This window comes from Bradyrhizobium sp. 956_D2_N1_4, assembly GCF_052076025.1.
GTDB lineage: Bacteria > Pseudomonadota > Alphaproteobacteria > Rhizobiales > Xanthobacteraceae > Bradyrhizobium > Bradyrhizobium barranii.
Genome location: NZ_CP197237.1, coordinates 5,159,127 through 5,213,694, shown reverse-complemented (window position 1 = coordinate 5,213,694; position 54,568 = coordinate 5,159,127). Strand labels below are relative to the sequence as shown.

Sequence of the window (54,568 nt, the reverse complement as noted above, 5' to 3'; positions counted from 1 at the left end):
GCCGCGGCTGATGGGCCGAGGCCGCGCGCTCGAAGTGTTGCTCGGTGCCGATGACATCCACGGCGATCTCGCCGAGCGTTACGGCTACGTGAACCGTTCGCTGCCGGATGCGGAGCTCGACGGCTTCGTCGAGGCGCTCGCCATGCGCATTGCGTCGTTCGACAAGGAGGCTATCGCCGAGACCAAGCGTCTCGTCGATGTTGCGAGCCTGCCGCCGGATGACGAGATCAAGCCGGAGTGGGACGCGTTCCTGGCCGCGCTCGGCCGTCCTGCCAGCCAGACCCGCATGAAGGCGCTGATGGCGCGCGGCTTCCACCGCGCCGGCGACGTCGAGAACCGGCTGGGCTTCCATGTGGGTCAAATCAGCGGCTAACGGAACCGCTGTGGCTTTCGGCCGGTTGGAGGAGTGACAGGCGGTCGTGCCAATGTCGCTTTCCTCCGCTACCGAGCGCCGGTGCTAAAAACCAACCTGAAAACCAGCAAGGAGAATTGAGATGATCCGCAAGGCAACAGCAGTCTGGAAGGGCACCGGTCGCGACGGCACCGGCCATCTGTCGAGCGAATCCGGCGTGCTCGCCGGGACGCCCTATTCGTTCAAGACCCGCTTCGAGAACGAGAAGGGCACCAATCCCGAGGAGTTGATCGCCGCGGCCCATGCCGGTTGCTTTACCATGGCACTGGCCTTCGGCCTTCAGCTCGCCGGCTTCACGCCGGACGAGCTGTCGACGGAAGCCGCCATCACGCTCGAGCCGGAAGGCAAGGGCTTCAAGATCAGCAAGTCGGCACTGACGCTTCGCGCCAAGGTGCCGAACCTTGACGATGCAGGTTTCGCCAAGATCGCCGGCGAGGCCGAGAAGAACTGTCCGGTGTCGAAGGTGCTCAACGCCGCGATCACGCTCGACGCCAAATTGACCTGATCCAACACAGGGAGCGGTGCCATGCCTCGCCAAGATCTGTCTCGCCAAGATCCGCCTCGTCAAGATCTGCCTCGCCAGCATCAGCCGGATGAAGACAGGTTCCGGGCGATCTTGCCCGAGGACATCGCATGGCAACCGTTCCCTGCGTTCCCGCCGGGCGCGCGGCTGGCGGTGATGGTCGGCCATCCCAGCGAACCCGGACCTTACGTGGTCCGGGTGAAGGTGCCCGGGGGCACGAAACTGATGCCGCACAAGCATCCGGAAGATCGCATCTACACGGTCATGTCGGGTGTGTTCTACATCGGCCTCGGCGAGCGTTTTGATGGCGACCAGGTGAAAGCCTATCCGCCGGGCAGCGTCATCGTGCTGCCCGGCGAGACCTGGCATTTTCACTGGGCGAAGTCAGGGGAATACGTCACACAGGTCTCCGCCATCGGGCCGCTAGGCCTCGAATATCACGATGACCACGATGACCCGCGCTTGCATCCGGCAGCGGACAAGCGCTGACTATCTCGACGAAATCAATGGAGCATCAGATGACGACAGAGCGCGCAGTTTTGGCCGGAGGCTGTTTCTGGGGCATGCAGGATCTGGTCCGCAGGCAACCGGGGGTGATCTCCACCCGTGTCGGTTACACCGGCGGGCATGTGAAGAACGCCACCTATCGCAATCACGAGGGCCACGCCGAGGCGATCGAGATCATCTTCAATCCCGCCAATACGAGCTTCCGGACCATGCTGGAGTTCTTCTTCCAGATCCATGATCCCACCACGCTCAACCGCCAGGGCAATGATCTGGGCACGAGCTACCGCTCGGCAATTTTCTATACCAGTGACGAGCAGAAGAGAGTCGCCGAAGACACGATCGCCGATGTCGAGGCGTCAGGCCTCTGGCCCGGCAAGGTGGTGACCGAGGTTGCGCCCGCAGCGGAGTTCTGGGAAGCCGAGCCGGAGCATCAGGATTATCTCGAGCGCTATCCCGATGGCTACACCTGCCACTTCATCCGGCCCGATTGGAAGCTGCCGCGGCGTGCGGCCGCCGTGGGAGGCTAAGCGGATTGTCGCGTAAGGCCGCCGAGGGCCTTTGACGAGGAGTGCAAATGTGCGAACTCCCCTCATCGTACGATCACGAGAATTCCTCGCGGCTCAATGCGCCTCCGACCGGCGTCGGCAGATCACAGTCACCGCCTTGCGGGCAATCTCCCTCAACTCGGCGCGGCGTGCGCCGGAGCGAGCGCGGATGGCGATGGTCTGCATCGTGGCGGCGGCAAGGATCGCGAGTGCAGCCGGATCGGCCTCGCGATCCAGCTCGCCCTTGTCTTGGGCCAGGCGGAAGCGGGCCTCGAAATCGGCATCGATTGCGCGCAGCCCCGTCGCAACGCTGCTCCGGATCGCCGCATCCTCGGCGACTTCGGTCACCGCGGTACCGACCACGAAGCAGCCACGCGCTGATCCCTTGCCGGAAAAGTAGATCGACAGCGCCGCGTCATAGGCCAGCATCAGCGCTTCGTCCAAGGGATGGTCCCCTGCGAGAGCCTCGCGCGTTGCCGCGAGGCTGATCTCCCAATAGCGCGCCAACGCCTCGAGATAGAGCGCGTGCTTGTTGCCGAACACCGCGTAGAGGCTCGGTGGACTCATGCCGGTCGCGGCCGCGACCTTGTCCAGGGACGTGCCGGAATAGCCCGTCCTCCAGAACGTTTCCGTGGCCCGCTTGAGGGCCGTCTCGGTGTCGTAGGCGGGTGGCCGTCCCCGGCGCGCCGGTCCCGTCTCGCTCTTTTTCCGTGCCATGTCGTCCGAACCTGGTTGCCATGTTCCACACGTATATTTGTATGGATCGTTATAAAAATCAATGGCCGCACGGCTTGATCGCCGCATCGGGGTACAATATTTGTAACGAACGTTAGTAAATGAGATAAGGACGAGGACGATGGGTTTGAACTTTGCGCCAATCGCCGGCTGGCTGGGCGATCGCAGCTTCCGCGGGAGCGAGGCTGCTGCGCCGTTGTTCGGAGCGGATCTTGCCAGGCGGCTGCGCCGGCCCCTGATGCTCGTGGTGCCCGCCGCGGCTGCCGTGTTCGGCGCCTTCATGTATCTGGCGCAGGAACAATATGTCTCGACCGACGATGCATTCGTGCGCGCGGCGAAAGTCACCATCAACGCGCGGGTGTCCGGCCAGGCGGTCGAGATCGCCGTGCGCGACAATGAGCGTGTCCGGCAGGGCCAGGTTCTGTTTCGAATTGACCCGGAGCCCTACCAGATCGCCGCCGATCAAGCCGAGGCCCGGCTCGGCAGCGCGCGGCTCCAGATCGACTCCCTCAAGGCGACCTACCGCCAGCAGCAGGCGGAGTTGCAATCGGCGAAGGACTCGGCTTCGTTCGACGAGCACGAGTTCGACCGCAAGAAGATGCTGGTCGCCTCCGACTTCACGCCGCGCGCGGTCTACGAGCGGGCCGAGACCGATCTCAAGGTCGCGCGCCATCGGATGGCGTCGATCGAACAGCAGATCGCCAATACGGTCGTCGCGCTCAACGGCGACCCCGACATCGATGCCGACCGCCACCCGACGGTCCGCGCGGCCAGGGCGCAGCTCGATCGCGCGCGGCTCGATCTCTCCTACGCCACGGTGAGGGCACCCGACGACGGTATCGTGACCAAGGTCGACGATCTGCAGATCGGTGGCTTCGTCAATGCGGGCGCGCCCACGTTCTCACTGATGTCGAGCCGGGACGTCTGGATCGAGGCGAATTTTCGTGAGACGGGCCTGACCCATATGCGGCCGGGCCAGGAAGCGACGATCGATGTCGACGCCTATCCGGATCGAAAATTCAAGGCGCATATCGTCAGCATGAGCCCCGGCACCGGGTCGGACTTCTCGATCCTGCCACCGGAGAATGCGACCGGGAACTGGGTCAAGGTCGTGCAGCGGCTGCCGGTGCGCCTCGAACTCGACGATCCCGATTCGACCCGGCCACTGTTCTCCGGCATCAGCGTGACGGCGCGGGTCGACACCGGCCATCGTCGCAACTGGCTGCATCTGCTCCAGCCTGCGCTTGCGACGGAGGTCAAATGAGTACGACCCTCCCATCGACCGCGACCGGCGGTCATCATGCAATCTCGGCGGCCGCCCTGATGGCGACCTACATGCAGGCAGTCAACATTTCGATCCCGAACGCCGCGCTGCCGCACATCCAGGCCACGCTCTCGATGGCCAATGACGAGGTCGGCTGGGTGTTCTCCTCGTATATCGCTGCAAGCACCGTAACCATGTCGATCACGCAATGGCTCGCGGGACGCTACGGCCGCAAGGCGGTCTATCAGACAGCCCTTGCCGTCTTCACGCTTGGTCTTGTCCTCGACACACTGGCGACGACGTCGATCCAGTTCGTGCTGGCGCGGATTCTCCAGGGCGCGGCGAGCGGACCACTTGCGCCGCTCTCAATGGCGATTCTGCTCGAGGCGACGACGGCGGCGCGGCAAGCGCGCATGGGCCTGGCATTGACGGTCTGCTCGCTGCTCGGCATCAGCACCGGTCCCGCTCTTGGTGGCTGGCTCAGCGAATATTACGGCTGGCCGTCGATCTTCTATGTCAGCCTGCCCATGACGGCCTTCATCGCTCTGACGATGGCCCTGTTGCTGGGCGAGAAGCGGGCAGAGCGGAGCCAGCCCTTCGATATCTTCGGCCTGACGACCTTCTCCGCCGGCATGATCGGGCTGCAGATGCTGCTGGATCGCGGCGAGCGCCTCGAATGGTTCGCCTCGACGGAGATCTGGGTCGAAGCGATCGCCTCGGTCCTGGGCTTCTATCTCTTCATCGTGCACGTTCTGACGAAGAAGGAACATTTTCTCCGCACGGCCCTGTTCAGGGATCGCAATCTCGTCCTCTCGACGGTGATCTCCTTCGCGCTCGGCTTCGTCCTGCTGCCGACATTGGCGTTGACGTCCCCGATGCTGGAGGAGTTGCTCAACTACCCTGTCGACACCACCGGCTACATGAGCATTCCACGCGGCGTGGCGCTGGTGGGAGCGCTGGTGCTGACGAGCCTGGTTCCGGGACAGGTCGACTACCGTCCGTTCCTCATGGGAGGCATGGCGCTGGTGGTCTATGCCAACTGGCTGATGCTCGGCTATTCGCCGGCGATGGACTGGCGGCCGGTCGTCGAAGCAGGTTTCCTCCAGGGCGCTGGTCTCGGCATGTTGTTGCCGGCGCTGGTGAGGGCCGCGTTCGGAACGCTCGATCCGAAGCTTCGCCCCGAAGGCAGTGCGCTGATCAACCTGTCGCGCCTTTACGGCAGCACCATCGGCATCGCGGTGGTCCAGCTCTTCTTCTATGCCAACACCCAGGCCGTGCATATCGCGCTCGCCAAGCATCTCACGCCTTATCGTGTCGCGGCGAATGTTGCGGGCCCGATCGGGAAGTCAGGTCTCGCCGCCCTCAACGGCATGGTCACGCGCCAGGCGGCCACGGTTGCGGTCATCGATCAGTTCGAGATCCTGATGTTCGCCATGCTCGTCGTGATCCCGCTGGTGTTCTTTCTTCGTAAGCCGCGTCCCGTCGGCTAACGGCGGAGAGTCGTGAAATGTGTCCGCAACCTCGATCGCTTCGTCCGCATCGCGCGGCTAGCAGTCAACAAGGAGTATCACCATGACGACTTCCGATTCACTTCGTTACACGAGGATTCCCACGCATGAGTCCGTGACGATTCCGGCCGTGGGATTTGGCACACTCATTCCCGATCCGCTCGTGACGCGGCAGGCCACCAAGGCTGCATTGGAGGCCGGATTTCGACATCTCGATTGCGCCGAGCGCTATCGCAATGAAGCGGCCGTCGGCGACGCGATGCAGGATGCGTTCAAGGCGGGCACGCTTCGGCGCCAGGACCTATTCGTTACGACGAAGCTATGGAACACCAATCATCGGCCGGAGCGGGTCAGGCCCGCCTTCGACGCCAGTCGCCGGCGGCTGCAACTCGACGAGATCGACTGCTACATCATCCATACCCCCTTCGCCTTTCAACCCGGCGACGAGCAGGACCCGAGGGACGCGAGTGGCCATGTCATCTATGATTCAGGCGTGACGTTGGCGGAGACATGGGGGGCACTGGAGCGCCTCGTCGACGAGGGGCACTGCAAGTCGATCGGACTGTCGGACATCACCTTGGAGAAGCTGCGCGAGATCGTCGAGGTCGCGCGGATCAGGCCTGCCATGGTGCAGGTCGAATCGCATCCGTACCTGCCCGAATGGGACCTGCTCGACTTCTGTCGGGAGCATGGAATTGTGCTGCAGGCGTTTGCCGCGCTGGGACACGCCATGAAGCCGAACCTCCTCGCCGACCCCGTGATCACCGCCATCGCGGAACGCCTGCACAAGACGCCGGCTCAAGTCGCCCTGGCCTGGGCCGTCCAGCGCGGCACGGCTTTCCTGACGACCTCGACCAATCCTCGGAGGATCGAGGAAAACTTCGATATTTCGACGCTGCCTGAAGACGCCATGCGGGAGATGCGGGACCACATCACGACGAATGTCCGCTTCAACACAGTGGTAGAGACCGGCGTGCCCGGATTCATTCCGCGGGCAGGATGAAGCGAGCGGTGTGGTACGAAGACCGAAGGCCTTCGGCCGGCCTCGTCAAGTCCGGAGTTGCGCGATCAAATCGCGCGCGCTGCGGATATCGGCGATGCCGGCGCCCTCGCTGAACGCCCCGCATGCATGTTCGAGAATTGCCAGCGCCTCGGCATTCTGGCCGGCTCCGATCATGAACCGCGCGAGGCTGATCGCACCGCGCAGCTCCCAGAATCGCGCGCCCTGCTGGTTGGCAATGTCCATGGCCTCGCGAAAGCGCGCCTCGGCGCCCCCCGCATGCCGCGGGCTCTTGAGCAACAATTCGCCCTTGATGCGGATCAGTTCCGGCAGATACCACAGCTCCTGCCGGTCGTTGCAGCGGGTCAGGACGTCCTCGATCACGTCGAGGCCACGGTCGACCTGGTGGGCCTCGCCGGAACATGCGGCGAGTTCGCCGAGCAGCGGAAGAAAGCGCGGCAGGAAACGCGCATCGCCGGCGCGATTGAGCTCTTCGCGCAGCAGTGGCAGGCCGGTTGCGACGTCGCCACGCCTTACGACGACCGCCGCGTTGAAGGCCCGTGCCCACAGGCCCCACAGCCGGATGGCGTGGCGCTCGGTGTGTTCGAGCAGCTCGGTGCCGTGGCGCTCCGCGGCCTCGAAATCGCCGGACCAGAAGGCGATCGGGCAGGCGGCTTGCCCCAGCACGCTGCAGAAAGTCAGCGCGTGGCCGTTGGCGCGACCTTCCTCGATGTTTCGGGCGGCGAGCGCCTGGGCCTGATCGGCGAGGCCCTGAAGCCACAGGATGCGGGCCCGGAAATATTGCGTCGATATTCTGAGGTCGAGCGGGAAGATCTTCGGCTTCTCCGCCAGCACGTGCAGCGACGCGTTCACGCGCTCGATGCGCAGCCGTGCGTCGTTCTGATCGCCGAGATAATGCAGCGCCACCGCCATCAGCCGGTCGCCCAGCATGAGGTCGGTCCTGTCCGACGAGTTCGCCGCTGCATTCGCAAACCGGTCGGCGAGCGCGCGGGCCTTGCCGAACTGTCCGTTGTTGAACTGGTCGATGCACAAGCCCCAGAGCGCGCGCAGCCGGAAGTCCTTGTCGTCGAGCCTGTCAGCCAGCTCCAGGGTCGTCTCGAGGATCGGACGCGCCTCGCGGGCGCGGCCCTCGCCGTACATCAGCGACCAGCCGAGCGCCGACAGGAGTTGCATGCGAATGCGATCGTCGCCGCTGTCGCCGAGCGCGGTGAGCGCCGTCTTGGCGCGCTCGCGGCATTCGGCGAACAGGGACAGGCGGACCCACAGCGTGACGGCAGCCGCCGTCAGCGCGATCCCGAGTGCAGCGTCACCGTCGGGCCCGAAGGCCCAGTTCAATGCGGTGCGCACATTGTCCAGCTCCGCGCCATAGATGCTCAGCCATTCCGGCAGCGGCGTCGATGTATCGGCCTCCGCGCGCTCGAAGAAGTCGCGAAAATGCTCTGCATGACGGCGCGCGAACTGACTGGTCTCGCCGAGCTCGTTCAGCTTTCCATGCGCATAGGTGCGTGTGGTGTCGAGCAGGCGATAGCGCAGCGTTCGCGAGCCGGATGGCGAGATCAGCGATTTGGTGACGAGGCTGTCGATCGCCTCCAGCGTTTCGGACGCGCCGAGGCCGTCGCCGGCGGCCACCGCGGCAGCCGCCTCCGGCGCGAAGGCCCCGGCAAAGACCGACAGGCGTCGCAGCGTGGCACTCTCGGCGGGAGGTAGCAGATCGTAGCTCCAGTCGAGCGCCGCGGCGAGCGTCTGGTGTCGTGGCACGGCGGTGCGCCGACCCCGCCACTGCAACGAGAAGCGGCTGTCGAGCAGCGACGCCGTGCCGGCAATACCGTACGCATTGACACGGCCGGCCGCGAGCTCGATCGCAAGCGCAATGCCGTCGAGGCGCCGGCAAATGCTCGCGACGAGCGGCGCTTCTTCCGCACTGAGCTGGAACGGACCCGAGCTCTGCGCAATGCGCTCGACGAAGAGCTGGGCCGCGGGGTAAGTGAGGACCTCGGCGACACCCAGGTCCTCGCGCTCCGGCGGGCAATCCAGCGGGAATAGGCGGAAAATCCTTTCGCCGTCGCTCCGGAACGACTCGCGGCTGGTTGCGAGAACGCGAAGCTGCGGTGCGTCGCGAACGATGCGCTCGACGAGCGGGGCCAACGCATCCAGCACATGCTCGCAGCTGTCGAAGATCAGCAGGGCTGGGCCGGTCTTCAGGAAGGTCAGCAGGGCCGGCGTTGGATCCTCCGCGCTGATGGTCAGTCCCAGTGCGGAGGCGATGGTGGTCGCGATGTGGCTTGCATCCCTCAGTGGACCGAAGTCGACGAAGAATACGCGCCCGCCGAAATCCGCCGATCTGCGATGCCCGACGGTGACGGCGACGGCGGTCTTGCCGATGCCGCCGGGGCCGACCACCGTCATGAAGCGATGCAGCGAAAGCCCGTTCGATATCTTCTCGACGATCTCCTCCCGTCCGACCATTTTCGAGAGCGGCGAGGGAAGGGAACGGGGAGGTGCGATGTTCACGGCGGGCTGAGCGGCCGGCGGGGCCGCGTGAGCGAGCGAGGCGACAAAGCAGTAGCCGCGGCCGGGCACATTGACGACATAACGGGCCGACTTCCCGGTATCGCCCAGCGCCTTGCGCAGTGCCGCGACGTGGAAGCGCAGGCTGCCCTCGTCGACATTGACGTCGGCCCAGATGCGCTTGACCAGCTCTCTCTTGTCGATGACTTCGCCGGGGCGCTCGGCGAGGAAGATCAGAATATCGAGCGCGCGGCCGCCGACGTGAAGTGGCGAGCCCTCCTTCTCCAAGAGCCGCGACTTCGGAAATAGTCGAAATGGCCCAAAAGAAATGGCCGAGTCTTCGATACGATCTGGCACGCGCCATTGCCCCCGCAACGGGAGTCAAAATGTATTACTTTTTGGTCTATCAGAACGAGGCGTACAGTAAACTGGCCGAAAGCAGTGGGCAGAGCTGGTAGCCCTGCGCGCATGGCTTCGATCGGTCGGTCCGCCGAAATAACCCTTAAGAAGTAAAGGGTTATGGTGACATGACAAGGCGATGACACCGGTGCTCTCACCCGGATGGCGCATTGACGGCGGTAGCAGATTGCTGAGACTGGATGGTTCGGGAGCCGGTCCCGCCTCGACAGTGACCACCGACTTCCGGAATTCGAACATGGCTTCCTTCTCGCGGCGACGATTCGTCCATGCGCTATCGGGCGCAGCGGCGCTGGCGGCGATCCCGCGCAGCGGACAAACCGCTGATTATCCGTCTCGTCCCATTCGTCTGGTGCTTCCGTACGGAGCCGGCGGAGCGGGGGACCAGATCGGGCGTCCCTGGGTGGACAAGATGTCGTCGCTGCTTGGGCCGACCTTCGTGGAATATATCGGCGGTGCGGGCGGCGCGATCGGGGCTGCGACGGTCGCGCGCGAGGAGCCCGACGGCTATTCGCTGCTGCTCGGCAACGGCAGCACGCAGGTCATCATTCCCCTGACCTCGAAAAATCCCGGCTATTCCGTCGACGATTTTCGCGCCATCTATCGCTTGATCAGCACCGCGCTGGTTTTCGCGGTCCATCCGTCGGTGCCTGCCGCGGATCTGCGTGAGCTGATTGCCTACGCTAGGGATAATCCGGGAAAACTGTCCTACGGGACACCAGGCATCGGCACTGGCAACCATCTGGTCGGCGAATCCTTCAAGCAGCAGGCCGGCGCGCTGGACATCGTCCACGTGCCGTATCGGGGCATTTCGCAGGCGACCAACGACCTCGCCGGTGGCCAGATATCGCTCGTCATCGGCGTCATGTCCGACCAGTTGAAGCAACTGGGCGAGGCCGGGAAGGTCAGGCTGCTGGCGGTCACCAGCGAAAAGCGGTTGAGCGGCGCGCCGGAGATTCCGACCGCGGTCGAATCCGGCATGCCGGATCTCCGCTATGAGGGCTGGTTCGGCATCTTCGCACCCAGGCACACCGACGATGCGATCATCGACCGGATCGCACAGGCGACGCTGGTCGCGATGGCCGATCCGGCGATGCAGGCAAACTACCGTGCCCAGGGCATCGAGCCCGACATCGATTCGAGTCCCGACAAATTCCAGCGCATCATCGACGTGACGACGACAAGCCTGGCGCCCGTGATCAAGTCGATCGGGCTGAGCAATTTGTGAGGCCGCTCAGGCCTCCACGCGCGACGTCTGCCGGCCCTCCGCCGTGACCATGCGCGCCGACAGCGCGACGAGACACATCAGCGCGGCCAGCAGCCAGAACGCTGTCGGCAATCCGCCAAGCCGTGCGACGAAGCCGACGCCGGCGGGACCGATGAGGATGCCCGCGTAGCCTGCGGTCGTGATGGCGGCGACGGCGAGCCCCGTGGGCATCACGGTCTGCCTGGCCGCCCGGCGGAACAGCACCGGCACGAGGTTCGATGCACCGAGGCCGATCAGCAGGAAGCCGCCGATGGCGACCGCCGCTACGGGCGCCCTGAGCAGGACTACGAAGCCCGCGATCGCAATGATGCTGCCCCAGAACAATGTCGCGCGATCCCCGATGCGTGCGACGACGGCGTCGCCGCCGAGCCGCCCCGCGGTCATCGCGATCGAGAACACGATGTAGCCGATCCCGCCTTGCACTTCCGAGACGAGGCCGGCGCCGATGACGAGCAGCGCGCCCCAATCGAGCATCGCGCCCTCGACGAGGAAAGTGATAGCGGCGAGCAGCGCCAGCAGGAGCACGGAGCCATGCGGCAGCACGAAGAGCGGTCCGTCCTGGACCTGCACCGAACGAAGCAGGCGCGGCCAGGCCGCCAGCATCGCGACCAGCATCAGCACAGAGCAGATCAGCGTGCAGGCGAGCGCGCCGAGTTGCAACGAGAGCAGCGCAGTCATCAAGGCGGATCCCGCGAAGCCGCCGATGCTGAACAGCGCGTGGAAGCCGGACATCAGCGGGCGGCCCGCGTCGCGCTCCACCTCGACCGCATGGATGTTCATGGCGACGTCGATGGAGCCGAGCGCGGCGCCGAAAGCGAACAGGGCCAGCGCCAGCGTTGCAGGCGAGCTCGCGATCGCCAGCAGGGGTAGCGCCAGGGCCAGACCGAGTCCGCCCGCGATGATGATCGGCTTGCTGCCGTAGCGCGCGCTCATGACTCCGGTCAGAAGCATCGCGACGACCGAGCCGATGCCGAGGCTGAGTAGGAGCAATCCAAGAACGCCGTCATCGACGCCGAGCCGCGTCTTTGCGAACGGCACCAGCGGCGCCCAGCATGCGATGCCGAAGCCCGCGACGAGAAAGGCGAGCCGCGTCGCGAGGCGCGTTGCCGGACGGTCGGCAGAATGCATGGGAACTCCGGGGAAGCAGGGCGGGGGCGATCGACAAGCCCTGAGATTGCCGCGCCTTTATGTCCGAGGCGTGCTCGAATTGTCGCAGATAGTGCTCAAGAACGGCGCGACGTCAACCTGGGTTCCGAAGCGTGTTGCGTTCGGGACGATATTCGTAAGCGCGCCGCCGGATTCGTGAGCGCGCCGCCGGGCCCGGCCGTCGGGCAAAACACCGGGGCATTCCGAGTTCCGCCGGTGTCAAGCCGCGCTTGCAAGAATATTCCACTTTGCCGAAATTCGGAAATGGCGTATGTGTCGTCCATCCCGGCTCACCAAGAGGGGCGATCTTGTGTCGTCACTGTCGCGAGCCGGGCTTGCGGTGGACGCGACAGCGTCGGGCGCGAGAGGTTCAGGGCAGGGCGGATTGCTCTCCGTGAGCCCAAAACTTCGTGCTGGATGAGCGGCGCTGTCAGGTTCGTCTCGTCTGTAAGTTTCCGGCTCTGTCGACAGGGCTGGAAAAACTGCGACGAAATGGCGGGCCGTGCGTACGGCAAAACCGTGTGGTCCTTTCCGCAAGCGCTGTTTTCGGCCGGTTGAAAGCGGTGAAAGTACCTGAAACTAAAGGCATATTTCGGTTTTAGTCGCACTAACGAAAGGCCCGCCCGAACCTGCCGGGCCCTATTAGGCCCTAGTTTCACATCCTGCCGTTGGGCGCGAGTTGGAGTTCGGGAAGCTTAAGCCGCTCGAACGGCCTGAGGATCGCGGCGCGCCCCATGCGGTGGCCCTGCGATCCGCGCGCGCTGTACGGCCTTCCCGGGCCTGCGCTGAGGCGGCCCGGTTGCCGTGGTTGGCCCGAATGAACGGACTACTTTTTCTGCTCGGTGGTGGTTGTGGTGGTCGGGGTGCCGTCGCGCGCGTCCCGTCGCTCGTCGCGTCCTGTGCGCCGGTCTTGACGCCGTTCTGTGCGTCCGGTCCGGCGTTCCTGGCGCCTTTCTGTTCGCCCGCTTCGCCGCTCCTGACGGCGCTCTGTCCCAGACATCGGCGCGTCCGCGGGCGGCGTCGTGGGCGTGGCGGGCGCCGTGGTGGTCTGAGCTTCCGCCTCTGACACCGCCAAAATTGCGGGCGAGGCCATAAGCCCAAACACGGCCGCGTGTCCAAGGAAAGTGAGTGCGTTGCGACGACAGACCTGTTTCGGCTCCGAACGTTCACTCATCGTCAGGCTCCCGGTTGCTGTTGCCCCAGAGCATCGCACCTGAGGTCGAGAGCCGGCGCTTGATCTAGATCAAATAGGCGCAGTTGCACCCGGCAGCGTGCCAACGTCGTCAAAGATTACTTTTTGGTCGGCCCGCTGCTCTCATTTACTTGGTCAGCTTCAAGCCACGCTGGAATTTTCGGCGACGGGATTGACGTTCTCGGCAGGTGGGGGATCATGGTCCCCGCGGTGACGACCAATCCCTCGTTGAATTTGGTTCGCGCAAAATCCTTCGCTTCTGCTTCGGTTTCAAACGTCTTGGTTAAGCGCGGATGTCGCCGTCTTAACAGCGTGCCATCCGGCGGCACTTCAAAAGTGACGTACCAAGTGTGTTTCATGCCGTGATGCCGCCGCCGGCTATCGGTCGCCTGCGCCCGCGCCGGGGGCGATAAAAAAGCCGCCACCGGGACGAAGCGGTGACGGCTTCTTTCTCGCTCGTGACCGCGAAACAAGTCTTTACCGCCCCGCCCCAACGCGATTGACGCCGCCATTTGCATTGCCACCGGCGTTATGACGGACCGCAGCGCGCGCCACCGGACGAGGCCTCAGCACGACGCCTGCCCGGGCAACGCAACCCACTGGATATTCAACGTACTGGCAGTACACGACCGCCTGGGCTGGCGCTGGATTGAGCGAGACACCTGCAAGCCCCAACAGGGCGCTAGCAGCAATCCCGGCAACAGTCGCTGACTTGATCGAAAGACGCTTCTCCGGATGCATGTTGGACCTCCCTCTTCGCGCTTGCGTCACTGAAAGGTGACGGGAGCCGCCTCAGGTGCGGCTGAACATGGCATGAGCGCTAAAGGATCGCTGACGTTGACCTAGATCAACGGAGGGTCTGTGCGCTGTTGCCCCTCCCGGTGTCCGTCCTATGGCCCGGCGCTGGCGGCGCGCTGTACGGCCTTCTGCCGGGCCTTGGCGGTGCCGTAGGCCGCCTGTCGCCGTTGCGGTGACGTGCTGCCGCGCTCGACGGGTGATGAGGCGACGCCGCGCTAAGGGTTCTCCTCGCTGTGTTCTTCGAGCAGCTTCCGGGTAGCCTTGATGCGGGCGGAGACGTTCTGAAGCGTTGCGTCCGAACTGATACCTTGCGAATGCAGGAGCATCCACAGGGCTTCGGCAAGGATGACTTGATTTTCTAAAATGGCGCGTTGGATTTTATCCATCATCATCCATGCTCCGTTGGTTGCCGTCCGCTGTCGGTCGCCTGTCCGCGCCGTGATGCTGGCGCGGTCGAGCGCGCGACTTCGATCAAGTTGCAGATTTTGCGCTTTTGTCCCAAGAACAGAACTGCGCTTGCGTTGCGCGGCGGCTGGCGATGGTGACACGGTGGCGCTGCCGGTGCGAGCCGCTGCCGTGTGAACCAAGGCACTGAGGGCGTTACGCCCGCTTCGCCGTCTTGTTGGAAGCTTCGATCATCGCAAGCTCAACCTGATCTGCAAGGCTGGTCAGATGCAGGGCCAACCTATCGAACATTTCCCGCTTGGCCGGGACAGTGGCAAGATCGCGGATTAGCGCGGCCTCAGCGGCATCTTTCCGAAGCTTTTCAAGAGCCGCTTGATAATCCCTCATCTAGTTGCTTTGAGCGGCCGCTGGGCGGCTGACCCTAAGCTTTCGTTCAGCCAGTCCGCCGTATCGGCCCCGGACGCTTTGCGGAGCAGCTCGTCTTTTTCTGCCCCGGGGGGAAGAAGCGCCGCAAGTTCGCGCGCCGTCTTGGCGAATGACGCAAGACGATCTTGCAGCGACAATTGTTGCTTGAAACGACGCCGTTTCATGGCGCGCTCCTTTCCATTCAAGAGGAAGGCGGGAGCGCAACCGGCGTTCACATCACCGATAAGAGCCAATGAAAGGGCGGTGATGCAGGACCAACACTCTTCGAGCAAGTCTGTTCCGGGCCCGCTCAGTCAAAGAGGACCGGGGCCATGACCAATCGGTCGTCAGGGTCCTGTGGAGGGCGCGAGTTCCTGCGGGTACCGCGCGACCGTGCCGCGCAAGCGTATTTGCAATCGCGCATTCCCGGCTTTATTTTATGCGAATTGGTACACAAATTCCGTGTGCGCCGATTGGCCATAAGCAGACCGCAAACTGCGAAGGCTTGATGCCCGCTTCAGCCGCGTGAGCGGACGTTATCAGCCAAGTCTGTCAGGTCCGAAAAGAGCCAACAAAAGGAGACGTACTGAAGCGACGCGCGGTTATGCGCGCAACAATGAGGCGGTTGCGCAGTTCCAGTGGCCCGTTCAACTCTCGGTCGAGGAGTGGCAATGTGGCCGGCCAAGGCTCCGGCCGCGACGCCGCCGTCGGGGCCCCCAACCTAGCTGGCGCTTTTTTGAATGGCGGTTGGCAGAGTGTCGGATTTGTGCTTTTTGCAATAGGCGACAACTTTTTCGGAATTCTTTTGCAGGCGGTCGTAGTCCAAAACATTATTATTTGCAGCCGCGTTATAGTAGCCGCTCATGAAATACCTTACGAAATCTCGGTCTGCTGAACCGTATCCTAGCCAATTTCCGCAAGTGATCTTGTTCATGTCCAGCTTGATCTGAGCCGCGGCTGGCGCTGATGCCGCGCCTATCAAAATCACAGAAACGACAAGAGCCCTGCATTTCATAGCGATCCTCCAAAGTCCCGAGCCGTCAATTTTTGCCTACCGATTGTTGCAAGCCATACATAACGCTTTCCGCCGGATGGTATTGGCACCATGCCTTTACGTTGGCGATATTTTGTTGATGCAAAGCAAGGTCCACAAAGGTCCTGTTGTTCTGATAACTGAACCAACCGCTCATCCAGGCAGAAAACTTATCTGACTGTGACTGCGGCATAGCAAGATATTGGCTACATATGATCTTGCCCATATCAATGGTTACCTGCGCATTCGCAACGATTGGAATTATCGAGACAGCAAACGTCAGACTGATCAATCTACATCTCATCGAGGTTGTCCTTGATGCTGATCTACAGGGATCTGGAGAGGGCTGCCGCCACAAGGACGCAAGAAAACGAAGTCTCGCGCCGCTCATGTTGATCTAAATCAACAGAAGTCCGCTTGGGGTCATTCGCGTCGTTTTGACCCTGCGCTGACTACTTCCGGTTTCCATCCAACACCGGACATCTCGTTGTACTAGGTCGCGGTCACTTGCCCTGCTGCTTGATCGCCCACAGCCGATAGGCTTCGGCCTAGTAGGCGTCCCGCTCTGTCGGCGGCGGGATCAGCTTCGCGCCTTTCGCTGCGGAAGTGATCGAGGCCGCGCCCGAGCGCCTTGCGAAGATCTCGGCGCGCGCGCCAAGCTTACAGCCCATTGTGTGCCTCATCGCAGCTCCGCCGTCGCCGCTCATTGCGCCTGCCACGTTCGGATTGAACGGAGCTGCGCGAGGTCGTCCGGGTCCTGTGAGGCGTGTAGAAAACGCGGGGACCGCGCGACGCCGGGAGGTGGATATTTGCTGCGAGAAAATCCGTTGTTGCAGTTGCAGGCGAAGGCGAACGTCCGCCTTGGCCTGACAGCGACGAACTTTCGCTCCGTATGAAAATGACCTGGGCCCAAGAGGAGACATTTCGAGGCGACCGATTGGTTGCTATATTTGGGCTTTGTACGTCACCGTGACCACGATTAGTCCCGTAGGAGTGCTAACCCTTTTAGGGGAGACAACAATGGGCGATTTGAATTCGGTGATTATCCGCAAGGCCTACGAAGATTTTGCGGTAGGAAACATCCCTCGGTTTTCGCGGTTTTCGACGCCGGCATCACATGGCACGTTCCCGGTCATAGTCCCCTATCAGGCGACTATACCGGTCACGATCAGGTCGGAGGCTTCTTTCAACGCACGATGGAGCTTTCGGGAGGTGCATTCAGCATGGATGTGCACAATGTGCTGGCTGAAGACGATCTCGTTGTCGCCTTGGTTACCGTGAACGCAGAACGAAACGGGCTGTCCGCGTCGTTTCCGGAGATCCACGTCTGGCAGATGAAGAACGGAAAGGCGACCGACTTCCGCGAGTATCAAGGCGATGAGCAGCGGGAGGACCAATTCTGGTCTTGAGACGCCGTCATTTCCTCAAGCGATAGACGGCACAATGATGGCGACGCTAAGATCGACGATCCTTCAAAAGCGGCGCGACGCAACAGGAATGGCGCTGATGTCCGAGACGTCACCGTTGATGGCCCTCATCGCCAAAGGGCTGCGACCGTCAGCGCGTCGGGCCAATGACGCTGCACCTCGATTGCAGCCGGGCCTACATCGGCAAGCTCGAGGCCGAAGGCGTAATCCAGCGGCAAGGTGACGGCTTCCCGCTAGATCAGAGCCGCGTGGCTTACCTGCGATACCTGCGGCGGGAGCGGCGGCAATCGTCGCGCAGTGAAGCCGATGCTGCGCACGTCGCGGCAATGACAGCGTGTTTTCGAGAACGCTGCAATCTCCTCATGCTGTTGCCGAAAGGCAACTGATTTATTGTTTCTTCGTTGAACTGTTCCATTTTGCGTTTACGCCGCAACTAACAGTTCTAGATTTGCGGTCTCCGGGCTGGGGCGTGTTTTACAACAGCGAAATTTCGAACCCGGAGGCTTTTCGAAATGATTTTGGAATTCCTCGCAATTCTTTCTCTCGTTCAGTTCGCCAACATGATTTCGCGACTGATAGGTCGGCGGCATGACGTACTCTCCTACGTTTCAAGATAAGGTCCTCACCGGTAAGCGTGGCTAAAGCGTCACAAAAGCGAAGGCGGGATGGCCGTGGCGTGAGTGTTCTGGTCGTCTCTCGAATGAGCTACTCGCTCGTTCTTGTAGAACCCAAGAGGACATATCCCCAGCTTCCGGACTGAGGCTCAAGCCACCAATGCTGACCTGCATTTGAATACCGACGCGATTCGAGATCGGTCAGTTGCAGAAGCCGCCATGGTAAGATCGCTCGTCACTTCCCGCTCACTGAGACCAATCCATATAGAGCGTGATGCCGATCATGATCAGCGAGCCGATCGCGACCGCCACCGGGCAGATAAACGGCAACTCCTCCAGAACGCCGACAACGACCGCCCGAACGCGGAGACTTCTCTTCATGTGCGCAAAGCGCGAGCCTGCCGCACCCATCGGACATCCCCGTTTGGCCCCCAGCAGCAGCGGTCTCACTCTTCAGCATCAAGTGATCTTCGGCTATCGCCCATTCGGATGTATCCGTGAATGAAGGTGAAGGAACTCTTGCTAGTCCGTTGGTGACGTGTGTTGCCGAGGCGGGCTCAGGAGGGAATGAGCGAGCAGATTGCGCCCGTCTTGACCAGCCACGCAGGTTTGATTGAACATCGCGCACAACGTGGCCGTTGATGGCATCCCTGATGGTACGCCGTTCGAACGACTGGGAATATCGCACCATGTGGAACTGGATGATGCTAGGGCTAGAAAGCAATCGCGTGATCGGACTTCGGATCGCGAAGCTGATGCGCGGCGGCAAGGCGGCTCAACGAGAAGCCCAGCGCATGGTGAGTGAAAAGGTCCTGGCGGCGGCGAAGGCTGGTACAAGCCTGATGGCTGGCGCATCTGGAAACAAGATTGTCGAGCAGTATCGAAGAAAGGTGGCGGCAAACGCCAAACGGCTCAGCAGCAAACGGATACGGCGCAGACGAAAATGACGCGGGCCTCTCGGCAGCAGAGCTCACTTGCTCTGCTGCTCGATCGCCCACAGCCGGTAGGCTTCGTCCTCGTAAGGATCGTCGCGGTCGGTGGCGGGATCAACCTCGCGCCTTCCTTGCGGAAGTGTTCGAGACCGCGGCCCAGGTTCTCCCGGCGAGTGTGTGTTGATCGTTGGCCCGGTCAAGCAAGCATCGAAGCCCGATGGCGGCAGCGAAGTGGCAGCCCGCGCGGGACTTCGGCGCGCGCGCCATCATGCGGATCGCCCGCCATCAGCCGAGCTTCGCCGATCGAATTGCTGTAGCACCCTCGACTTGCGCCAACGCGGTCGCGACGAAGGGGACGACGTGCGGCGCGGCAATGGTGTCGAGGTCTTCATGGCAAATGACCTCCAGCCGAGTGCAGACCATGTTGTGGAATGCCTTGCTGGGGTGGATCAGTTCGCAGGCGAACTCCATCGCTTCGCGCTCCATGCCGCGCCGAGTAAGCGATCAATTCGTGCAGCCCGGCGCGGCCCGCAGAGCGCAGGAGGCTCTGCGGGAGATGTTCTGCAGCCGCTAGAGTTCGTTGTCTGTGCGCCGGTCAACGCGGCGTAGTGGGAGTGGCGGCAGGTTGCTGGGTCGTAGGGGTGCAGCAGGTGCGCCCGCCGGGGGGGGGGCGGCAGCAAATCGTGCGCGTGGTTCACAACGACCGTTCACCATGCAGCAGCGGGACCGCCAATGTCTGCCAAGAGCTTGGCGAGCCGCCGCTCGACGAGCAATGACCGCCTGTGATCCGTCCTTGGAGCGTGTATCCCCAGCAGCGCGGTCGTTGTCGCCGACTTTACTTCGGTAGGCATTCGACATTATAGGCAATGATAACCTGTGCAGGGTCAGCTTTGCCGATGGCCTTCAAGTCTTCCATGCCACTTCTAAGCTTCTCTCCGGCATCCCGTAAACTTCCTTCAAGCGCCGATTTAGCCGCCCTGCATCGTTCTTCGTTCGAGAACTCTTGGAACACCACGGTCGGCAGCAGCCGCCATTCCGCCCTGTTGTTTGTAGCTGCCGGGCTAACTGAGTAAGAGAAGACGTACATCAGTATCCACATCGGTATGCTCCACTTATGACGCCATAGCAGTGACGGGGCCTTGCTCGCGCGTTTTACGCAGATCGCCTTGGCCTTCGTCATTCCGCTGATTTAAGTGCGGCCGAGCAGGTGGGCGACAATTCTGCCACCTGCGCCTTGAGGCAGCGAATGATGCGATGGCCACCAGGCCGAATTCCTCTGCACAAGCGCTCCACATCGCTTTTGCATTCCCGTGCAATCGTAACGGGATCGGTCAACCGGTTTTTGGCGAATGCATTTTGACCAGACAATGCGATTGCAATGCCGAACAAGGGGATGAGCCAGTTCATCTCTAACTTCTCTTCTACAAAGCTGTTGACGTGCCTGAGCCCGAGAGCAGAAACGTTGACCTAGATCAAGCGATTGATGGTGGTGAGGTTCTTCTGAAGGGATAAGGCTTGCGGGCGAACGCCCCGGCTGGGCTCGTTTTGCGGGGATTTTGATCTATTTCGTCAAATGCGTGAGGGATGCAGATGTCAGACAATCCCATGGACGTGATCGAAGCCGCCATTCGCTCTGCATTCACCAGTTACCCAAGGGAAGATGACCCGGATTGGCGAAGTCCGCATTGGATCAAGCCCGAAGAGTGCACGCACTTGGCGCAGGGCATTCTGCTGGAATTGGAGGCAAAGGGGTTTGAGATCGTGAAAAGGCAGACTTGATAAATGCTTCGGCCAAATATCTAGGTGAGCCCGATGAAATATCAAATCTGGTATATGAAGCCATCGTTTCTCCGCGGCGTCGTTGGAGGCTCGCCCGATCCCGATAACCTCTCGGCCACTCATATTCACTTGAAGGATATTGAGGCTGATAGCCAGGAAGATGCTTTGTCTCGCATGCGAGCGGAGAACTGGTCGCCGAATGGTGAGGCTGCCGACTTGCTTAAGAGCAAGGGACTACAACATACAACCATGACAATCGGCGACGTGCTCGTGGATGAAACCGACGCTGTTTATCTTGTCACCGGCATTGGGTTCAGTTTGCTGCCGAAACATGAAGATCCGCGTTGATGATTATCATGTGGGCTGAATAGAGGCCGAGATGTCCTGTCACGGTGCTCTCGGCGATGCCCGCCGCACCAAAAATTAGGCACCCCGTCGCCGACGCCCCGGACCGCGCCCCCGACGCGGATCGAATTCATTCACCGCGTTCTGCCATGCCACGATCTGATCCTCATACCAGACGCGGCGGTTCGGGCTGATATAGGTCGATTTCGGAAACCGACCTGCCTTCTCCATGCGATAGAGCGTCGTGCGGCTGATGGGGATGATCGCCAGCACCCGCGCCTCATTGAGCATCCGTCTAGGGCTCGGTGCGTCAAAGGCGGGTTGTTGTTGCTGAGATTCGTTGCGCCTACCGAGCGTCATCGTGAGAGCTGACCCTACGTTAGTTGGTGTCTGTTTATCGTGGAATGTGCTGAAACGCCGTGGAGTAGATCATGCGCTAGAGAGCGGCTACAGCAAGCCGACTTGCAACGTAAATTAGTCGAATAGGAAAAGGTGAGCACTCTCTTAGATCTTCGAATAAACACGTGTGGCACAGAAGTTTTTTGAGGGTGCTTTCTTTTGGTGAGCGATTTCTTGTCGCGCATTTTTTCTTGCGCCGAAGAATGACGCGCGCATGATCAGCCTCGAGGCTAGTGAAGGTATTCGCTGGCAATGCGAGGAGTAATGATCATGGCTTGTCGATCGCGCGAGGAGAACAACCGACGCAATCCTGTGCCGCGGGCATCCTGGACCGTTGATGAGTTCTGCTCTTCGGTCGGCATCTCGAGATCCACGTACGAACGAGCAAAGCGCGAGGGGTGGGGGCCGCGCGAAATGGTTCTCGGTCGCACGGGCATCCGCATCGCGGACGAAGCTGTGACTGCGTGGATTGCCGAGCGAGAAGAGAAAGCCGCGAGCATCGCTGCCAATAAACGAGATAGGCAGGCCGAAGAGGCTGCCTAAGCAAGACGCCGCCCCGGAGAATGGGGCGGCGCTTCTAAATTCCGACCGGAGAACGATCGGCGTTTCCAGCGCCCTTCCAATACGCCGGTCGGATCTCTCGCGCAAGAGAGGGGACCGGTATGACAAAAGGAAAACTGTCGTGGCGTGACGCGCTGCCGCTCCATCCAGCTGCCGAGCTGCTGCCGCTCATGTCCGAGCAGGAGTTACGAGAGCTCGGCGACGACATTCAAAAGAACGGCTTGCATGAGGGCGTCGCATTGTTCGAAGGCCAGCTGCTGGATGGCCGCAATCGGCTCGACGCGATGGAAATGGTTGGTGCAACGCTGGTCACCGGCAATGGAAATCCTGATTGGGAGAACATTCCGTACCGCAACGTCGGAGGCCGGGACCCGGTCAGCTTCGTGATGTCTAAGAACGTTCGGCGACGACATCTCTCCACGGAGCAAAAACAAGAGCTGATCGCCAAACTCCTGATATTGGCGCCCGACAAGTCGAACCGGCAGATTGCAGAGGCCGTGAAGGTCGATCACAAGACAGTCGCCTCGGTCCGCGCAAAGAGACAATCAACTGGGGAAATTCCCCAGTTGACGGAGACGGTCGGCAGGGACGGGAGGCGGAGGCGGGACCGAAGAGGATCCACTGCCAAGATCAAATGGGCACCGCAGCTCGCCGCGGCTCAGAGTGACGCGGCCGTCGTCACCCAAACCACGTCGGTCTACGGCGAATTGACGGACGCGTGGCGGAGGGCATCCTCCAAAGAGAGGGAACAATTCCTGGAGTTCATCGGCGCCTACGTAAGAGAAGTTGAGTCCGTGCCATGACCAATCCTCGTGACCGCAAATACGAGGGAGCCTTCGAGCGCTACGACGGGGCGTTTGAGAGCGCGATGTCGGCGGCCATCACCAAGGCCGTCATAGAGACCTCAAGGGTAGCCGGCTCCGGCGTCGTCGTTTTCAGAACCGCGGAGACTGCGTCGGCCCTAACGACCGCGCTTGCCGGCATTCTCTCAATGTCATTGGACGCAACGCGCTCGCAGACCGCCATCTCTGAAACATTGGACGAGCTGCGGAAGCGACTGCACCGGCGGATCGAGTTGATGCGGTCAGATGCGGCATTCCAAGACTTCATGTGTCGCGTATTTCAGTGCGACGGTTCAGAGGGCAGCGCATGACGCCGTCAGATGTGCGTCAGATCTTGTTGCGTGGCGGCTATGATCCGCTCCCGCTGGTTGGCAAGCGTCCAATAATCGAGGGTTGGCAGAAGCGGGACCAGACGTCGGCAGGGGATATTGAAATCTGGAGCAAGCTCTACCCCTACGCCACCAACACCGGCTGCCTGACGCGGCGAATGCCGTCGCTGGACATCGACATCCTCAACGCGGACGCGGCCCAGGCGGTCGAGGACCTGATCAAGGACCGTTACGGGCATGTCCTAGTCCGGATCGGTAAGCCGCCAAAGCGCGCAATATTGTTCCGAACCGAGGAGGTCTTCAAGAAGATCACGGCGAACCTCACCGCACCGAATGGTGCAGGTGAAAAGATTGAGTTCCTGTGCGACGGGCAACAACTCGTGGTCAATGGCGTTCACCCGGACACCGGCCAGAGCTATCACTGGCATGGCGGAGAGCCCGGCCAGGTCTTACTAGCGGAATTGCCCTACATTAGCGGTGGTGAGGCCCAGCAGCTCGTTACGGATATTGTCGCGCTGCTGGAGGGGGACTTTGGCTATCGGCGGCCGCAGCACAAAGGCCGTGGCGCCGAGGCTGATCTGGCCGGCGCGAGCGATTGGACGGAATTGACTGTAATGTCATTCGGCCTGCAATATTGACCCCCTAAGCCGGGGGATCGGCGTCCAAAATTGGCTCTGACTCACTTTTGATGCAGTTCGAGGGATGTCTGGCGCTTTGATTTGGGGGAGAATCAGCGCCATGCAGCAGGCACTCCAGCGCTCCAGTCTGGTGCCGAGTGGATTTGTTGTAGAGAGTGCGTACTACGAAGGTGATAAGGCTGTTATTGCGGTCCGGGCGTCGGGAAGCATTGGTCTGTGCCCATCTTGCGGAACGGTTTCCCGACGCGTCCATAGCCGATACCGGCGTCGTGTGACTGATCTTCCCCTTTCGGGGCGGATCGTACAGCTTCTGGTGATTGCTCGTCGCTTCCGTTGCGGCGCCGTCCTATGCGGGCGCCAAATCTTCACCGAGCGCTTCGCCGAAGGGGTGCTGGCACCGTCGGCGCGACGCACGGCAAGGCTGGACTCTATCGTCCATCACCTCGGTCTGGCACTTGGCGGTCGACCGGCAGCAGGCTTCGCAAAACGGCTAATGCTGCCGGTGAGCAAGGATACGCTCCTTCGCGTGGTCCGACGCCGTAGCCGTCCGCCAGCTGATCCGCTCAGGGTTATCGGCATTGATGATTGGGCCTGGCGGCGCAACCACAGATACGCCAGCATCATCTGCAACCTGGAGCGGCGCCGAGTAGTCACCCTGCTCCCGGATCGGGAGCCCGCAACTGCCCAAGCCTGGCTCGCTGCTCATCCCACGATCGCGATCGTTGCCCGTGACCGTGGTGGGGGATATGGCGAAGCGACAGCAAGAGCCTTACCGCATGCGGTACAGGTTGCAGATCGTTGGCATCTGATGGAGAACGCCAGTCGGGCCTTCCTCGATGCCGTTCGCAAATCGATGCGCCAGATACGCACAGTGATCGGCGCGACCACGATTGATCCCAAGCTGCTAACAGCCGCAGAGCGGATCCAGTATGAGGGTTATCTGCGCCGCGAGGAGACCAATGCGGCTATCCTGGCTCTGTCGAAGAATGGCATACCCATCAAGCAGATCGTGCGTCAGACTGGTCACAGCAGGCAGCTGGTACGGCAGGCGATTCGCGGCGAACGACACGATGTCTTCCGGACCCGGCAAAGTTCGTTGGACTTACACTTGCCGTGGCTCGACGATCAGTGGGCGTCCGGCTGCCGAAACGGGGCTGAACTTTGGCGTCGTTTAACGGCGCGTGGCTTCAGAGGCTCGCTCCGCGTCATCAGCGAGTGGGCGACCCGCAGACGAAGGGCTGAAAAGCCCGACGCACGAAAACTTCAGCGGATTCCATCGGCCAGAACGATCGCGCGCCTCATGACAATCGGCGGAGATCTGCTCACGAAAGCAGAGACCGTCACGGTCGCGGCAATCGAAGCTGGCGTACCATCCTTGGTCGAGGCTCGCGAGATCATCGCCGAATTCCACTTGATGATCCGGCGCAGAGCCGAAGCAGGGCTCACGCCGTGGATCGACCGCGCCCGCGCCAGTCTCGTGACTTCCTTCGCCAGCGGCGTCACGAAGGATGAAGCGGCGGTTCGGGCGGCAATCACTTCGCCCTGGTCCAACGGACAGACTGAAGGTCAGATCACCCGCCTCAAGCTCGTGAGAAGGCAGATGTACGGTCGCGGGAAAATCGATCTCCTTCAGGCCAGGCTAATCGGTGCAGAATAATCGGAGCTGCACCAAAATTGCGTCAGAGCCAAATTTACAGGCCGATTGACAATCACCGGCTCATTCGAGGCACCTGACGCCCTCTCAAGGACGTTCTTCCGGGGATATTTTGCGAACTCATGTTCATCAGGGCTCGGTGGTCCCGACGTTCCAATACGGATTCTATAGTGGGATGGCCCCTTATGCTTCCGCCGCTTGAAGGATCTCGATGGCGGCGGTCAGGGTCGCGAGAACGTTGAAGTCCGCGAACAGGGCATTGCCGGGACCGCCGTTGGCGCAGGCGTATTCGGCGGATCTGTAGATCGCATTGTTCGCCCGGTCCGCATTCACCCAACTCAAGACCTGCTGGCGGAGAGCGGCGTTCGTGCGGAAGCCGTGCAGCAGATAGCGCCAGAAGACGCCTGATCCGCACCCGTAATCGTCCGGGTCGTTGGTGAGATTAAGCGTCGGTTGCACCACGTGATCGGTGACCATGTGATACAGCACGCCGCCTGCGATGGAGACGGCCTGCGGTTGGGCGATCGGATTGGTAGGGTCGACACGGAGGTAATCGAGCAGGCCGCCGAGGATTAGGCCCTGATCGCCGCACCAGGCCGATCCGGCGTTGTAGCCGTGGACGGGCGGATAGCTGCCTTTGGCGTCACAATAGGCGTAGGTCCCCACACGTTCCCGCACGAGCGTCAGGGGAGGGAAATGCATCAGCAGGCCTTCCTGGCCTTCATGACCCGGTTCTTGGTCAAGGTAGAACCAGCTCTTTAAGAAATTGAATTCCTTCCTGACCGCCTCGGCAGTGCCCTGGCCATTGGCGCCCAGCCGGGCAGCTAGGACGAGGTAGAGGCCATTCATGACGGTGAGTTGGAACGGGCCCAAATCCGTCTTGTTCGGATCGGACGGATTGGAATCGGAAGGCGAGCACTCCCCACTCGACCTGTATTCCTTAAACATGTCGTATTGCCAGACGCCGCCTGCGATGCGGGGGACCGCCCAGGTGTTTGGGGACGTGAAGTAGTCGGTCGGCGAACTGTTTTCGCGGTTTTCCCAGACGTTCGGTCCGCCCTTGTAGCTGTAGGCCTTGCCCGTCTTGCCCGTGTTCATGACGTCCCAACATTGCCTAGCGATCGTCAGGAAGCTTTCCCTGGTGGGGCCAAAGACACCGTTATATTCGGCGTGAAACGCCTTTTCGCTCGCAATTCCCCACCAGCCATAGTCGTCGTACCAGCACAGGCTGCGGGCGGCTTTCGTCCAGCGGTCCAACGCGATCTTGGCAATCGCTCCCGGGGCTTTTTCCGCATCGGGGAAGCGCACGAGGTAATCCGTCAGCGTGTCGAATACGTTGCCAATCTGCCACGAATTCGTCCAGGTGGAGAAATTCTCGATGAGAGGACTGGTCTGGAAGGTCTTCTTGGCTTGAGCCTTGTATTTATCGATTGGGTATTGCATCGGGCGGCCCTCATTGTCTGTTCTGTCTACGGGCTATCAACAGTGAAGCCGGCTTTCGCCGCAGAAGGCATCAGCCCTTCCACGCCTTCATCACCGCAAAGTAGTTCAGCTTCGCCACCTGCTGTTCGACCGGATAGCTGCCCGCAACCGCATAGGGCTCGCCCTTTTCGTTCCAAGCCGGATAGTGGGTCGGCATGACATAGGGGCTATTTGTCGGCCACGGCCATTCGGTGCTCGCTCCGAATTTCAGGACGCCGAATGACCGCTCCCAACCATCTTCCCACGGGCGCTGCTCGTTTAGGAACACGCAAGCGCCGAGCATCATGCCGTTCGAGCTTCCCGGCACCGATGCAGCCAGTTGCCGGGCCATCCATTCGGCCTGTTGCTGTTCGCTGCCGGTCTGTTCGATACTCGAGCCGAGTTCGGTGAACATGACCGGCGGAATGGGTATGCCCCGGCTCGTCCAATATTGCGGCAGGCGTGTCGACAGGAAGCGGGTGATATCTGGCCCGTCATTCTGCGGGTTGGTCGCGAAGACGAAGCGTGCGTTCCAGAAATCGCGCGGGCTGTAGCTGCCGATCCGAGGCTGGCCTATCAGCCTGTCCCAGACGTCTTTGACATACCCCGCACCTTCGATACCGTCCTTCATACCGAACGAGCAATCGACCATGATCGGCAACCGCGCTGAATCGGGAAGATTGAGCCTGTCTTCCTCCTCGACGAGCCATGTCATGGCGGTTACCACGTGGGCCGGATTGCGGTCGTACCACAATTCGTATTCGTTGAAGATCTTCCACATCCCGGCGCCGGGAGCCGGCCCTTGGCCCTGGCTGTAGATTTCCTTGAACACCTTCTGGATATTCAGATGAGCCGTCGCGGGGTTTTCCCACGGCTTTTTGTTGGGGGTGTCGGCCATGCACAGATAAGTATAGTTGCTGATCGGGACCGTTGCCTTCATTCCGAGTTTGGCGCAGCGCGCAAGGAAGACCAGATGGTTCCGCAGGCCGATTTCCGGCACCGGGGCCGACCAGTCGTAGCAATGGATGAAATTGGCCCCCAGTTTTTCGCTGAAGCGCTGAAGATCGCTTCGGGCATCAGGCCCCATGCCGTCGCCTTTGGGACTCCACAACGCCTGGAAATCTCCGTTGTAGAAGTCTGAATCGAAATACTGCGCTTTCTTCTCCTTGGTGTAATTGCTTGGTCCCGGCATATAGGCCATTCCGCGAATATTACTTACACCGAAGTGCTTGCACCGATCGAGCGCAGACATGTTCGCCATCATCATGAATCCTGAAGCTTGAGTTGGCCCCCATCCATTGGAGAGGAAGCGGGCCAAAGGGACAGCGAAACTAGTAGCATTTTCACCCTTAGATTGAAATAACCTTTTCGCCCTTAGATTGAAATACTCTTGTTGCTGTTGTGGCGCCTGTGGGATGTGGGCAACGCACTTGCGTAGTCCCATATCCTGTCAGTTTCCCGTTAGGAGTAGACTTCGCCAAAGGGGTGTAGATATCTCGTAGATTGTAGGCTCGCAGCCGAATCGATGAAGCTGGAGCGGCGACGGGTCTTGTCAGCCTCTGCGGAGTCTTTCCAATCCCCGCAGCTCATCGTGCGAGTTTTTTGACCGTCTGACACTGCGCGCATGTAGGCCCGGTCGAGAGCAGCGGCATTAAGGTGCTTTCAGCAACTGATTTAATAGATGAATGGGGACCAGTCCTCCAGGTACGACTGGCAATGTATCAACGACTGTGAGGAAGCTCGACAAGCTGGGACCCCAACGGGACACGATGCATTTCACAGGTCCTACGTTCGATTTGTTGAACTCATTCAACAACGCAAGCTAGGTGGCATCCGAATTGTCGCTCTGAAATAGCTCGCGATCTGATCGAATGCCGGAGTGATTTGTTGCGGTGCATGAGTCCGCAGATGGCCCTAAGGCGAAGAAAGGCAAGACGTCCGGCACGTCAGCAGTCGAGGCCAGACCGGACATTAAGATACAGCTAGATCGGCGCGTATGACGTAAGCAGGCTCTGGTCAAACGTCACGATCCACTGGCAGGGTCGAGAGAGGGCCAGCTTAGACTGATTGGTTCGGCCGTTCGTCGAGCTAGGATGCCGCAATCGATGCACGCGACAGCCAAGCATCAGCAAGCATTCGATCTATGCCTGCCGTTCGCGGCATGTTCGCTTTTAGAAAATCCTTCTCCCGACCGCACCTGGATTTTGCGGGGCGAACCGCGAACCAATTGTGGCGGTGGGGAATAATCGTCTACCGCGAGGGCGCGTACCTCCCCGAACCGCTCAACGATCATGAACTCTATCGGATTGCATCGGGTGAGGGCCGCAAATCGATTGCTGAGCGAGCGCCCGAGACGGTCGAGTTAGCCCGTAAACTGGCGCGCGCAAGACCCAAGGGCGGCAAGCGATCACTCCGCGAAATCGCGGCAACGCTCGCGGAAGCCGGTCACCTGACGAAGCACGGCAATCGCTATGCTGCGACCGCCATCAAGCTCATGCTCGACAGGAAGTGACACGATAACGCGAAGCCTCAGGACGCGATGCCAAGCATTCTTTCCGCAGACCCACCGAGGGAGGGAAAATTCCGGATGAAAGCATGCATATTTTCGGCAAAGCCCCCTCACAAAGCCGACCGTCAAAACAATCCCGACTAATGTGCTCTGGAGCCCGACAATTTTCTTGGGCTGTCTGCAATCGCCAAGTGGCCACGAGGCCTGCTTCGTCCGCATGACGGGCGACCGAAGTAATTGCGACTGGGACAAGCATTTTCCGACCCAACGCTAACAGCGGCTGCTGGCAACTGCGAGGCTGCCAGCAGGCGCTGACGACGTCTGTTTAGGAGGGTGGAGCGGAAGTCCGCAGTCATCGCCCAGACCGACGCGATTGACCCAGAACGGACCGCGCTGCTTTGGGTTAGGTGCGGAGATCAAGAATCTTGCACCAGATTTGCGGTCGAACAATTCCAGCGGGTTGCGCAGCGGCATCGTATGTCGGTGGGTTGCGCCGCCGCATCAATGCGTTACAACGATGAAATCCGTGTCTTTTCCCGTCTCGTGGCTAAATCCGTCGTCGGAAATAATCAATGAAGAGGCCGGCGTCAGAAGTTTAGAGATCCTCTCAACGGTATCCCGCGGTATTTCGATGCGGCTGAGGACAGCGTTGGCTTTATCGGGAGACGGTACCGATAGGGCGGTTTGCTTCACGGGCGCTTCGCGTTCTTTTGTGGCATCCTCGATGCGAGGAAATTCGTCCGGAATCGACACGACGGTCCAGAGAATAGCCGCTCCCTCGCTCTGGAATTCCATTGCGGTAAACACGTGCGTTCCAAGGGGCTCCTCCGGATTTTCGATCTTGACCGCGACATCAAACAACGGCGAGAAGCCCTGACGCACGAAGAGCTTGCTCAACTTACGACTCACGAAGACGGAGATCGGGGCCATCTTTCTGGGTGTGCCTTCAGCGGCAGCCGAGTTTGGAACCTGGAGACTAGTGGCTTCTGTAGTCTCGGTCTTGGACACCGGTGATCCATGCGTTGCCGCGGCTGTGCTAACGCTCTTACCCACGACTGTAGCAGCCTGAAATTCCGGCGAACCGGACACTGCTTTCGGCTTAAAGAGGTGCGGACTGGTTATCTCGACCGGCTGGACATCGTGGTGCGCAATGATCACGCGCGTGCCGCGCTTCGTGAGATGCCAGAGTCGAATGGCAAAGTCATTTTTCAAACGGATGCAGCCGTGTGACGCCGGATGCCCAGGCACGACACCGGCATGCAACGCAATCCCTGACCAGGTGATGCGCTGCATGTAGGGCATGGGGGCAGAGCTATAAATATTTGAGCGGTGCCATCGTTGTTTGCTGATCACGCTGAATACGCCCAGGGGTGTAGGATGCCCCTGAGTTCCCGTGGACACCGTCGAGCGTGCGATCAGTGCCCCGTTGTCAAAAAGCGAGACCCGTTGGTCAGCGATCGAGATGATGATCTGGAGCGGGCCCTTCGGAGGGGCCTCGGGCCGAGCGTTCTTCGCAGATCCAGAGTTTGTCTGCCGGTGATAGTGCTTGTGTTTGAACGGAGCGTAGTGGCCTGGCCAGAACCTGTCCTGCGGCCAAAACGGAAACTGAGCGTGTGCGATCCCTGTAGAGAGCATGAAAGCGGCGAAAGCTATTATTGGAGTCTGCCTCCTCATTCAGTGCCTCATGCAGTGAAGTTGCATGCGAGGTCCAACGCAAAAAGCGTGGCGTTACCGACCATAGCCTCGTCTTCAAATCTGGTCGCAGTGGGTCGAAAATTGGACCAATTCCAATGACGAGGCCAATCTGCCGGAAGAAGACAATCGGCAATAGCCGTCGCGCCGATCGCCGGGCCGATCAATGTACGGTGTGAGGGCCGTTGCGACGGACGCTTTGATCTTGGGCAATGGGTTCGGTTCGCTCAGATGATCCCATAAATCGTCAACGACAGACCGCTCGAAGGGACGGCATCCCCGACTACGGCCACTCAAGCGCACCTGTTGGTCCGACATTCACCATGGTCGGCTCGCCGCGAACTAGCCGCATGCGTCGCATGGGTCCGAAACTTCCCAACACGCTTACGTCGCAGAACAATTGCTTGCCGCCGGCGCGTTGCATGCGGGCAACACTTCGTGGAAAAGATGATGAACCGCGGTTTGCGCCATTGCGCGGCCATGTCTCGACCCGAAAATTCACCCGTCGCGTGCTTGGCTGTGCAGCATTGCTCGGGTGGGGCCTTTGGAGGCGACGGGATGATGAACCCGCGGCGATTTACGGCAGTGGTGCCGACGTTTTGCGGAACGGTCGTTCTCGCGGGGGGGATCGTTGGCTGGCTGGCTGGCTTCGGTTCGGCCGGCACCGAGAACATCGGCGCAGTGCCAATCGAGGATCGCGCAGCATCGCTCGCCGCCAACGCCAGGCTCGCGGATGAACCGCAGGCAATCGCAATGGACAACGCCGTTGTCGCTAACACCGTTGTCGCGAACGCTGCTGTGGCTGGCGCCGAAGTGGCGACGGCCGCCGAACCCGCGGCGGGGACGGCCACCCACACGACGGCGGCCTCGGATAAGCCGGAATCGATCGTCGTGGCTGCGTTGCCCGATCCGTCGCAGATGCTGTCGGCCGATTTACCGCCCGTGCAGGAATCGGTGGACTTGGGCCACCATGATGTCGCCCAACCGGGGCCTACAACGCGCAATGCCTCCAACTCGGCGCCGGTGACGCAGGATTTTCGCTATCTCATCTATTACGTCTGGTCCGAACTGCCTCCTGCCGAGAAACCGGCGGAGATCGTCTTAAAGTCACTCAAGGACATCCCGGTCGGAACGCCGGTCGAGGAGATCAAGCGCGCTTCCGACGCTTTCGGTCTGGACTTCCATTTCATGAAAGCGGTTGCCAAGATCGAGTCCGGTTTCGACCCCAAGCAGCGCACGGGGTCGTATATCGGCCTGTTTCAACTGAGCAAGTACGAGTTCAACAAATTCGGCTCCGGGCAGATTCTTGATCCCCGCGACAATGCCATTGCGGCAGCCTACAAGGTCATTACCGAAGGCATTCTGTTCGAGTGGGTGACGCAGAAGAAGCCGACCTTGAGTGATCTTTACTTGATCCATCAACAAGGCTGGGAAGGCGCCGCCGAGCACATCAGCCAACCCGATCGCATCGCTTGGAAATCCATGTGTGCCACCAGCGAAGGGAGGGAGAAACGCGAAAAATGGTGCAAACGCGCGATCTGGCGGAATACCCTTCCGGCCGTCAAAACCGCGTGGAAATCGGTGGATAAGCTGACATCGGGGGCGTTCGTCGGAATGTGGCGCGAGCGGGTTGCGCATTTCCAATCGAAATACATGGCTACCGCCGACGCCGAACGGGCGAACCAGTAGATTTCCGTTGAGTGGTTGGTAGGAGTTGCCGCACGCGCGGGCCGAGCGGGGGGCCTCACCGCCGCCGCGAGACGTGGTGTCGCTCAGTGGTCGCGCAGGACGCGCTTTACGTTTTCAACGACTCGCTCGGACCATTCCTACTGCGCGCTAACGAGGTGATCGATCAGATGCCGATGTCTGGTTGTGGCCCGGTCCATGCGTAGACCGCCGGCCTTGGCCGTGATGCTACACATCAGCTCGTCGGTGTGCAGACTGCCTTTCATCAGCATCTCGCCGTGGGTAGCGTGGATCAGTTCGAGGGCCTTAGCGGCGGCCGCCTCGCTGTGCGGCGCATCGACGATCTCGATTCTCGCGATGTCGAGCCCGTGAGTGTCGGCCGTGTCTCTGATCTTCCCCTCCGGACCCACCAGGATCGGTCGGATGATGCCCGCGCTGGCGCTGTCGAGGACGCCGCAGCGCAGGGAGGTCTCGTCGCAGGGGTGCACCACGACGGTCTGAACGGGATCGATCGAGCGGGCGCTGCGATCAGAGTATCGTACTTGCTCGGAGTGCTCGTGTGGGCGTTTGCGGTAGCCTGGTCGACTGACTTATCGCTGGCGTTTCATTCACGCCTTTCAGGGCTACTGGGCGATTTTTGATCTCAAGGGCCTAGTTGAATCCGCATTGGGCCGGATAGGCTTGAACCATTACCACCTTATACCGTGAGATTTACGGACAACTCTGACGACGACCCAGGCAAAACGTACCTGAGCCTAATCCATGCGCAGAGGAGGCCCGGCGGTTCGCGCAGCAATATGCCGACGTTGGGAAGTTACGAGGTCGCTCGAATTGAGGAAGTCTCTGCCCCCGCAGACCCTCGCCTGAATCCTTGTCCTCCTCATTGCATGATCGAATGAAGTTCGCTGCCGGCGGCACAATACCCATTCAGGGTGCACAGTGGTTCGTCGCCAATATGTTAACGCCTCGCGCGGAACGGCTGGGTTAGACCAGCATCTGATCACTACGAGCGCAGGAAAACCGCAGCGTCTAGATAGCAAGGAGGAAATATCGCCTTAAGCCTCGCGCCGCGCAGGAAGATTGTGTGAGGAGACAAACCGCCACGCGTTGCTATCCAATTCCGAACCGGAGCCGGGTACATTGAATACATTATTCGTGTGGCTTCTGGATTTGTAATTTGGCGTCCGCCAGCCCCCAGGTCCCAGGCTGCGTGGAAGGCAAGATTTGCCCTTTCAGTTACGCAGATTCTTTCCGAAGGGATCTTAGCTAGGACGATCGTACAGGCCGAGGCGCAGAGGCCATCGATGATCACGGTCTGGCCCGTGTTCTTCAAGTTTTCGTACCGATCGAAGTAACGTTGGATCAACCCACCCCGATCGTTGGTAATCCTCACAACGGCATCGCTTGGGCCGGCGTATCCCAGTGAAAATGCTGCAGCGAGCAATGCCGTCAGGAATTTCATGTTTGGGCCTCTCAACATTGCATTGACCCCGGTACTACGTTCGAATGTGTTGCGGCAGGCACGATGTCACTGGGCGTTCGGGTAGCGGGTAGGTTTGGAGCGGCAATCTGAGGCGATCGCAGGACACCCGCAGTTATCGGACGGCTATGCGCTTACATTTCTTGCGACCGCCGAATGGTTTTTGACAGTTTGCCGTACCCGGCGGCCGCGTCTGACTTCCAAGCTGAATACAAGGGTTCGATTCCCTTTCCCCTCCAAATCTTTTCGAAGAATTAGCCTGCGAACGATTGTTGCTTTCGACAAGGACTTCCCGTCTGGCGCGCGGCGCGGTCGTGGTTCGCTGCCTCTACTTCGGTACGCATTCCACGTTGAAGGCAATGATGATCTGCGCTGGGTAAGCCTGACCCACGCTCTTCAAGTCTTCCAAACCGCTTCTCATCCTGGCTCCCGCCTCCTTCAAGCTCTCCTCCAGTTTGGACTTCGCTGTCAGGCAGCGCTCTTCACTGGAAAATTCCTGGAATACCACGGTCGGAAGGAGCCTCCATTCCGCTCTGTCATTTGTGGCGGCTGGACTAACTGAATACGAGAAGACGTACATCAGGATCCACATCGGAAGGCTCCATCTGTGATGCGACGGCAGTGAAAGCCTGCGCCCTCAAGGCCATCGTCGAGGGGCACGTCTCGCCTGCGTCGGTGCTTGCCACAGGCCGTGTTAGTGCAGCGCTGCTTAACAAAGGGAGGTTGATCTGGATCAAACAGAAGCCCGATACTTCCATCCTATGAGCCGGGGCTTGTCCTGGCGGGAGCACTATGGGCGGATCACGCCGATATGGATCATTGCGCTTCCAGCCACGCCAGCGTCTCCGCTTTTTGATCGGACGAAAATCGACGAACTTGCGCCGAGACAAAGTGCTTCGCCATCCGCGGTATGGCCTTGAAGAGCTCGCTGTCAGTCACGACGACCACGCGCTTCACCTGTCGATGATAGCCTCCGACGAGCTTGAGCTGTCCCAGCCCGGAAAGGCCTTTGCGAATATCATTAGGCCGGCCAGCTCTCCATTCGCCGCGACAAAGGGATCGATTTCCTGGGCGAGCCGCTCAAAGTCAGCTTTCTCGCGAGCGCCCCTACCGGCGAGAGAGTGAGGATGCGTCGGTCTCGCAGCAACTCCGGCCTGAGAAGTTCGAGGCCGCTCAAATCGTCGGCTTATTGGGCTGACCGAAAGCAGCCGCAACATCTGTAAACCGGCGCTCTCACCCACCTCAGACATTGCAAAGATGCAGCAACCGCTAGCCATACATAGCCCGCAAAAAAGCCCCGGCGAGCCGGGGCTTTGGTTTGCGCAGACTGGAGCGATCAGTATCTCGCCGCGACAGGAGCTTTTCCATACCCGCCGAAGCGATAGTTGAAGCGCAGAGTGACCATATCCACGTCTTGGCTGATCCGGTCGTTGAGTACGGCCGCAAGCCGCGGATCGGCCACGGAGAAGGAGTTGTTCGCATGTCCCATCCACAGATGATCGTATTCAACACCGACCGACCAGTTTTGTGCGAAGCCATACTCCCAGCCGACACCCAGCGCGCCGCCCCAGCGCGTGTTATCTGCCGAGACCAGACCGATCCCGGTGGTGTTGTCGAATATTGTCAGGCGATTGCTGGTTACGGCCGCGCCGCCCTTCACGTAGAGCAGTGACGCGTTCCACGCCCAACCGAGTTGGCCCGTGAAGAGACCGATGGCGTCGGTCTTAACTGTGGTTGAAAGCGTCGGGTTGAACAGGCTGACGCGCGTGTTGCTGAGGTCGGCCCAATCGCCCTGCGCTTCCAATCCGAACACAAATTGATTGGATTGCCAGCGATACCCGACCTGCCCGCCGACAACGCCACCCGACCGATCCCGGCAACCGCTTGCAACTGTGCCTGCGAGCGTGACGAAATCCACGCAATTGTGGCTTTGGCCCCATCCGCCGTTGGCGCCGATGTAGAAACCGGTCCAGTCATAGATCGGAGCGACCACCGGCGGCGGCGCCTTGGTGTAGGGGCGTGCCGCCATATCAGCCGCCGACGCGGGGGCCGCCATGCTCACTGCCAGCAAGGCCACGCCACTTAACAAAATCTTCCTCATTATTCTCGCTCCATCCACGTTTCACCCGAACGATGCCGGTTCTTTTTTGGATGTCCGGCGTTCCAGCTCGAACCTAGCTGAGCCGACTAGCATTCGATGTGCCTAAGCGGCAACAGTCGGGAAAATTTGGAAATGTGCACGCTCTAGTTGAGTAAGCGCTATTGACCAATCAACGAAGGAATTTGCGTCTTAGAATTTGCGGCAGCGGCGGTTTGTTGGCCCCTTAGCCGAAGGTCGATTGAGCGCGTGTCATGTCGGCTGTCAGGGGCAAACCGGACGCCGATCCAACTTGGCGTCCACCGCTGCTTTTGACCAATTGAGACATGAGCATTCCATGATTTGTGCAGCGCGCATGAACGCAGTGCACCATTCCCCTCGACGCCTTTTCCTGCTGGCCTGAGTATCCGGAGCAGTCATGTGCAAAGCTTTGGCGAAAACTATGTCGCTCGATGCGCTGCACATATTCATTGACATCTGGTGACAGTGGCCGACATTGACGGCCATGGTAGATAATAGGAGTAGGTGCAATGAGGGCTTACTCAATTGTCGGGCTGCTGTTTGCGGCAGTGGTGTTGGCGACGATTCCAGTCTCGCCGCAGGTTACATCGCGTGGCGTCGTGGAGTTAAGCGTTGATCAAGCGCAGGCCTACACGTATCGGCGCGCCCGCGTGACTGCGCGTCGTGTCGACCGTCGCGATTACCGCCATACGCGTCGTGCCGTGCGGCGTGGTGTCTACTAACGGAGCGCGATGCGCGCCGACAAGGTACGAGACGGTGATCAAAGTGCTCGATCACTCGCCCGCGCCGACGATTGATTGAGTAAATCACTGCGGTTCGTGCATGTCGTTTGCTGCGGCGATGAGTCCAGGTCTGGCCCATCAGCGAAGTGGTGACACGCCTCATTGAGGTCCGTTCAACGAGGCCGACTTGCTTACGTTGAGTCCTTCGCATTTTGACCCATTTGAGACATCGGCCGATCGCAGCCGACGTCCGGTTGGCACGAGGTTTATTTCACAACCAGATGCTTCGTGCGCGCTATGGCGGCAGGCGCGGACGGGGAAATGGTGAACGTCAGCCAGGTATTCCATCCTGACGGACGGTTGGCTGCACCGAATTCGCCGTATCCCCTCAGGCTAAGGGAGCCCTGCATGTCTGCGACCGGGAAGCCGTACCCGATTTGCGGACCGACACCGAAAACGCGTGACCTGAAGCCACCGAGGATCGGGTTCTGGCCGGAATCGTCGGTGATTTGCTGGTAGGCATATCCGACAATGCCGAGGAAAAGCTGCTTGGTGACGTAGTGCGATGCGCCCCAGTCGAAGTGGAAATCGATGCCGCTCCGGTACAGGGTATCAGGATTCCTGAAATTGTAGGTAAGGCCGGCGACGCCCGAGATTTCGTTTCCTGCCGCCGGGTCGAAATAGGTATAGGCGCCTCCAATGTCGATCGCGGCGTGCCCGAGCCCGATGTTGGGAATCCGCGTCGGATCATAGTCGCCGACGGGAATATTGCCCGTGACGTAAGCCATGTAATTGTCGACGCCATGGCTCCATAGCAGTTGCGCGAATGGCGCGAGGTCGCCGTAGGAGGTAAGTGAGCCTTCGAGCATTCCGGTGCGCGTCATCACAATCGGTCCGGCTATCGCTGTCAGTGTTCCGGCGATACTGGTGGCGGCTCTGCCGTACTGGCCGGACATGCCTACGACCAACTGCCCGCCAAGCACCGCCGTCGTGAAAGTATACGATGGCGCAAGGGCGATCAGGTCGGCCCGCCCGCTCAGACTCAGATTTAGATTAACGTTGACGTTCGCGGGGATTTTGCCGGCCAGGATCTCTTTGGCCGCAGCAGCGCCCCCGGTTGCGGCGACGCAGGAATGGTAATCGATGACACTGAGCGCCCAGCCCGGTGTCTGCTGCATGGCCACGAGGCTCGCAAACTGACCCGGAAACCAGAACGAGCTACCGCCCTGGTCGGCATGCGAAACATCAGCGCAAAGCACGAGAGCAGCAACCGCTGCCGCATTGTTGATGACGCGGCTTCCCGGTTTGTTTGATCTCATTGCAAACCTCTGGGCGGCATTTGCAACCAGTGGCGGCTACTGCAAAGCGCTCCGCGAACCGCGGGGCCCCAAGTTAGACGGCATTCAATACTAGGGCACAAGCAGCGTCGAAATCCGTGACAGAATGGTAACAGCGGGGGATATTTGTATTACGGCGATGACGCAGTCTCGGCTCGACCAAGAGTTGCTTGCGCTGGAGATATTCGGTTTTCTTTGCCGGAGCGAGTTCTTTTCCTGGGTCATCGCGACAAGTGTGGGAGGTCTTGCTGAGGTCTGCTGTTGGCGGCAGAGCCGACTTGATTTTGCTCACCGCAAGTATTGCGGCTCGTGACCCTGGCTGTGTGGAAACGCTGCTGCTTTGCCATGATTCTCTCGTGATTCTGCGGGGGAAGCAGAGAGGCGCTTCGTTGAGCAGGCGGATCGTGAGCAATGGACACTATTGCCTGAATGCCTGAACCCGCTCGCTATGCGCCAACGTCGCGAGACAGTCGAGCATCCGTTCGGCACGATGAATGCACGCATGGGAAGGACCCACTTCCTCACTAGAACGCTCCCAAAAGTAGCCGCCGAGATGGCACTCTCGGTTCTGGCCTGACACGGGTCATCAACATCGTCGGGATCAAGCCGCTGATCTATGTGATCGCGGCCTGAGGCCGAGCCGGTCTTGGCTTGCTATCGGCTCATCTACAAAAGTGTGCTTCTACAGCCAAGACCCTTAGCAAACATCGTCTAGGCATACAGTCAGTTAGCTGCGTATGCTCCGACCATTATGCATTAGGTTCGAATTGAACTGCTTTGGCTCAGTCCTCGTCCTCGGACAGCGCACGGCGCCGGTCTACGGCATCACTCATATCGTGGAGTACCAGAATCGCGATGGCCGCCATGCGCTGCCTCTGTTCGGGATTAAGCGTTTTGTAGAGTGGCTGCCACGCCTCGGCGAGTTTATCCAAATCGGCTGATCGTTGAGCCAATGCTTCCGAGCGCCGCTGCAAGAAGGTGATAGGGTCACGATTGCGCAGGGCTTCGACACGGTTTTCGTCAGCCCGTCTACCCACTGTTTCTCCGATTTTTGCAAGGCGGGCTTTCCGGTCCTCCGCCCTGGCACGAATGGCGCTCTCTACAGCGGGCCAGTATTTCTCCTGGTCAGGTGTCAGCTGCAACGCGGCCTTTACCAGATCAATCCTCATGTCCGTCAGCGTATTCCGGTCGGCTGCATTTAACCGTTCCGGAGTCGCAGAAGAGGTTTGCGAGGTTTGCGCGTTGGCAATCGGGGATGCAGCAAGGAAGAGTGCGGTTGTTCCGGCAACTACTATTTTCAACATCGGCCATCTCCTAGGCGAGTTGCCCCACACGACAATGGTGACGCACTGCGCGGTTACGTTGATCTAAATCAGGGAACCAGCGCCGCCCAGTGTTCGTCCTTTTACATCTCAGAAATCAATCTCGTATCGAGGGCCGACGGCGAGGCCGGGCACGTTCAGACCTTTGTGGGGTTTGGCCCCTCCAAGGAAGAGGCAGAGAAGAGCGCCCTGGGATGGTGCTCGCATATCAGGTTCGATCTTGAGACCTGCTTGAATTCGGATCGCCTGACCGCTCGCAACTATCGGTCAGACGGAGGTGACGCCGCACTTGATCTCAAGTACATGAAGGCAGTTGCGCGCATTACCGGCTACAGTTAGAGCGCGTTCGCGAGCGATCGAACGCGCTTGATCTATATCAAGCAGCTCGTGGCCATCTTGCTGCAGGTAACAGACGACGTAGAGCCCAGGTCAATGTTTCGGGGCGCACCGGAGCGACCGGCATGCCACTGGCGGCATATTTCTGGAAGGTCGGAGCAGTGTTGCTCGCACTGCTCTTTGTTGCAGATTATTGGCTGCCGAGGGCCCCGACCGTCGATCAGGCGGCTGCGGACCGGCCGGCCATACTTATCCACTCAGATCGCAAATGGCCCGAGCGTATTGTCTTCGATACCCAGTCGCCGGTGATCGTCGCCGCTGTGCCCGTGGCCGAGGCGACCGAGGTCGCAACTTCATCGGATGTGGCCGAACCGCCCGTTACCGTCCCACTGAGCCCGGCGGTGGCGAATTCTTTCGCGATGCTGCCGAAACAGGATACACGCCCGCCTGAAACCGTCGATCGCAAGCGACAACGCAAGATGTTGCATGTTGCGGCTCGACCGAGGCGAAACGTCCAGCCGCAGATGCTTCTGGCGGCACGACAAGGACAGTTCGGCTGGTTCGGCTTCAGAACCTGGTGATCGGCGTCCGGATAAGATCCAAACGCCGAGTCTCGCGGCTCCTATTCGTACATCGCACAGACATTTCCCTGCCAACGGAGACACCTGCGCACTGCACGCCGGGTTTGGCGGATCGTCGTCCTTGCAACGCAGACGCCGTTGATCCGCGTTCTGCCCACTCCGCAGGCGGCCGCGACCGGCGTGTTCAGGCTCTCGGATTGGGGAAGCGTCGGGGAGCAAATTGAACACGTCCACCAACAATCACCGTAGCGCCGGTCTTAAGCTGCAGACCGATGGCAGATTTCTGCGCCGCAGCGCCGCAACCAAACAGATCCAAACTCGGGCATTGTTGTTCTTTGGTGCAATGAACTTTAGGACAATACCGAGAATGCACTATCCCTGAAAATCTTGTCACCATGCACGCCCCTAACCCGGCACCGGAATTGCACGGTTACCAGGCCCATCATCACAAGATTAAGGAATGGGTCCAATGCTGATGCATATCACCTCAGTGTCGGTGCCTCATCCGCACTCCCTTTGCGAACTGGGGATACCGACCGAAACCAATCCGATCGTCAGCCTGAGCCAACTTACCTATCGGAAGTGCAACAAGATCTACGGCGAAAAGGAACCCGCCGATTATGTCTATCAGGTCAAGTCAGGCGCGGTACGAAGCTACAAGCTGCTTCGTGATGGCCGCCGGCAAATCGGCGCCTTTTACGTTTCCGGCGATATCTTCGGACTGGAGAATGGAAGCCTGCACCGTTCTACGGCAGAAGCCGTCGTGGACACGACGGTTCGCCTCATTCGGCGACAGAATCTCGATGTAATTTCCGGCAGTGATGGCGCGCTGGCCAAGCATCTGCTCCGCATGACCACCAGCAATCTGAAGCATGCGGAAGACCATATGCTGCTCCTTGGACGCAAAACTTCGATCGAGCGCGTCGCGGCCTTCATCCTTGAGATGGACGAGCGGCTCACCGACGCCGGCATTTTGGCACTGCCAATGTCACGGCGTGATATCGCGGACTACCTTGGACTCAAGCTGGAAACCGTTTCGCGGGCGTTATCGCATCTGAGCAAGCTTGGCATCCTCGGCTTCATCGGTGCCACCCACCGCCAGATCGTACTGTTGGACCGGCAGCAACTCGCCGGCTTCGATCGTCAGAATTGACAGCCGGGTCGAAGCGAAGACCCTTTGCCGTTCCTAATTGAGCGGCCCCGGTGCCATGCCGGGACCTCTAATCTGCGCGGAAGTACGGTTCAATAGCGAGCGGTGACCGGTGCCGAATAACCGCCGAAACGATAGTTCAACCGAAGTGTGACCATGTCCACATCCTGACTGACCCCGTTGCCGAGAAGGGTGATGCCCCCTGGCGTGACCACGCCCGCGAAGGACGTGTTGTCACGCCCCATCCAGAGATGGTCGTATTCGATGCCGAACGACCAATTCGGCGAGAAACCGTATTCCCAGCCGACACCGAGGGCACCGCCCCAGCGCGTGTGACCTGCGGAGTCAGGCCGACTCCGGTGAGGTTGTTGAAGACATCAAAGCGATTGCGCGTCACCGCAGCGCCACCCTTCACATAGAACAGCGACGCTTTCCATGCCCATCCGAATTGAGCCGTGAACAGCCCAATGCCATCAATCTTGCCTGTGGTTGAGATCAATGGATCGATCAAGCTGACGCGTGTGTTCTTGATCTCGGCCCAGTCGCCCTGCGCCTCCAAGCCGAGCACAGACTGGTTCGTTTGCCAGCGGTACCCGATCTGCCCGCCAACAAGGCCGCCCGAACGATCAGCGCAACCACCTGCGACTGTCCCGGCGGGCGTCAGGAAATCCACGCAACCATGGCTCTGCCCCCAGCCTCCGTTGGCGCCAATGTAGAATCCGCTCCAGTTGTAGATCGCCACCACCGGTGCCGGCGGCGCCGCCTTGACGGCCATATCGGCGGCCATGGCAGGAGCCGTCATGCTCAGCGCTGCGAGACTGAGCGCAGCCATCGAAGGCCTTTTCAGCGTCCCTATCCCCTCGCTCAGATTTCTCTCGTTCAGAGAACGCGAGCTCTTATGAAGTGCTACGAACGTCCACAAGTCTAAGAGCGATGAGACCCTAAGCCCGTAACAAGATGGCACCACTTGAGAGCGGTGTATGTGCATGGGAACGTGCTTATTCCGCGTCGGGACCTGTATCTGGCTCAGCGTTCCATTGTTCATCGACAAGCCAAGCTTGGATGCGGGGCGACGGAATGAGTTGCCTGGGGACATGCGGATTGATCGTGCCCGCAAATACAACGAGACCTTCGTCGAGCTTTGCACGAACGAATGCCTTGGCCTCTGCTTCCGTAGCGAAGGTCCTTGTTTCCCGAGGGCTCCGCTGCTTCGGCAGCGTGCCGCGTTTACGAACCTCGAAGGTGACATACCAAGTCGGCGTCATCGCACGCACCAACTAATTGCCCTAGCCCAGTCGGTCTCTTGTTTTGGTGCGGGTATCATGAAGCTGGTTGATCTGAATCAAGATCGCGGTTGGTGCTGTCAGTAAACCAGGCGACGGGCGGTAGGGAACACGGAGGATGTTCGACGGAGTTAACGCACAGCCCAGTTCACCCTTGATGTACGTCAATGTCGCTCATGTGTCCGGGCACACGCTATCGTAAGCCGTAGGAATGCGGCTTCTGCTACCCTTAGGAGGACATCATGAAGGCTAAGATGCGACTTTCGATAAAGTCAGTGACGGTTACAGGAATCGCTGCCAGCGCACTTCTGGGACTTGCAGGGGCCACGCTTGCTCCATCACCGGCCCGCGCGATCGTGTATTGCCAGTACGTCGACTATCCGGTGGGTTGCGTTGCCCGGGCTGGCGTTGCCCTCCGGCCACGGCCCGTTGCGCGCGCTGCAGTCCGTCATAACGTCGGCGGTAATGCCAATGGCGGCGTTAATCGCGTCGGAGTGCGTCGATAGAGGATTTGCCGGCGGGCCCCTAGCCTTGGTGCATAAACCAACATCGTGGCCCGCGGTAGCATTCAACACAACTTTTCGGCCATGGAGCGTCTTCGTTTCGAGGGGACTTCTCGGCTTCAGGAGCAGGCCACCAAATTGCTGTCATCTATTTTCCAACGCGTGATGAAGCCGTCTGGTTGAATCGGCGCGCGTGGCATCACCTGCATCGATATCGCGATGGACAGCCAATAACCTGATCACCGTCACCCTCCGTTGGTGCCCTTTGAAAGGAAACATCAATCCGCGTGCAGAATCAGAAAGAGCTTGATCAGGAGGCAGCCGTTTGGACCGCCTCCTAGTCGTTTCCTTGCTGACTCGGTGTGCCGGGCGTGCGATCAATTCCGCTAGTCTGCAGCAGATCAGGGTGCCATAACGTCGCTGGTATGCTGACGCGCCGAAGTCGATGCCCGCTTCACCGGCCTTCGCGTGTGTTTTACGGGCAGCGGAACGGCAAACCGTTGGTGCCTGTGACCAAAGTCTCCGATGTGCAGGCCATGCCGGTAGGAGTTATGTACCAGCCATTGCTGGAGCTGGCCGTGGACGCCGCATAGTAGGCGTTGGCTGCCCGAGCTCCGCCTGTGTAGTAAGGGCCGCCTCCCCATCCCCAGTTGGGAGATGTAGCCGCCGCCGACGGCGGCCGCGCCGGCGACGCTAGCGCCGACTACCTCGGCTCCATACCGGTACGCAGCCCGTCGGTCTTGCCGGCGAGCAACACCTGCAACGCTCATTGGGGTCAGTGGTCGACCGACCCGTGCTTGGGCACTCTCGACTGACATAGAGACACCGCGTTGTTCAGACCAGCTAAACGAGAACAGTGCCGCGCATGCGACAGTTGAGCCCGCAATTGCAAGTTTTGTTAGATGCATCTTTTTCATGAACTTGCTCCATTACTGGCTTGCCCCATGCTGAAAGAATTCTGCCTCACCGCCGGGTGGGCATTGCGCTAGAAGTAGCGAGCGTCAGCGAGGACATTAAGCTCGCCGTTCAGAGACAGGGTTACTACATGCGCAAGCTAACGGACTTTAAGAAGCGGTAGTCCGCAAAGCGCACGTGAAACCTCTACAGCATCACAACCAACCAAGCCGCGATCATCGCGCTGTTTCGCGTCGTCAACCGCTATGCCGGCAACCTTGCACCGATGCCGGTCGTGTTTCCGGGTTACCCGGCAACACTGACACCGGCCGCGAGCTGGCCATGATGCGCTGGGGCATGCCGCCGCCACCAAAGTTCGGCGGGCCACCGGTCACCAACATCCGCAATGCCGTCACCGCACTGGCCAGGCTGCCTGAAGCCGGAGAACCGCCGCCTTGTCCTGGCTAACAGCTTCTCCGAGCAACGTCCGCTGCCGGATGACGCGCTGAGGATCGTGGCGCGTGGCGCCGAAGGAGAACTAAGGCCGTCAAGTGAAAGTCGCCGTCGATCGACCTTACCGATCCCCAAGAGCTGCCCGCAAGAGTCTTGAGATCGCTACGCAGTCCAGCTCGGCAAGCGCGCGGCATCGCCGATTAATTTCTTGAAAGCCGAGCATTTCAGGCGCTCTAGGTCCCGTTCTCCGTCCGCCGCACGCGCCAGAAGATGTTCAGCAATTTCAAGCGCCGAAGCCGACTTCCGCTGATGGAAACGGGCGTCAAGCAGCACCTCGTCCAACGCGCGGCGCAATGTGGCTATCGTGGATGGATCGTAGCTCATGTCGGTCGTGTAGCCGACGCTGACAACAGTGAGATGACTGCCAAAGGACGCTGGGTCCGTTTGGCCTCTTTACGGCCGCGGTCACACTGAAGATCAAGAATTGTCCGGATTTCATACCCGTTCAGTCGTTTGGTTGTCGCAGATCGATGCACCTACAGCGCCGCAGGCCTCCATCAGCGGATTTTCGCTTCAGCGCCAGCGTATGCGGCTCGTGCGAGATCGGATCGAGGGGCGGGCTCTCCAGAGGCGTCAGCCATCTCAACCCGAGTCGTCGCGCCCCTGTCCGATCTAGTAGGCGCGACGAGGCTGCCGATAGGCTGGTTCCCGTGGCCCTTGTGCGTTTGCAAAATATGGATTGGTAACGCACATGGCGGAGAGGCCCGATGCATTGGCGTGGCACTGCGCCATCGAGCTATAGCCGCAGTAGAAAGTTTCGCCTCCGCCCCAGTACCAACGTTGTAGGCAGATCGGAGCATTCCCGCCATATGTTTGGGCCTGAGTTGGCGCGGCCGCCAAAACCGAGATCGTTGCCCAAATCGCCAAAGTTGGAATGCGCATCAGAATTTCCTTACGGATCGACTCCATCGCATCAGCGTATCGAAGCCAGACAAAGCCCATTGCTTCAGATCAATTCACATTCGCGCGAGTGGCTGGGGCTACGGCTGTGGTGGCTCAACGCTGCAACGGGCGCCACCTCGGGCTTGCTCGCCAAATGAGGGGCGAAGATGGGTTTCCGCGCGGAAAGCTGACGATGATTGATGGGCGGCAGCGCGAACGCCACGAGTTGATCTTTGGGGCAGGATAATCCGGTCAAGGCAGAGCCGCAGCGCCACCGGGTCCCCCGCGAGCGCCGCCGCAAAATCGCCAGCGCGGGGGGGCTCCGGGGGCGTTGTTGGGGCGGCGGCTGTCAAACCATGCCACGATTTACGTGCCAACCGGTCTTGTCGTGATGGCGCTGCGAAACGCGAGAGGCGAACTAACGGTGGAAATGGTTTGCGTACCCTCGCCGACGCCCTGAATGGTGAGGTCGCCATAGTTCAAAAGGCGGCCAAGAACGCTTTGATTGACATCGACGCTCTCAACCTTGTCGAGGCTCATCTCAAAGGTCCGCCTCTTAATGAAACCGGCCTTGTGGACGACCCGCATGTTGGTAACGTCGGTCTCGGTGGTCCAGCGGTGGAACCAAGCCGTCGCCGTCCAGTACGAGGCCGCAAGCCCAGCGACCGCCGCCAATACCAAGTAAACCAACGTCAGCGCGTCGACGGCGGCCAAGCGCCACAGCACCAGAAATGCGACCGCCGCGATCCACGCCCCGATTGCAGGCAGAAAGTACACCCAGTGTTCGTTGGTCGAATACAGCACCCTTTCGCCAGGCTGTAGGATTTCGTCGATATAGCGCCCCATACGCCTACCCGGAGTTTACCTATCACCGCGGTAATATGCGCCATTTTAAACGGAGAAAGACCTTGATCTATCTCAAGCCTTCCAACGGCCAGCGCCGGAAGCTCGCATGCTTTCACACGAGAGCCGGTCCCATCCCCTGCCGTGAGAGGTCGGGATGTTTGGACGGTTAAGGGAGGTGCAGAATGATCAGGTTGATTGCTATTGCCGGCTTCGCCTTATCGGTCGCAGTATCGGCGCAAGCCATGACACCTGCGCCGATTACTCCTCCGCCCAACGGCATGATCACTGAAGTCGCTGCTGCCTGCGGCGCGGGTAGGACACGAGTTAACGGTGTGTGCGTCGCAAGAACCACCGTCCGCCATACCCGTCGAGCCGTCCGCAGATGTGCGACCGGAATGACTTGCTAGCGCGCCGATGGTTTAAGCGGTGCAACCACGAAGGCTGAGACGACCCGAAACTGTCACTAGCGGCATTCTGCGATCAAGGTTGCCCGAAGCCGCTGATGGAGCGGCTGCTGGGCGTGATGGTCGCCGCACATAATCCAGATCAACGCTGTCGCTCGACTGCCGAAAAAATTGGCGCATGGCAAGACGGCTTTCCATTATCGAAGTGGGGGCGATTACGATTATCGTTCTCAGCGTGGCTGTACTCGCCTTCGTCGGGTTTTCCATTTGGGCAGAACTATGAAGGCCGGGGTGCGCCGAGACTAACGCCATCCTCCACGCGCTCCCGGCGCACCGCCTCGCTCGCCGAGTTCTTTCGACTTGAGCCACGTCTTCGATAGTCCGCCGTCCGCTTCGACACGATCCCTTCCAGCCCCATCTGGCAGACGTGCTTGAAGATCGTCGGGTCCGCCGCCGGTCAGGTGTTCGTTGAAGCGGATGGCGTGCGACTGTTGAGCGCGAGCCACACCACGTCCTTTTTCTTGGTCTGTGGGTTCGTAGAGTTGGCACGTCGCGTCATTTCGCTGTGCTAGGCATCCGTCGCCACGACGACACAGAACCGGCGTCAAGGGTGAGGCCATTAGAAGGCCCTACAGCGCGCCGCCAGCGCCGGGCTACCGGACACCGGCAAGCCGCACCAGTTTTCCAGCCACTGGCTTAGTCGTGAACGGTCGGTCCGTAGGTTTCTTGGAGTGTTCTTGCCACGCAACTCCGCGGATGAGAGAAAGCAGGACGAAGCCGGTATGGTCTTGAGTTGGCCCGTGTGAGACATGCCGTCAGGGTCGTGAGACTTAGCCGAATGCTTGACGACGACATGTATCGACGCATCCTCTCAATTTCTCCCGTATGCACGGCAGTTCGTCAGTGGAAATGATAGGCGAACATCGTATGACTACTTCATGCTCACATGCGGACCTATTTCAGCCAAATCCCAGACGCTCGCCCCGGATGGCGCCGCGTCGATGATCGCTGACGACGGAGGACTTATTGCGAGCGTGCCGCCGTCAGCAAGCGAACTGCTGGGAAGTCCGGGCGCGGCAGCCTGATTCAAATGACGCCCACCATTTCAAAAGTCATTCTCGTCGCGTTGGTGATCGGCTGGGTACGCTACAAGTACGCGCGGCGTTCTCGTCGTGCGAGGGTTGTGTGGAGCGCTCGCGGCCCCTGGAAACTGCGCTCCTGCTCATATCTCTTTCGGGACTTGGACTTGTTCCGCTCGTCTACGTAGCGACAGGAATACCTCATTTTGCAGATCGCAGCTTCTATCCTCCCTGGCTTGGCTGGGGTCTCTCTTTGCGATTGCAGCTCTGGGCGTGTTTCACCTGACCCACCGTGCACTCGGCCGGAATTGGTCGATAAGTCTCGACGTGCGGGAGAATCATGAACTCGTGACGGAAGGGATTTATCGGAAAGTTCGACACCGATGTATTCGGCATTTTGGCTGTGGGCTATCGCCCAGGCATTGCTTGGATTGCCGGTTTCGCGGGCCTGGCCGGCTTCGGGATCTTGTTCTTTGGTTGCGTCGGCAAGGAAGAGCGAATGATGTTGGAAACTTTCGGTGACAGCTACCGGGTCTACGCGGAGCGGACCGGTAGGATTTTCCCATCAATATGCTGAAAGAAAGCGTGCCCCTTCTGCAACATTCGCCAAAAAAGGGATCGCGCGACTGTCCGCACGGGCATCTATTTGTTGTGTGGGTAGAGCGTCCGGCTAGGTTCAGAATCGGTAAGGGGTAGCGGGCAACTTCAGGGGAGATTGATGCTGAAATTCGTAATTGCGGGTACTGCGTCTTTGGCTTTGGTGGGAGCGGCAGTTGCCGCGGATCTGCCTCGTCCGCAGCCCGTCGTCCAGACCGCGCCGGTTGGTAAATATCCCGTCGGCAAAACTCCAGTCGGCAAATACCCGATCGGCAAGGCTCCGGCGCCGGCTCCGTTAGTCACCAAGGGCTAATCCCGCAGATTCAAGCGCCTTCGGCCCGTCGGGGGCCGGAGGCGTTCACCTTCAATAATGTTTTGGCTTGGGCTGTGGTGGGTCCAAGAAGGGTTGAACGTGGCAAGGGTGATCTGGGAATACCGCGATCTGCGACTTATTGTCGGGGTCGCAATCTTTGCGGCTTCCGTGGGAAGCGCTAGTGCACAGCAACTCGCGGGGCGCGCTGATCTTCAGCAGCGACCGGACACTGCCCCCAAGACTTCAATCAACTCCGCTACGAAACCGGCCGCAGCTGCGCCAAGCAGCTCGCCAGCCACGTCGGATGCAAAGCCGGCCCGGGTATCTTCAGTTAAAGGACCCTACTACGTCGATTTTCGCGCCCGCACTGCTGCATCCTACGGACACGCATTTGTCTGGTACGGCAAGACGAGCCAAAGGGCGGTTGAAGTTGCCGGCCTGCATCCAGCAGGTGACACGCTGCCGTACGTATTGGGACATCTCATGTTTGTGCCTTCTGAAACCGGCGCGAGCTATGGTGACCTCGATGAGCAATATTTGACAGCCAGTTATCGAGTCTACTTGAATGAGGCTGACGCCAAAAAGGTATTTGCTTACATCAAGCGTCTTCAGGCGACCTCGCCGGTGTGGAACGCGGGAACAACCAACTGCACCAATTTCATCGGTCGCATAGCGAGTTTTATGGGCTTGAAGGCTCCATTCCATTTGTTGAAGCCTGAAGAATACATAACCCAACTCAGAGCGCTAAACGGTGGACGTCCAACGGTGCAACTGGTTGCCAACCGGTAGACCCCGGGAAATGGCGGGCCAAAGTCGAGGTGCCATCCGAGCTTGCGTGATGGCGTATCAACGAGCCGGACGGGATGAGCGATTCGCGTCGCGTAGAGAAGTTGAGCGACGGCGAGTTAACGTGTATCGCGATGGCGGCATACACACGGGGCCGCACTGCTCGGCCAGTCTCGCCTAGCCGAAAAGGCCGCCAACTGAGGCGGCCGCGGAGAAGCAATGTCCAAGTGGCGGCCTAATCTTTATCTGTCCAGCATTCCAAGGAAACTCTACTGGTCGCGCCCGTGAAGCGGTTTCTGTGTTCGAAGCCTTGCCCGATTGGCTCGTAGCGGAACATCCAGCCGCCAACCAATACGGCGAACACAGTGGCAAATGAAGGCCAGCGGCGCTGGCCCGTCTGCCATTGCAAAGGCCCTCAAGATAGGCCACGCGTCAGTTTATCGCGCGCTTGCGGAGTGATCGGTTGCGCGCGCGTCCCTGCAACGGAAACTTGGTGCGGCCTCGGGGGAGGGCAAAATCCCATGGAAAGCATGCTACCAGGTCTGTCTGTGGATCTCGCCGCGCAGCCGACCTAAACCCGAACCTGCCGAAGACCTTCAACATTGATGTGTTCTCGGGCAGGACTTCCGCCGTCAATTCCTTCAGTCCCGTTTCCCTCGCGATGTCGACGAGGTGCCGCATTAGCATCGAGCCAACGCCGCGCCCCTGCCATGCATTGACCTCCATGAAAGCCATCTCGGCCCGGCCGGGCTCGGAGACAATATATCGGCAGCCGCCAACCACAGCCTTCCGGCCTGCTTCCTCCGCGCGCGCAACCAAGGCGATATGATTCTTAAAATCGACGTCCATGAAGAAGGCGCGCTCCTTGAAATGGCTCTTCATCGCAAAAAATCGGCGCTGCAACGACTGCGGGCTCGCTTGGTCTAGTGCGGGGAGCATGTCGGCCTCGTCCTCCGGCCGAAGCGCGCGAACTTCGACCGGACTGCCGTCGCGCAAGCGCTCTCGTGCACTGGTGACCGACATGCGGACTCCGGTGTCGAGAGGCCGGGCGACGCACTTGCCCGATCCCGCCCATGGGCCTCCCGGCCGGTCGTGGTCGCTTGATCTGGATCAAGACCTCCGCGCGAGAGGGGGAACTAGCTCACTCACCCGCAACATGCGTGGCCAAGGCTGAAGGCGCGTCCGTGAGAACACTCCGCCAGATCATCTCCGGAGACGAGGTCATCCAGCTTGTGATCCGGCTGGGGTTGCTCGCGGTCCTGATCGTCTGGACACTGCTCCTGATCCGTCCGTTCGTGCCAATCCTGGCCTGGAGTGTCGTGCTCGCCGTCGCGCTTAATCCGGTGTTTGAGCGCCTTGCCAAAATCCTCGGCGACCGGCCGAAACTTGCGGCAGCGATCCTAACCCTTATCAGTCTCGCCGTTGTCATTGGGCCCGCGACGTGGCTCGGCATGGGCGCAGTCGACGGGATCAGGGATCTTGCCGGCCAAATGACCGCCGGCGAGGTGTTGGTTCCGTCGCCACCTCAATCGATCAAGGATTGGCCACTCGTCGGGCCTCGGCTCTTCGATCTCTGGGATCAGGCCTCGACCAATCTGCGTTCGCTTCTGCGCGAAGTGGTGCCGTATCTCAAGCCCTTCGCGACGACCTTGCTCGGATTTGCCGGCAATGCCGGTGTGGGGACCGTAAAGTTCCTGCTGTCCGTGATCGTGGCTGGCGTCCTGTTTCCATATGGCCCGCAACTCGTGGCCGCGGGTCGTGACTTTCTGTCACGGATCGTGCCCGACCAGAGCGAGCACTTTCTGGACCTCGCGGGTACCACCATCCGTGCGGTCGCGCAGGGTGTGATCGGCGTCGCGATCGTCCAATCCTTGCTCGCCGGCATTGGGTTCAAGCTGGCCGGTATCGCCAGCGCGGGACTACTGGCGTTCGTGGTGCTATTGCTGTCGATCGTGCAGATCGGCGGAACGATCGTCATCCTGCCGGTCATTATCTGGATCTGGACTGACAAGGAATTCCCGATCGCGCTTCTGCTGACGGTGTTTCTCGTGATCGTATCGGTGCTCGACAACATCCTAAAGCCGCTCGTCATGGGGCGAGGCCTGACCACACCCGCGCTCGTCATCCTGATCGGGGTGATCGGAGGAACCCTCGTCCACGGCATCATCGGCCTCTTCATCGGACCGATCATTCTGTCGGTGGCTTGGGAGCTGACGGTTGCCTGGATCCGTACCGAACGCGCTCCGCAGCGGGGAGATGTTGGCTATGGGCCGCCGCGCTCTCTTGATCTGCATCAAGGCGTCTCATCATCCCCTTCGCCGGATAACAATCGCTGACCGACGAAACCAGGAGCATGGCCGAGTCCGCCATGGGAGCACGCGATGGCAGTCCAGTTCCTCGGCACCGTCATCAGCGTGATCAACAGTGATCAACATAGAGCTTCTGCCAGTCTCCGAAGGTGATGTCTTTGGCTTCGCGCTGCCCGCGAGGGGCGATCTCGGCGGGCTTCGCCTCAGAGGCCTGCTTTTGCGCCGCGGCGTTCTGGACCGAAGCTGGTCCGGCAATGGCCGCTGCGAACAAAATCAACAGGAAGGTGCGAGCGTGCCCGGGCCATGGCGTTGAAGGGGCGTTGATCATGGTTGCGTCTCCAGGCGCCAGCCTCTGTAACTATTTATGCGCGTCGAGGGATTTTTCGACGAGCGGTGACCACATCGGAATTGTGTCGGTCGAGCCGACGAGGAAATGCCCCTCATTGCCGAAGGGCGGCATCAGATGATATCGGCCCTGCCGCCGGCCGCAGTGAAAGCCTCATGCATGCGCTTCGACAACGCCGGGCCAAAGAACGTGTCGTTCTCGATATAGAACCACAGCATGGCACCCGCGAGGTACGGCCCAAATCCGCGGTCGCTTCGACCAGTCTGTCCGGCGCGCAGTTGTTGTTGGGCTTGCCGTCGACGCGACCGCCGCGACCTGCTGCAAAGGTGATGATCGCTGGAGACGGACATTGTCTTCGGCGAGGGCCGGCAAGCCGAAGGCGGCAAGGAGAACCAAAGCCGTCAAGAGCGGTCGGAAGATTGCGGCCAACTGCGTACGCATCGTCGCCTCCGTCAGCCGGTATAAGTGAGTGCCACGATGATCGGGCCGAGCACAGTCAGGACGACGTTGCCGATGGCGTAGGGCACTGCGACGCCGAGAACTGGGGTCTGACTCTCGGCGACTTCGCAGGCTCCGGTCACCGCAGCATCGACGGTCATGGCGCCGGCCAGCGCCCCGCAGGTGATGACCGGATTCATGTGCAACACATAGCGCGCAAACAGTGTCGCGACGATCAGCGGCACCAGCGTGACGACCAGGCCCATGCCCACCAGCAACGCCCCGTGCGCCTGTATCGCAGCCCAGGCCGCGGCTCCGTTGCCGAGCCCGATGGCTGCGATGAAGCCACCGAGCCCGAGATCGCTCAGTGTCTGCTGTGCCGCGCGTGGTAACGCTCCGATGGTCGGCCGGCGCGACCGCATCCAGCCGCAGACGAGGCCAGCGATCAGCGCGCCGCCGCCGCCGCCCAAGGTCAGCGGGATGCCGCCGACCCTGAGGCTGACGAGACCCGCGAGGAGGCCCGCGGCGATGCCGGTTGCGAGAAAGGCGATGTCGGCGCGGTCGCCGGAGCGCAGTATCTGCCCGACCTTCGTGGCGGCACGCTCGATGTTGCGAGTGCTGCCGACGAGCGTCATGACGTCCCCGACATAGACGCGGGTGTCCGGGCCCAACGGGACCTCGCGGCCCATCCGGGTCAGCGTGCGGAGATAGACGCCGCGTGCGTCGTTGCCGACGCGTTCAGCGATCTCCTTGATCGATCGGCCATGGAGATGGCGGCTGTCGACGAGGACGTCGATCACATTGCCCGGAATTGCCTTCAGGATTTCGTCGGCATCGATTTCCTTGCCGATGACCGGCTTTGCCGCGACGAGGGCAGCGGTTCGCCCGGCGACGACGATGTCGTCGCCGGGTTCGAGGATGCTGTCGAGGCGCGGCTCGATATCGGCTCCCTGCCGCACGATTCGCTCGACGACAGTGCGGCTGCCGATTTCCTCTTCGACGTCCTTGACCGTGCGTCCCGCGGCGGCCGATACTCGGTAGGCGCGCGCCTGGAATTTGCGATAGTGCAGATTTTCACTCTGTGGCGGGTTGCCGCCGGCAAGCTCCGCCTCCAGCTTCGCCGCCTCCGCCTTCAAATCGATCCGCATCAGTTTCGGTGCGACAAACGGCACGTACAGGAGTGTGAGAATATAGCCGAGGACATAGGTGACGGCGTATCCGGCTGCGATGTTTGCTTCTTGCTGCTTCAAAGCATCACTGGACAAGCCGACTTGCGCGAGCGCTCCGGACGCCGTGCCGATGATGGAAGATTGCGTCAGCCCACCGGCGGCAAGTCCCGAGGCCGTGCCCGGATCGAGCTTGAACGCGAATGCAAATATCAAAACGAGGATGAGACCCGTGCCGCCGAGCACGAGCGCCATGGCGACCTGCGCCATGGTGCGGATGCTCAAGGAGGCGAAGAATTCGGGGCCGGACCGGTAGCCGATCGTGAACACAAACAGGCTGAACAGAAGCACGCGCAGCAGCGACGGGAATGTAAAGGTTCCGAGCTGACCGATAAGAACGGCCACCACCAGTATGCAGGCTGTCGTTCCGATTGAGAAACCACGAATCTTGACTCGGCCCAGCACCGTGCCGATGGCGATGGAAAGCAGCAGGAAGATTTCCGGAGCGGTGGAGATCATCCACCTGACGGTATCCATGGCGCATGCCCTCCAGCCATTTGCGCCGAATCTGAATCGTGAAACCGGGCGACGCTTGATCTAGATCAATC

Annotated in this window: 57 protein-coding genes and 6 pseudogenes (1 of these 63 running past the window's edge); 28 read left to right on the top strand and 35 right to left on the bottom strand. The window is 60.3% G+C overall.

Annotated features, from left to right (window positions below; genetic code table 11):
• The 4 genes from AB7535_RS24835 to msrA form a co-directional block, all read left to right on the top strand.
• Positions 1-373: the end of an enoyl-CoA hydratase/isomerase family protein gene (locus tag AB7535_RS24835; protein WP_063981880.1), read on the top strand. Its footprint begins 476 nt before the window's first position; only the last 373 of its 849 coding nucleotides appear in the window; the start codon falls outside the window, past its left edge; the stop codon is at positions 371-373.
• Between the two features lie 121 nt (positions 374-494).
• The gene (locus AB7535_RS24830; protein WP_014493564.1) at positions 495-917 is read left to right on the top strand and encodes an OsmC family protein; all 423 of its coding nucleotides are present in this window, start codon (positions 495-497) and stop codon (positions 915-917) included.
• Between the two features lie 21 nt (positions 918-938).
• Positions 939-1,424, top strand: a complete 486-nt coding sequence (locus AB7535_RS24825; RefSeq protein ID WP_245344167.1) for a cupin domain-containing protein — start codon at positions 939-941, stop codon at positions 1,422-1,424.
• Positions 1,425-1,453: 29 nt separating this feature from the next.
• Positions 1,454-1,969, top strand: a complete 516-nt coding sequence (msrA, locus tag AB7535_RS24820) for a peptide-methionine (S)-S-oxide reductase MsrA (RefSeq protein WP_085402489.1) — start codon at positions 1,454-1,456, stop codon at positions 1,967-1,969.
• A 93-nt stretch (positions 1,970-2,062) separates the two neighbouring features.
• On the opposite strand, the gene AB7535_RS24815 is transcribed toward msrA, so the two are convergent.
• Positions 2,063-2,704 (bottom strand): TetR/AcrR family transcriptional regulator, encoded by a 642-nt coding sequence (locus AB7535_RS24815; RefSeq protein ID WP_085402465.1) that lies wholly within the window; start codon positions 2,702-2,704, stop codon positions 2,063-2,065.
• A 139-nt stretch (positions 2,705-2,843) separates the two neighbouring features.
• Here AB7535_RS24815 and AB7535_RS24810 point away from each other — a divergent pair, with 139 nt between their 5' ends.
• The 3 genes from AB7535_RS24810 to AB7535_RS24800 all read left to right on the top strand — a co-directional run bounded on the left by AB7535_RS24810 (position 2,844) and on the right by AB7535_RS24800 (position 6,497).
• Positions 2,844-3,986, top strand: a complete 1,143-nt coding sequence (locus AB7535_RS24810) for an HlyD family secretion protein (RefSeq protein ID WP_085402466.1) — start codon at positions 2,844-2,846, stop codon at positions 3,984-3,986.
• The gene (locus AB7535_RS24805) at positions 3,983-5,476 is read left to right on the top strand and encodes an MDR family MFS transporter (protein ID WP_085402467.1); all 1,494 of its coding nucleotides are present in this window, start codon (positions 3,983-3,985) and stop codon (positions 5,474-5,476) included. Before AB7535_RS24810 ends, AB7535_RS24805 begins: the two co-directional genes overlap by 4 nt.
• 82 nt (positions 5,477-5,558) lie before the next feature.
• Positions 5,559-6,497 carry an aldo/keto reductase gene (locus AB7535_RS24800; RefSeq protein WP_085402468.1) on the top strand — a complete coding sequence of 313 codons (939 nt, stop codon included), beginning with the start codon at positions 5,559-5,561 and terminating at the stop codon, positions 6,495-6,497.
• Positions 6,498-6,542: 45 nt separating this feature from the next.
• Here AB7535_RS24800 and AB7535_RS24795 read toward each other — a convergent pair whose 3' ends face one another.
• Positions 6,543-9,380 (bottom strand): ATP-binding protein, encoded by a 2,838-nt coding sequence (locus AB7535_RS24795; protein WP_439037054.1) that lies wholly within the window; start codon positions 9,378-9,380, stop codon positions 6,543-6,545.
• 298 nt (positions 9,381-9,678) lie between these two features.
• On the opposite strand from AB7535_RS24795, the gene AB7535_RS24790 reads away from it, so the two are divergent.
• Entirely contained in the window at positions 9,679-10,668 is a 990-nt protein-coding gene (locus AB7535_RS24790; protein ID WP_085402470.1) for a Bug family tripartite tricarboxylate transporter substrate binding protein, read from the top strand.
• A gap of 6 nt (positions 10,669-10,674) precedes the next feature.
• On the opposite strand, the gene AB7535_RS24785 is transcribed toward AB7535_RS24790, so the two are convergent.
• The 9 genes from AB7535_RS24785 to AB7535_RS24745 form a co-directional block, all read right to left on the bottom strand.
• A complete protein-coding gene (locus tag AB7535_RS24785; protein WP_439037053.1) occupies positions 10,675-11,835 on the bottom strand; it encodes an MFS transporter in 1,161 nt (386 codons plus the stop codon).
• A 1,308-nt stretch (positions 11,836-13,143) separates the two neighbouring features.
• Complete coding sequence (locus tag AB7535_RS24780) at positions 13,144-13,557, bottom strand: hypothetical protein (protein WP_349642909.1); 414 nt, start codon at positions 13,555-13,557, stop codon at positions 13,144-13,146.
• Positions 13,523-13,786 (bottom strand): hypothetical protein, encoded by a 264-nt coding sequence (locus tag AB7535_RS24775; RefSeq protein WP_085402472.1) that lies wholly within the window; start codon positions 13,784-13,786, stop codon positions 13,523-13,525. The genes AB7535_RS24780 and AB7535_RS24775 overlap by 35 nt, the downstream gene beginning before the upstream one ends.
• 272 nt (positions 13,787-14,058) lie before the next feature.
• Positions 14,059-14,391, bottom strand: a complete 333-nt coding sequence (locus AB7535_RS24770; RefSeq protein WP_144030797.1) for a hypothetical protein — start codon at positions 14,389-14,391, stop codon at positions 14,059-14,061.
• A 52-nt stretch (positions 14,392-14,443) separates the two neighbouring features.
• On the bottom strand, positions 14,444-14,635 hold the full coding sequence (locus tag AB7535_RS24765) for a hypothetical protein (protein WP_085402473.1): 192 nt from the start codon (positions 14,633-14,635) through the stop codon (positions 14,444-14,446).
• The gene (locus AB7535_RS24760) at positions 14,632-14,838 is read right to left on the bottom strand and encodes a hypothetical protein (protein ID WP_085402491.1); all 207 of its coding nucleotides are present in this window, start codon (positions 14,836-14,838) and stop codon (positions 14,632-14,634) included. Before AB7535_RS24760 ends, AB7535_RS24765 begins: the two co-directional genes overlap by 4 nt.
• Positions 14,839-15,374: 536 nt before the next feature.
• Entirely contained in the window at positions 15,375-15,668 is a 294-nt protein-coding gene (locus AB7535_RS24755; protein WP_085402474.1) for an HdeA/HdeB family chaperone, read from the bottom strand.
• 25 nt (positions 15,669-15,693) lie between these two features.
• Positions 15,694-15,978: an HdeA/HdeB family chaperone gene (locus AB7535_RS24750; protein WP_224580654.1), complete on the bottom strand. Its 285-nt coding sequence runs from the start codon at positions 15,976-15,978 to the stop codon at positions 15,694-15,696.
• A 256-nt stretch (positions 15,979-16,234) separates the two neighbouring features.
• Positions 16,235-16,357 carry a hypothetical protein gene (locus AB7535_RS24745; RefSeq protein WP_283808579.1) on the bottom strand — a complete coding sequence of 41 codons (123 nt, stop codon included), beginning with the start codon at positions 16,355-16,357 and terminating at the stop codon, positions 16,235-16,237.
• A 432-nt stretch (positions 16,358-16,789) separates the two neighbouring features.
• Between AB7535_RS24745 and AB7535_RS24740 the strand changes: the two are divergent.
• Positions 16,790-17,095: pseudogene (locus AB7535_RS24740) on the top strand (nuclear transport factor 2 family protein); the annotation flags it as partial.
• Between the two features lie 164 nt (positions 17,096-17,259).
• A complete protein-coding gene (locus tag AB7535_RS24735) occupies positions 17,260-17,499 on the top strand; it encodes a hypothetical protein (RefSeq protein ID WP_085402476.1) in 240 nt (79 codons plus the stop codon).
• 474 nt (positions 17,500-17,973) lie between these two features.
• Here the strand turns inward: AB7535_RS24735 and AB7535_RS24730 are convergent, their stop codons facing one another.
• The gene (locus tag AB7535_RS24730) at positions 17,974-18,138 is read right to left on the bottom strand and encodes a hypothetical protein (RefSeq protein ID WP_196238392.1); all 165 of its coding nucleotides are present in this window, start codon (positions 18,136-18,138) and stop codon (positions 17,974-17,976) included.
• A 278-nt stretch (positions 18,139-18,416) separates the two neighbouring features.
• On the opposite strand from AB7535_RS24730, the gene AB7535_RS24725 reads away from it, so the two are divergent.
• Positions 18,417-18,674: a hypothetical protein gene (locus tag AB7535_RS24725; RefSeq protein ID WP_028154361.1), complete on the top strand. Its 258-nt coding sequence runs from the start codon at positions 18,417-18,419 to the stop codon at positions 18,672-18,674.
• Positions 18,675-18,944: 270 nt separating this feature from the next.
• Here AB7535_RS24725 and AB7535_RS24720 read toward each other — a convergent pair whose 3' ends face one another.
• The 3 genes from AB7535_RS24720 to AB7535_RS24710 all read right to left on the bottom strand — a co-directional run bounded on the left by AB7535_RS24720 (position 18,945) and on the right by AB7535_RS24710 (position 20,066).
• Complete coding sequence (locus AB7535_RS24720) at positions 18,945-19,145, bottom strand: hypothetical protein (protein WP_085402477.1); 201 nt, start codon at positions 19,143-19,145, stop codon at positions 18,945-18,947.
• Between the two features lie 349 nt (positions 19,146-19,494).
• Positions 19,495-19,758: a hypothetical protein gene (locus AB7535_RS24715; RefSeq protein ID WP_085402492.1), complete on the bottom strand. Its 264-nt coding sequence runs from the start codon at positions 19,756-19,758 to the stop codon at positions 19,495-19,497.
• A 77-nt stretch (positions 19,759-19,835) separates the two neighbouring features.
• Positions 19,836-20,066, bottom strand: a complete 231-nt coding sequence (locus tag AB7535_RS24710; protein WP_144030798.1) for a cysteine rich repeat-containing protein — start codon at positions 20,064-20,066, stop codon at positions 19,836-19,838.
• A 198-nt stretch (positions 20,067-20,264) separates the two neighbouring features.
• Between AB7535_RS24710 and AB7535_RS24705 the strand changes: the two genes are divergently transcribed.
• Both AB7535_RS24705 and AB7535_RS24700 read left to right on the top strand, forming a co-directional pair.
• Complete coding sequence (locus AB7535_RS24705; RefSeq protein WP_245344168.1) at positions 20,265-20,438, top strand: hypothetical protein; 174 nt, start codon at positions 20,265-20,267, stop codon at positions 20,436-20,438.
• A 33-nt stretch (positions 20,439-20,471) separates the two neighbouring features.
• A complete protein-coding gene (locus AB7535_RS24700; RefSeq protein ID WP_085402479.1) occupies positions 20,472-20,786 on the top strand; it encodes a hypothetical protein in 315 nt (104 codons plus the stop codon).
• 75 nt (positions 20,787-20,861) lie between these two features.
• On the opposite strand, the gene AB7535_RS24695 is transcribed toward AB7535_RS24700, so the two are convergent.
• Positions 20,862-21,074 carry a helix-turn-helix transcriptional regulator gene (locus tag AB7535_RS24695; protein ID WP_085402480.1) on the bottom strand — a complete coding sequence of 71 codons (213 nt, stop codon included), beginning with the start codon at positions 21,072-21,074 and terminating at the stop codon, positions 20,862-20,864.
• 378 nt (positions 21,075-21,452) lie between these two features.
• Here AB7535_RS24695 and AB7535_RS24690 point away from each other — a divergent pair, with 378 nt between their 5' ends.
• The 5 genes from AB7535_RS24690 to AB7535_RS24670 all read left to right on the top strand — a co-directional run bounded on the left by AB7535_RS24690 (position 21,453) and on the right by AB7535_RS24670 (position 25,209).
• Complete coding sequence (locus tag AB7535_RS24690; RefSeq protein ID WP_144030799.1) at positions 21,453-21,725, top strand: hypothetical protein; 273 nt, start codon at positions 21,453-21,455, stop codon at positions 21,723-21,725.
• 119 nt (positions 21,726-21,844) lie between these two features.
• Complete coding sequence (locus AB7535_RS24685; protein WP_085402482.1) at positions 21,845-22,546, top strand: hypothetical protein; 702 nt, start codon at positions 21,845-21,847, stop codon at positions 22,544-22,546.
• Positions 22,543-22,896 (top strand): hypothetical protein, encoded by a 354-nt coding sequence (locus AB7535_RS24680; RefSeq protein WP_439037052.1) that lies wholly within the window; start codon positions 22,543-22,545, stop codon positions 22,894-22,896. The genes AB7535_RS24685 and AB7535_RS24680 overlap by 4 nt, the downstream gene beginning before the upstream one ends.
• Entirely contained in the window at positions 22,893-23,552 is a 660-nt protein-coding gene (locus AB7535_RS24675; protein WP_085402484.1) for a bifunctional DNA primase/polymerase, read from the top strand. Before AB7535_RS24680 ends, AB7535_RS24675 begins: the two co-directional genes overlap by 4 nt.
• Before the next feature lie 100 nt (positions 23,553-23,652).
• A complete protein-coding gene (locus tag AB7535_RS24670; RefSeq protein ID WP_439036634.1) occupies positions 23,653-25,209 on the top strand; it encodes an ISL3 family transposase in 1,557 nt (518 codons plus the stop codon).
• Positions 25,210-25,389: 180 nt separating this feature from the next.
• Here AB7535_RS24670 and AB7535_RS24665 read toward each other — a convergent pair whose 3' ends face one another.
• Together AB7535_RS24665 and AB7535_RS24660 are read right to left on the bottom strand one after the other, a co-directional pair.
• Positions 25,390-26,649, bottom strand: coding sequence for a hypothetical protein (locus tag AB7535_RS24665; RefSeq protein ID WP_439037051.1), 1,260 nt, complete (start codon positions 26,647-26,649; stop codon positions 25,390-25,392).
• A gap of 70 nt (positions 26,650-26,719) precedes the next feature.
• Positions 26,720-27,919 carry a hypothetical protein gene (locus AB7535_RS24660; RefSeq protein WP_439037050.1) on the bottom strand — a complete coding sequence of 400 codons (1,200 nt, stop codon included), beginning with the start codon at positions 27,917-27,919 and terminating at the stop codon, positions 26,720-26,722.
• An 891-nt stretch (positions 27,920-28,810) separates the two neighbouring features.
• On the opposite strand from AB7535_RS24660, the gene AB7535_RS24655 reads away from it, so the two are divergent.
• Positions 28,811-29,179 (top strand): hypothetical protein, encoded by a 369-nt coding sequence (locus AB7535_RS24655; protein ID WP_144030574.1) that lies wholly within the window; start codon positions 28,811-28,813, stop codon positions 29,177-29,179.
• Between the two features lie 498 nt (positions 29,180-29,677).
• Here AB7535_RS24655 and AB7535_RS24650 read toward each other — a convergent pair whose 3' ends face one another.
• Positions 29,678-30,811 carry a L,D-transpeptidase gene (locus tag AB7535_RS24650; protein WP_245343913.1) on the bottom strand — a complete coding sequence of 378 codons (1,134 nt, stop codon included), beginning with the start codon at positions 30,809-30,811 and terminating at the stop codon, positions 29,678-29,680.
• A gap of 615 nt (positions 30,812-31,426) precedes the next feature.
• Between AB7535_RS24650 and AB7535_RS24645 the strand changes: the two genes are divergently transcribed.
• Positions 31,427-32,557 (top strand): transglycosylase, encoded by a 1,131-nt coding sequence (locus tag AB7535_RS24645; protein WP_245343912.1) that lies wholly within the window; start codon positions 31,427-31,429, stop codon positions 32,555-32,557.
• 188 nt (positions 32,558-32,745) lie between these two features.
• On the opposite strand, the pseudogene AB7535_RS24640 reads toward AB7535_RS24645, so the two are convergent.
• The 6 genes and pseudogenes from AB7535_RS24640 to AB7535_RS24615 all read right to left on the bottom strand — a co-directional run.
• Positions 32,746-33,086: pseudogene (locus AB7535_RS24640) on the bottom strand (phosphate acetyltransferase); the annotation flags it as partial.
• 471 nt (positions 33,087-33,557) lie between these two features.
• A complete protein-coding gene (locus tag AB7535_RS24635) occupies positions 33,558-34,016 on the bottom strand; it encodes a hypothetical protein (RefSeq protein WP_085398426.1) in 459 nt (152 codons plus the stop codon).
• 346 nt (positions 34,017-34,362) lie between these two features.
• On the bottom strand, positions 34,363-34,626 hold the full coding sequence (locus AB7535_RS24630; RefSeq protein ID WP_085398423.1) for a hypothetical protein: 264 nt from the start codon (positions 34,624-34,626) through the stop codon (positions 34,363-34,365).
• 224 nt (positions 34,627-34,850) lie between these two features.
• Positions 34,851-35,030 carry an STAS/SEC14 domain-containing protein gene (locus AB7535_RS24625; RefSeq protein ID WP_049808091.1) on the bottom strand — a complete coding sequence of 60 codons (180 nt, stop codon included), beginning with the start codon at positions 35,028-35,030 and terminating at the stop codon, positions 34,851-34,853.
• A gap of 340 nt (positions 35,031-35,370) precedes the next feature.
• Positions 35,371-36,135 (bottom strand): outer membrane protein, encoded by a 765-nt coding sequence (locus AB7535_RS24620; RefSeq protein WP_085398421.1) that lies wholly within the window; start codon positions 36,133-36,135, stop codon positions 35,371-35,373.
• 1,006 nt (positions 36,136-37,141) lie between these two features.
• Positions 37,142-38,194: a SphA family protein gene (locus AB7535_RS24615; protein ID WP_439037049.1), complete on the bottom strand. Its 1,053-nt coding sequence runs from the start codon at positions 38,192-38,194 to the stop codon at positions 37,142-37,144.
• A gap of 457 nt (positions 38,195-38,651) precedes the next feature.
• Here AB7535_RS24615 and AB7535_RS24610 point away from each other — a divergent pair.
• Positions 38,652-38,845, top strand: a pseudogene (locus AB7535_RS24610) (IS5/IS1182 family transposase); the annotation flags it as partial.
• Between the two features lie 149 nt (positions 38,846-38,994).
• Here the strand turns inward: AB7535_RS24610 and AB7535_RS24605 are convergent.
• Positions 38,995-39,516, bottom strand: a complete 522-nt coding sequence (locus AB7535_RS24605; RefSeq protein WP_038945733.1) for a Spy/CpxP family protein refolding chaperone — start codon at positions 39,514-39,516, stop codon at positions 38,995-38,997.
• 479 nt (positions 39,517-39,995) lie between these two features.
• On the opposite strand from AB7535_RS24605, the gene AB7535_RS24600 reads away from it, so the two are divergent.
• Together AB7535_RS24600 and AB7535_RS24595 are read left to right on the top strand one after the other, a co-directional pair.
• Complete coding sequence (locus AB7535_RS24600) at positions 39,996-40,451, top strand: hypothetical protein (protein WP_439037048.1); 456 nt, start codon at positions 39,996-39,998, stop codon at positions 40,449-40,451.
• 469 nt (positions 40,452-40,920) lie between these two features.
• The gene (locus tag AB7535_RS24595) at positions 40,921-41,604 is read left to right on the top strand and encodes a helix-turn-helix domain-containing protein (RefSeq protein WP_085398221.1); all 684 of its coding nucleotides are present in this window, start codon (positions 40,921-40,923) and stop codon (positions 41,602-41,604) included.
• 89 nt (positions 41,605-41,693) lie between these two features.
• On the opposite strand, the pseudogene AB7535_RS24590 reads toward AB7535_RS24595, so the two are convergent.
• A pseudogene (locus tag AB7535_RS24590) lies at positions 41,694-42,433 on the bottom strand (outer membrane protein).
• Between the two features lie 166 nt (positions 42,434-42,599).
• Entirely contained in the window at positions 42,600-42,866 is a 267-nt protein-coding gene (locus AB7535_RS24585; RefSeq protein WP_071913258.1) for a hypothetical protein, read from the bottom strand.
• Positions 42,867-43,126: 260 nt separating this feature from the next.
• Between AB7535_RS24585 and AB7535_RS24580 the strand changes: the two genes are divergently transcribed.
• Entirely contained in the window at positions 43,127-43,390 is a 264-nt protein-coding gene (locus AB7535_RS24580; RefSeq protein WP_085398219.1) for a hypothetical protein, read from the top strand.
• A gap of 1,177 nt (positions 43,391-44,567) precedes the next feature.
• Positions 44,568-44,780, top strand: a pseudogene (locus AB7535_RS24575) (SOS response-associated peptidase); the annotation flags it as partial.
• 116 nt (positions 44,781-44,896) lie between these two features.
• On the opposite strand, the gene AB7535_RS24570 reads toward AB7535_RS24575, so the two are convergent.
• The 3 genes from AB7535_RS24570 to AB7535_RS24560 form a co-directional block, all read right to left on the bottom strand.
• Positions 44,897-45,118 carry a hypothetical protein gene (locus AB7535_RS24570; protein WP_038946060.1) on the bottom strand — a complete coding sequence of 74 codons (222 nt, stop codon included), beginning with the start codon at positions 45,116-45,118 and terminating at the stop codon, positions 44,897-44,899.
• Positions 45,119-45,406: 288 nt separating this feature from the next.
• Positions 45,407-45,676 (bottom strand): DUF3551 domain-containing protein, encoded by a 270-nt coding sequence (locus AB7535_RS24565; RefSeq protein WP_085398220.1) that lies wholly within the window; start codon positions 45,674-45,676, stop codon positions 45,407-45,409.
• A gap of 366 nt (positions 45,677-46,042) precedes the next feature.
• Entirely contained in the window at positions 46,043-46,522 is a 480-nt protein-coding gene (locus AB7535_RS24560) for a PH domain-containing protein (RefSeq protein ID WP_085405584.1), read from the bottom strand.
• A gap of 2,201 nt (positions 46,523-48,723) precedes the next feature.
• On the opposite strand from AB7535_RS24560, the gene AB7535_RS24555 reads away from it, so the two are divergent.
• Complete coding sequence (locus AB7535_RS24555) at positions 48,724-48,915, top strand: hypothetical protein (RefSeq protein WP_085405585.1); 192 nt, start codon at positions 48,724-48,726, stop codon at positions 48,913-48,915.
• Positions 48,916-49,083: 168 nt separating this feature from the next.
• Positions 49,084-49,704 (top strand): hypothetical protein, encoded by a 621-nt coding sequence (locus AB7535_RS24550; protein WP_434057417.1) that lies wholly within the window; start codon positions 49,084-49,086, stop codon positions 49,702-49,704.
• A 429-nt stretch (positions 49,705-50,133) separates the two neighbouring features.
• On the opposite strand, the gene AB7535_RS24545 is transcribed toward AB7535_RS24550, so the two are convergent.
• Entirely contained in the window at positions 50,134-50,724 is a 591-nt protein-coding gene (locus tag AB7535_RS24545) for a GNAT family N-acetyltransferase (protein WP_085405586.1), read from the bottom strand.
• A 161-nt stretch (positions 50,725-50,885) separates the two neighbouring features.
• On the opposite strand from AB7535_RS24545, the gene AB7535_RS24540 reads away from it, so the two are divergent.
• A complete protein-coding gene (locus tag AB7535_RS24540; RefSeq protein ID WP_245344286.1) occupies positions 50,886-52,037 on the top strand; it encodes an AI-2E family transporter in 1,152 nt (383 codons plus the stop codon).
• Between the two features lie 82 nt (positions 52,038-52,119).
• Here the strand turns inward: AB7535_RS24540 and AB7535_RS24535 are convergent, their stop codons facing one another.
• The 3 genes and pseudogenes from AB7535_RS24535 to AB7535_RS24525 all read right to left on the bottom strand — a co-directional run bounded on the left by AB7535_RS24535 (position 52,120) and on the right by AB7535_RS24525 (position 54,497).
• A complete protein-coding gene (locus AB7535_RS24535; protein WP_193375960.1) occupies positions 52,120-52,338 on the bottom strand; it encodes a hypothetical protein in 219 nt (72 codons plus the stop codon).
• A gap of 30 nt (positions 52,339-52,368) precedes the next feature.
• Positions 52,369-52,693 (bottom strand): annotated as a pseudogene (locus tag AB7535_RS24530) (dienelactone hydrolase); the annotation flags it as partial.
• 115 nt (positions 52,694-52,808) lie between these two features.
• A complete protein-coding gene (locus AB7535_RS24525; protein ID WP_439034232.1) occupies positions 52,809-54,497 on the bottom strand; it encodes an aspartate:alanine exchanger family transporter in 1,689 nt (562 codons plus the stop codon).
• Positions 54,498-54,568: the final 71 nt, after the last annotated feature.

Excerpts from the sequence above, each read along its gene's own strand:
- AB7535_RS24705 (WP_245344168.1), top strand. The coding sequence starts at position 20,265 with ATGGACGTGATCGAAGCCGCCATTCGCTCTGCATTCACCAGTTACCCA.
- AB7535_RS24755 (WP_085402474.1), bottom strand. The coding sequence starts at position 15,668 with ATGAAATGCAGGGCTCTTGTCGTTTCTGTGATTTTGATAGGCGCGGCA.
- AB7535_RS24690 (WP_144030799.1), top strand. The coding sequence starts at position 21,453 with ATGGCTTGTCGATCGCGCGAGGAGAACAACCGACGCAATCCTGTGCCG.
- AB7535_RS24600 (WP_439037048.1), top strand. The coding sequence starts at position 39,996 with ATGCCACTGGCGGCATATTTCTGGAAGGTCGGAGCAGTGTTGCTCGCA.
- AB7535_RS24525 (WP_439034232.1), bottom strand. The coding sequence starts at position 54,497 with ATGGATACCGTCAGGTGGATGATCTCCACCGCTCCGGAAATCTTCCTG.
- AB7535_RS24535 (WP_193375960.1), bottom strand. The coding sequence starts at position 52,338 with ATGATCAACGCCCCTTCAACGCCATGGCCCGGGCACGCTCGCACCTTC.
- AB7535_RS24760 (WP_085402491.1), bottom strand. The coding sequence starts at position 14,838 with ATGAAACGGCGTCGTTTCAAGCAACAATTGTCGCTGCAAGATCGTCTT.
- AB7535_RS24685 (WP_085402482.1), top strand. The coding sequence starts at position 21,845 with ATGACAAAAGGAAAACTGTCGTGGCGTGACGCGCTGCCGCTCCATCCA.
- AB7535_RS24670 (WP_439036634.1), top strand. The coding sequence starts at position 23,653 with ATGCAGCAGGCACTCCAGCGCTCCAGTCTGGTGCCGAGTGGATTTGTT.
- AB7535_RS24655 (WP_144030574.1), top strand. The coding sequence starts at position 28,811 with ATGCCTGCCGTTCGCGGCATGTTCGCTTTTAGAAAATCCTTCTCCCGA.
- AB7535_RS24780 (WP_349642909.1), bottom strand. The coding sequence starts at position 13,557 with ATGGCGGCGTCAATCGCGTTGGGGCGGGGCGGTAAAGACTTGTTTCGC.
- AB7535_RS24665 (WP_439037051.1), bottom strand. The coding sequence starts at position 26,649 with ATGCAATACCCAATCGATAAATACAAGGCTCAAGCCAAGAAGACCTTC.
- AB7535_RS24815 (WP_085402465.1), bottom strand. The coding sequence starts at position 2,704 with ATGGCACGGAAAAAGAGCGAGACGGGACCGGCGCGCCGGGGACGGCCA.
- AB7535_RS24800 (WP_085402468.1), top strand. The coding sequence starts at position 5,559 with ATGACGACTTCCGATTCACTTCGTTACACGAGGATTCCCACGCATGAG.
- AB7535_RS24785 (WP_439037053.1), bottom strand. The coding sequence starts at position 11,835 with ATGCATTCTGCCGACCGTCCGGCAACGCGCCTCGCGACGCGGCTCGCC.
- AB7535_RS24790 (WP_085402470.1), top strand. The coding sequence starts at position 9,679 with ATGGCTTCCTTCTCGCGGCGACGATTCGTCCATGCGCTATCGGGCGCA.
- AB7535_RS24775 (WP_085402472.1), bottom strand. The coding sequence starts at position 13,786 with ATGCATCCGGAGAAGCGTCTTTCGATCAAGTCAGCGACTGTTGCCGGG.
- AB7535_RS24830 (WP_014493564.1), top strand. The coding sequence starts at position 495 with ATGATCCGCAAGGCAACAGCAGTCTGGAAGGGCACCGGTCGCGACGGC.
- AB7535_RS24545 (WP_085405586.1), bottom strand. The coding sequence starts at position 50,724 with ATGTCGGTCACCAGTGCACGAGAGCGCTTGCGCGACGGCAGTCCGGTC.
- AB7535_RS24645 (WP_245343912.1), top strand. The coding sequence starts at position 31,427 with ATGATGAACCCGCGGCGATTTACGGCAGTGGTGCCGACGTTTTGCGGA.
- AB7535_RS24605 (WP_038945733.1), bottom strand. The coding sequence starts at position 39,516 with ATGTTGAAAATAGTAGTTGCCGGAACAACCGCACTCTTCCTTGCTGCA.
- AB7535_RS24555 (WP_085405585.1), top strand. The coding sequence starts at position 48,724 with ATGCTGAAATTCGTAATTGCGGGTACTGCGTCTTTGGCTTTGGTGGGA.
- AB7535_RS24675 (WP_085402484.1), top strand. The coding sequence starts at position 22,893 with ATGACGCCGTCAGATGTGCGTCAGATCTTGTTGCGTGGCGGCTATGAT.
- AB7535_RS24745 (WP_283808579.1), bottom strand. The coding sequence starts at position 16,357 with ATGGGCTGTAAGCTTGGCGCGCGCGCCGAGATCTTCGCAAGGCGCTCG.
- AB7535_RS24735 (WP_085402476.1), top strand. The coding sequence starts at position 17,260 with ATGACGCTGCACCTCGATTGCAGCCGGGCCTACATCGGCAAGCTCGAG.
- msrA (WP_085402489.1), top strand. The coding sequence starts at position 1,454 with ATGACGACAGAGCGCGCAGTTTTGGCCGGAGGCTGTTTCTGGGGCATG.
- AB7535_RS24765 (WP_085402473.1), bottom strand. The coding sequence starts at position 14,635 with ATGAGGGATTATCAAGCGGCTCTTGAAAAGCTTCGGAAAGATGCCGCT.
- AB7535_RS24730 (WP_196238392.1), bottom strand. The coding sequence starts at position 18,138 with ATGGGTGCGGCAGGCTCGCGCTTTGCGCACATGAAGAGAAGTCTCCGC.
- AB7535_RS24810 (WP_085402466.1), top strand. The coding sequence starts at position 2,844 with ATGGGTTTGAACTTTGCGCCAATCGCCGGCTGGCTGGGCGATCGCAGC.
- AB7535_RS24695 (WP_085402480.1), bottom strand. The coding sequence starts at position 21,074 with ATGCTCAATGAGGCGCGGGTGCTGGCGATCATCCCCATCAGCCGCACG.
- AB7535_RS24700 (WP_085402479.1), top strand. The coding sequence starts at position 20,472 with ATGAAATATCAAATCTGGTATATGAAGCCATCGTTTCTCCGCGGCGTC.
- AB7535_RS24635 (WP_085398426.1), bottom strand. The coding sequence starts at position 34,016 with ATGAAATTCCTGACGGCATTGCTCGCTGCAGCATTTTCACTGGGATAC.
- AB7535_RS24560 (WP_085405584.1), bottom strand. The coding sequence starts at position 46,522 with ATGGGGCGCTATATCGACGAAATCCTACAGCCTGGCGAAAGGGTGCTG.
- AB7535_RS24805 (WP_085402467.1), top strand. The coding sequence starts at position 3,983 with ATGAGTACGACCCTCCCATCGACCGCGACCGGCGGTCATCATGCAATC.
- AB7535_RS24570 (WP_038946060.1), bottom strand. The coding sequence starts at position 45,118 with ATGAGCTACGATCCATCCACGATAGCCACATTGCGCCGCGCGTTGGAC.
- AB7535_RS24725 (WP_028154361.1), top strand. The coding sequence starts at position 18,417 with ATGTGGAACTGGATGATGCTAGGGCTAGAAAGCAATCGCGTGATCGGA.
- AB7535_RS24680 (WP_439037052.1), top strand. The coding sequence starts at position 22,543 with ATGACCAATCCTCGTGACCGCAAATACGAGGGAGCCTTCGAGCGCTAC.
- AB7535_RS24565 (WP_085398220.1), bottom strand. The coding sequence starts at position 45,676 with ATGCGCATTCCAACTTTGGCGATTTGGGCAACGATCTCGGTTTTGGCG.
- AB7535_RS24715 (WP_085402492.1), bottom strand. The coding sequence starts at position 19,758 with ATGTGGATACTGATGTACGTCTTCTCTTACTCAGTTAGCCCGGCAGCT.
- AB7535_RS24710 (WP_144030798.1), bottom strand. The coding sequence starts at position 20,066 with ATGAACTGGCTCATCCCCTTGTTCGGCATTGCAATCGCATTGTCTGGT.
- AB7535_RS24580 (WP_085398219.1), top strand. The coding sequence starts at position 43,127 with ATGAAGGCTAAGATGCGACTTTCGATAAAGTCAGTGACGGTTACAGGA.
- AB7535_RS24630 (WP_085398423.1), bottom strand. The coding sequence starts at position 34,626 with ATGTGGATCCTGATGTACGTCTTCTCGTATTCAGTTAGTCCAGCCGCC.
- AB7535_RS24650 (WP_245343913.1), bottom strand. The coding sequence starts at position 30,811 with ATGCTCTCTACAGGGATCGCACACGCTCAGTTTCCGTTTTGGCCGCAG.
- AB7535_RS24595 (WP_085398221.1), top strand. The coding sequence starts at position 40,921 with ATGCTGATGCATATCACCTCAGTGTCGGTGCCTCATCCGCACTCCCTT.
- AB7535_RS24720 (WP_085402477.1), bottom strand. The coding sequence starts at position 19,145 with ATGGAGCGCGAAGCGATGGAGTTCGCCTGCGAACTGATCCACCCCAGC.
- AB7535_RS24825 (WP_245344167.1), top strand. The coding sequence starts at position 939 with ATGCCTCGCCAAGATCTGTCTCGCCAAGATCCGCCTCGTCAAGATCTG.
- AB7535_RS24585 (WP_071913258.1), bottom strand. The coding sequence starts at position 42,866 with ATGACGCCGACTTGGTATGTCACCTTCGAGGTTCGTAAACGCGGCACG.
- AB7535_RS24620 (WP_085398421.1), bottom strand. The coding sequence starts at position 36,135 with ATGAGGAAGATTTTGTTAAGTGGCGTGGCCTTGCTGGCAGTGAGCATG.
- AB7535_RS24660 (WP_439037050.1), bottom strand. The coding sequence starts at position 27,919 with ATGTCTGCGCTCGATCGGTGCAAGCACTTCGGTGTAAGTAATATTCGC.
- AB7535_RS24615 (WP_439037049.1), bottom strand. The coding sequence starts at position 38,194 with ATGAGATCAAACAAACCGGGAAGCCGCGTCATCAACAATGCGGCAGCG.